The sequence below is a fragment of the Mesorhizobium sp. M0189 genome (genome assembly GCF_040322135.1).
Classification (GTDB): domain Bacteria; phylum Pseudomonadota; class Alphaproteobacteria; order Rhizobiales; family Rhizobiaceae; genus Mesorhizobium.
In genome coordinates this window covers 1-42,650 of record NZ_JAMYSW010000027.1, presented here as the reverse complement: position 1 = coordinate 42,650, position 42,650 = coordinate 1, and the positions used below count along the sequence as shown (strand labels likewise).

Genomic DNA, 42,650 nt, shown 5'->3' with positions numbered 1-42,650 from the left:
GCGCGCGGCAAAACCCAAAATACCCCACGGGATCGCATCCAGATCAGCAAAACCTATTCACTTCAACGACATAGACAGATGGGTGTTATGAAACAGGATTGTAGTCGGCGCGCCACAGGGCGATGGCTACGCGTGCCTGAGCCAGCGAAGTAACAGCGTCTCGTTGAGCAGTTCATCGCGCACTCGGCCGTTGAAGCTCTCGATAAAGCCATTCTGCAGCGCCTTGCAGGGCAATGTAATGCCATTCGACGCGATTCTGATCCGCCCAGGAGAGGATGGCGTTCGAGGTGAACTCGCTGCCATTGTCGCTGACGATCATTCTCGGCCGGCCGCGCTCGGTGATGAGCCGGTCCAATTCGCGGGCAACCCGCATGCCCGAGAGAGACAACGATGAGTGCCAGGCACTCTCTCGTGCAGTCGTCGACGACGGCCATGATGCGGAAGCGGCGCCCGTCGGTGAGCTGGTCGGATACGAAGTCGAGCGACCAGCGCTCGTCGGGCCTCAGCGGCACCAGCATCGGCGCCCTGGTCCCGATCGCCCGCTTGCGGCCGCCACGGCGGCGAACGGCGAGCTTCTCCTCCCGATAAAGCCGGAACAGCTTCTTGTGGTTCACGACCAGGCCCTCCCGCCTCAGCATCACGAGAAGACGCCGGTAGCCGAACCGACGACGCTCCTGCGCGATCGCCTTCATCCGCTCGCGAAGCTCGCGGTCGTCCGGCCTGCTGGTCTCGTAGCGAACCTCATGCGGCAGCAGCCGATGGCTTTACACGCCCGCCGTTCGCTCATCCCGAAGCCTTCCTTCAGGCGAGCGACAGCTTTCCGCTTGGCCGCGGGCGTCACCATTTCTTTCCCACAAGATCCTTCAACGCAGCATTGTCGAGCATGGCGTCGGCCAGAAGCCGCTTCAGCCGCGTGTTCTCGTCCTCCAGAGCCTTCAGTCGCCGAGCCTCGGAGACATCCATCCCGCCGAAGCGGGCCTTCCAGTTGTAAATCGAGGCGTCGCTGACCCCGTGCTTGCGGCACAGATCCGCAACCGATACCTCGGCCTCATGTTCCTTCAAAATTCCGATGATCTGCTCTTCAGAGAAGCGGCTACGTTTCATGTCCTGGTCCTCTCGATGGGCCAGAACGAACTTCAAACCGGATTAGATCAGAGGGGCAAGGTCACCAGCAACCATAGGGACTACGTCGTCCGAGCTGTCGATCGACGCGAGGAGGGCGCGTACCGCTGACAAACTATCCAGCGCATCATTTATTTCGCATCTGTCCGCCAACAAGACTGCCGATTCAATTTCAAGTACCTGTTGTCGATCATATCGAATGTGGCGCCGTACACGCACGTTCCAGCGCCCTGATGTAAGTCCGGTCAACGCAGGCCTCATGAGCCAACGGCTCCTATGATGGCCTCTTTGTCGTTGATACTGTCGCAGATTGTGGGCAAAGCCTTCTCGAATCTCCATATATGAGAGGCTAGCGGAAACAAGCGGCGGGCAACTCGCCGTAAGAACAAACGGCGCCCATAGGCGATCCTTCAAAAGCGCCGGGGGCAGATCGCCTCGGCACGCAGGTGAACAGGGTGCAGGATGTCCGCACTCGATACAGGGGCAAAGTTCGGCGCTGATTGACATCCGAGCGTTCCTAATTATGGAAAACCGAACTGCATTGTGGCGAGCACATACGTGCGGAAGGGTGACTCAATATCCCGCTGGATGTTGCCGCGGCGCATGGCCTTGGAATTCTCGACCTCGGTAATTCCAATTGAGTTCAGCCAATCCCCGAGCCCGGACTGATGACGAAGATCAACCCGAAAAAATGCGCCCATCCGGTGTGAAAACAGGAAGGACAACAAGCACCTTGCTTCTTCGGTGCTACCTCCGACGACTGGCCCAGCGACTTCGCCACGGCCGTACCGTAGCATTGCGGCATAACCCGCTACCTTCCCCGCGTGCCGTATGACAGCGAATACTCCCCTTTTCCAAAGGGAGGATATCAAGTTCCGGCGATCTATTCCCGTGGCGCTTCGATCGATCTCCGCAATTTGATCAAAATCATGTCGGGTTGCCCATTCAGCCCTACCCGGGTCCTCCTCGCCTTCAACTATTCCAACATGAGTGGGTACGACTTCCAACTGATCAAATCCGAGTTTGCGGTAGAGGATTTCCCCATCAGGCGTTGCTATGAGGCGGCATTCACGCCTGCCCGCTTTTTCTAAGGCGAGCTTCATGAGGTGACTGCCCAGCCCCTGGCCACGCATCTTTTCATCCACAACCAGAAGCCCGATAGTTGCGACCTCTCCAAAACAGGTCATGCACATCGTTCCAACCACATGGTTGTTCATAATTGCTACATAGCCGCAGCCTAAGCCCAGAAGCATCGACAAATCTTCCCTGCGGTGGCTCCACCCGAGCTGAGCCGTGATCGTCAGCGTTTGGCTGAGATGTACGCTTCGGAACTTGGCAAACTCGATCCCCGTGCTCCGCATAACCTTCTCCTCGCAAGTCTTGATCTCGAAAGCGTCAGCAATGCCACCGTGCCGCTCGGCGCCTCCGCAGCGGTTGGTGCCGCCCGCCTGAGATTCTTAGGCAGGCCAAGCGTTCGAAAACTCGATGGGCACTACATCGAACGGGTGCATCGCCCGTCGCTGTTCAAAGTGCAACAGGTATGCCAAATTGAAGAATTGTGTTCTTTCAATGCGTCAGGGTTCGCATCCGATTCTCCCTGGTTGTTTTGTGACAACTTTGTGGAGCTTTCGATGACATGATGCGCGAAGCCAGGTGGCGAAAAGGAACCTGACGTGCTCCCCTGGAAATGTCCACGCTTTGATTTTGGCCTGTTCTTCGGATGAGGAGAGAGGAAATGAAGCGTTCGAGATTTTTCCCACGGACAGATCACACGTTGATGCAGACCAGCCGTGCTCGGTCACGAGGTTCGGCTCATGCCGGCGTCGTATGTCAAGCCCTATGTGAAGAGGCAGAAGAATGACGCGACGGATGCCGAGGCGATCTGCGAAGCGGTGACGCGACCGACGATGCGCTTCGTTCCGGTGAAGAGCCAAGAGCAGCAGAGTGTGCTGATGCTGCATCGGGTCCGTGAGCTTCTGATCCGCCAGCGGACCATGCTGGTGAATGCCCTCCGTGGCCACCTGGCGGAGTTCGGAATCGTAACGCGCCAAGGCATTGCCGCTGTCGGCACGCTGATCGCACTCGTCGAGAGTGAAGGTTCTGATCTGCTTCCACCGCTTGCGCAGGCCGCACTTCGTCCCATAGTCGGCCAGTTGCGGATGGTGCACGAGAAGGTCAGCGAGATGGACCGCCAGATTCATGCTTGGCATCGCTCGAATGAACTGCCGTCGGCTCGAGACAATTCCTGGAATCGGTGCAACAACTTCATAATGCCCGCTATCAGTCGGATGAAGCGATTATCCGCTATCGATTTCATCCCCGTTACGGGGAAGCGGTTATTGTTGCCGGGCGCAATCGCCATGGCCTGTTGTTGCATTGGCAGGGCGGCGATCATACCCGCCTGACGGTGAGAAAGAACCGGCGGGGCCAAACGCGGTGGTCCGTCGAGCCGGAGACGGTAGTAGAGCTAATCCACGCCTGCGCGCGACTGATGCCCGACAAGGCCATTGCCGGACTACTCAACCGGGCAGGAAAGCGGACAGGTCGATCGAATGGATGGTCGCAGTCGCGTGTGCGGAGCTTCCGCAACACGCACGGCATCGCCGTCTACAGGATGGCGAATGGGCCGAGCGCGGCGAAGTCACGTTGACTGAAGCCGCCAGGATGCTCAATCGGAGCTCCGCGACGGTCCTTCGCCAGATTGCTGTCGGCATCATTCCTGCCGAGCAATCGAGCAATATTGTAAAGGCGCACCATGGGACAAACGACGGGATATCGAAGATTCGCGTCTGATCGTGTGCGTCAGGCACTCAAGGCGCCCGTCATCACAAAGTTCGGAGCAAAAGACCCTTGGCTTCAATAACGTAGCCAGATGGCATTATGACGAGGGACCACGTCTTGACGGCCGTCAGCTTCGTCACGGCGGTGGATGATCCAGCGCGCTTTGTCCACTCATTGGGTGTTGATGCCTACTTCGGCCTGACGCGGAGACGGTATCAATCGGGAGAAGTCGATCGTGACGGGTCGGTCTCAAAATGCGGTGACACGCTCACACGCACCTATCTCTTCGAGACTGCGGGCACTCTGTTGGCACGGGTCGCTGGATCGACGGCAGCGAATTCCGACCCGCGTCCTGAACTGCGGCGACCCAGCGTCAACCGCGAAGAGAACCACAGAGCCGGCAGGAACTTGGATAAGGCAAAAAGGAACTTGCAGTCAGCTCCGCGATCAGAGAACCCCATGTGGACGCCCCCACGGAGATGTGCAGAGTGGAGGTGTTCTCAGCCAACCTCTAGCCGTCATCTCTTCAGATTCACGCAGGCCGAGATTGCGCGGCTGTCGCCGCGCATCTTCTTTGGACCTCATTCAATGAAGTTTATATTAGACGGATAACCAGAGATATCGGTATACCGATGCGTTATTTCTTCTCCCACATTTATGTCCCTTATTGCCACGATGCTGGCCCACGCGCCGGTGTCTTCATCGGTCCAAAATATTTGCGCATTTGGGTTAAAAGAATGATTCACCATCGAGATGAGACCGAAGACAATGTACCCTGCCGGAGGATTCGATGTTAGTCCTTTATCCAGGCGCGCGAAGTAGTACTCTAATAAACCAGTGTTATCGATGAATCTTCCATCCTCATTATCAAACTCCCATGTTGGGGCACACTCAATTAAATCTCCCAATTTGAAAGAAATATTCGCAAACAGGCCACGACCTTTACCGGGTGCGTTTTTCACGTAAACGGCATTGCTACGATCAAAGATCTTATCGACCATCGTGCGTTCCTTTCCATTTTCAAGAATCCCGCATTCTTGCATTGTGTTCGCTACCGACGTGGCCGCCATTGAGCTTTGAAGTCGACGGCCATCCCGCTCGCCTAAGAGGCTCGCTGCTCTCGCCGCAAATCTCTTTAGTGGGAACTGTCACAGAGGCTTCGGCCGAATTAGCTATCATCATCACCACTCTCACGATGTCTAACCGACAACGGAGCACCTCCTCCGCTACCAACACACCCTGGCATCTGCTGGGCGTTTTTTAGCAAAATCACGTTTCGAAAGCCAAAATAGCCTGTCCTCAAGCTCGTCACAGCTACCAAGACGTGTAGTTGACTCAGCCCCGTAAGACACAACTACCAGCACTACATTGGCACATTTTTAGCGACGGGGGCTTTGTGGATCCCAAGAGGTAACTTCGGTGATTGATCGGGATAGGGGGACGTCTCGCGACGGCGCCCCTCCCACACCACCGGGCATACGGGTCCGTACTGTACCACGGCGGTTCGATCGGATTAAGCTTGGGCAGAGACATGAAGACGAGGGAGACCGAGAGACTCGAAGTAATGGTTGCGCAGGCCTGTTGGACCGCCGGGTGTGCTGACATGCGCCAGAATCCCGTCGGTGAACCGGCGGCAACCGCAGCTCCGAACTTTGGTACGCCGTGGCGACGCAGTTCCTTGAAGCGGTTGTGCCCGTTCCCCCATTGCCGCCAAAGATACAAACGTAGTCTTCGGCGGATCCACGCTTCCAAGTTCGTAAGCACTCGTGGGGTCTGGTAGAAGCCGAAGTAACCGCGCCATCCGATGAGGTATGGCTTCAGCTCTTTGATCAACTGCGGCAGACTGATCCCCGCGTCCGGCGCGTCATGTCCCGGATCAGCGTCTTGAACTTGTCGAGAGCTTTTGGCGCGATGCGCCGCTCGCTCCCGTCGTTCGAGATGCTGAACCCCAGGAACTTCCGCTCCTCCGGTCGCGCCACCGCGCTCTTCGCCTCGTTGACCTTCAGCCGCAGCTTCTTGGTCAGGAACCGGCTTACGGAAGCCATGACCCGTTCGCCGGCGCGGCGGCTGCGAACATAGATGTTGCAGTCTTCGGCGTAACGGCAGAAGCGGAGACCACGTCGGGCCAGTTCCTTGTCGAGGTCGTTGAGCAGGAGGTTGCTTAGGATGGGCGAGAGAGCGGACCGCCTTGGGGGTCCCTTCGTCCACCGGACTAGCCAGGCCGTCCTCCATCACCCCGGCATGAGGAATGCCCGGATGAGTTTGAGCACACGCGTATCGGACACCCTCGCGGCAACGCGCGCCATCAGGCTATCATGATTAACCCGCGGTCGAAGAATCTTTCGAGCTCGACGTCAACCGCGTAGCTGTAACCCTCGGCAATGTAGCAATGCGCTTGGGCTACCGCTTGATGGGCGGAGCGTCCCGGGCGGAAGCCGTAGCTGTGCTCTGAGAACGTCGGGTCCCACTGCTCATTGGAGGACCTGCAGCAGGGCTTGCTGGATCAGTCTGTCGACGACGCAAGCCGAGTTTTCTGACCCCGCCGTCCGGCTTGGGGATTTCGACCCGCTTGACCGGCTGCGGCTGATGGGTTCCCTCGAGCAATCGAGACCGAATGCTCGGCCAGTGCTCACGCAGGTAGCCCTTGGCGTCGTCGATGGTCATCCCATCCACCCCTGGACCGCCCTTGTTGCTTCGAACGCGCGTTTCCACGCTGTTTCCAGATTCTCTCGGCTACATACCGTCTCCATTAGCTGTTCTGTCCAAGCCGGGCTTTCGGGTGCCGACTTCGCCACGCGTGGTTCGGCCCCTTGGTGACCGCTGACAGGGGCTTCACCCCGGTCCTCGGTTCCAGGGCCAGTGAATACTGGGTCTTTTGCCGCTTTCCACTCATGAGTTGCCGGTCCTACTTGCCACTTCCAATCGTTCGGGCCTTCGGTCATCGTTTCCGGCTCGGCCTATCCATTTGCTCCGCCTTTCGGCCTTGGAGTGCCTCACTAGCCTTGCCGACAGTGCCAGAAGGCCGTGTCAAACGAATCCAGGAATTGACCCCTTTGGCGAACTGAAGAACTGACCCCTTCATTGGTTTGCTGTTTCGTTTGTTTCGGGCACCGAGCCGACCTTCTGCAGAAGGCCGGACCGTCGCTTTTCGCGCAGCCTGTAGCTGTCCCCCCTGATGGTGATCACAGTTGAATGGTGAAGCAGGCGATCAAGGATCGCGGTTGCCACCACGGGATCGCCAAACACGCTGCCCCATTCGCCCACCGAGCGGTTGGAGGTGATCAGGATCGATCCCCGCTCATAACGCCGCGACACCAGCTGGAAGAACAGATGCGCGGCATTGGCTTCAACGGGAGATAGCCGAGCTCGTCGATGATCAACAGTTTCGGCCGCGACAGGGTCGTCAGCTGCTTTTCGAGTGAACCGTCGTCATGGGCCTTGGCCAGCATCGCTACGAGCGTGGCCACCTTGACGAACTGGACGCTATGGTTCTGCCGGATCGCCTCGCGCCAGAGAGCCACCGCGAGATGTGTCTTGCCCGTACCCGGAGGTCCAAGCAACAGCACCGTGTCGCCATGAGCAATCCAGCGGCAGGTCGCCAGCTCCCGGATTTGGCGCTGATCCAGCGACGGCTGCGCGTCGAAGTCGAAGCCGTCGAGTTCGCGCACAAACGGGAACTGCGCGATCTTGCCTGCCATGGAGATGCGCCGCTCGTCGCGCCTCGCGATCTCGCGCGTAACGAGGAAGGCCCAAGCCTCGCGCAAGGTCATTTGCGAACGCGCCGCTTCGTCCAGCAGCGTATCGAGCTGATCCCGGATCGCGGTCAGCTCCAGCCGGGTCGAGCATTGCGACCAACATCTCGTGATCGACCGCCGTAAATCGTCTCCGAACGGCTCGATGTCACCCCGGCGAAGTTCCGGGTGATCGTCACGCGTCGCCCCAAATATGCCTACAAGGGTTGGGACGGCGTCATCCAGGCAGCCGCGCCCGCCCGCATCATCGAAAGCGGCATTCCGACCGAAGCGCTGCTGGCGCAGATCGCGGTGTCGAAATACGCCGATGGCCTGCCGCTCTACCGCCAGGAAGCGATCTATGCCCGCGATCAGGTCGAGATCGACCGGTCACAGATGGCGCAGTGGATGGGCAAGCTCGGCTTCGAGCTCGAGCCGCTCGCCGATTACGCACTGGCTCGCATTAAGCAGGGGGAGCGGGTCTTCGCCGATGAGACCACGCTGCCAACGCTGGCGCCGGGATCTGGCAAGGCCAAGACGGCCTACCTGTGGACCTATGTCCGCGATGATCGGCCGTTCGGCGGCAGTGGACCGCCCATTGTTGTCTATTGCTTCGAGGACAGCCGCGCCGGCGAATGTGTCGCCCGTCATCTGGACGGCTATCGCGGCATCCTGCAAGTCGACGGATACGCCGCCTATAACCGGCTGGCCCGATCCGATCGGGGCAATGACGGCGTGATGCTGGCGGCGTGCTGGTCGCACGTGCGGCGCAAGTTCTACGAACTGCATGCCGCAGGCTCCTCCGTTATCGCCTCGCAGACGGTGGCGCAGATGGCCATCGCGCACCAGTGCCAAAAGGCCGTCGGGACCTTTTCTAAAATCGACGGGATGACTGGCGACCAACACCTTCACGCCCGCCGGGATCATGCCTGGCGAACCGCCTGCGCATTTCGCAAAAACGGGACAGTCGTTCCGCCAAATCGCGGACAGCAGTTTCACTAAGTCGCGGACAGCAGGATGGGGTCGGCCCCCGGTTGCCTGGTTGAACTCATTTGCGATTGATTTCGCCGTTTTCGGCGCCGGTCAAGAGCGGCGGTGTTTTTTGCTTTCTCATGCTGTCGCCTTCGAGGGTGACGCGATGGGCGTTGTGAACGATCCGGTCGAGAATGGCGTCGGCGATTGTCGGCTCGCCGATCATGGCATGCCACTGGGCGATCGGCGGTTGCGCGGTGATCAGCGTCGATTTCCGGCGATAGCGTTCCTCGAAGATTTCCAGCAGATCGAGACGCTGCTGGTCGGTCAGGCTGTGGGTGCCCCAGTCGTCAAGGATGAGCAGTTGCAGTTGCACCCGAGCCAGCTTGTCGATGAGACGGGGCGTCGAGACGCGCCAGGGCGAGATCTTCGAACAGACGCGGCATGCGCAGGTAGAGCACGGAATGATCGAGCCGGGCGGCCTGACGTCCGAAGGCGCAGGCCAGCCAGGTCTTTCCGGTGCCGGTCTGCCCGGTGATGATGAGGTTTTCATGCGCCTTCAGCCAGGCGCCTTGGGCCAGCGACAGCGTATTGCGCCGGTCGAGCCCGCGATGCGCGGCGAAGTCGATGTTCTCGATGCAGGCGTCGACAAAGCGCAGCCGGGCAACGGCGAGACGGTTGGTCAGACGCTTGTCGGCACGCATGGCGGCTTCACGATCGAGCATCAGGCCAAGCCATTCGTCGCGACTGAGATCGTCGGCGTTGCTCTGGTCGGCCAGGTCCCGATAGGCGGCGGCCATTCCGCCAAGGCCGAGAGCCTGCATCTGGTCGAGGGTTGGATGTGTCAGCATGGTTGGTTTCCTTTCCTTCATTGGTAATAGGAGCCGCCGCGGATGTTGGTGTGCGATGGCGTGGGCTTGACCGGCTCGGCCGCGGGCGGCACGCGGTCGAGGCCGGATTTGAGGATGGCGTTGACGGAGGAGTAGGTGATCGCATTGATGGTCAGCGCCCGCGCGCAGGCCGCCTCGAGCCGATCCCGCTCGTAGCGACGGGCCAGCGAGAGGATGCCAAACGCGGAGCGGTATCCCTGCTCGGGATGGGGACGGTCGCGCATCATCCGCTCGACCAGCATGGCGGTGTTGGCGCCGATCCCGGCTGCCTGCCGGATCAGGTTCGCCGGCGTCGTGTTGGCATAGCGCTGGTGCGCCTTGGGCATGTGCTCGTTGACGGTGACATGGCCGCAGCGATGCGAGCGGCGGACATGGCTGGCGACGCGCTTGTGATCATGGAAGAGCTCGACCACCCGGTGGGTGAGCCGCACATCCACGCGCCGCCCGATCAGCGCATGCGGCACCGAGTAGAAGGTCCTGTCGATCTCGACATGGTAGTCGGGATGCACCATGGCCGATTTCCACTCCGCATATTCGAACGGCGCCGGCGGCAGCGGCGCCAGAGCCGACCGCTCGACCTCCTCGAACAGTTCGCGGCGGCTTTTGCCGACATGGCGCATGGGGCGGTTGTTGAGATCCTCCAGCAGAACCGCAATGGTAGCGTTGATATCGCCGAGACTGAAGAAGCGCCGGTTGCGCAGCCGGGCCAGGACCCAGCGCTCGACGATCAGCACCGCGCCCTCGACCTTGCCCTTGTCGCGCGGCTTGCGGCTGCGGGTCGGCAGGATCGTCGTGTCGTAATGTTCGGCCATGGCGGCGAAGGTCTGGTTGAGCGTCGGCTCGAACCACAGCGCCTTGGCGACGCCGGCCTTCAGATTGTCGCAGACGATCGCCTTAGTTACCCCGCCGAAGAAGGTGAGTGCCCGGCACTGGCCCTCGATCCAGTCCGGCAGTTTTTGGCTGAAGCTGGCAGGGGCAAAGGTGAAGGACGAGGCGCCCAGCACTGCAACGAAGATCTGAGCCTGGTAGATGACGCCAGTATCGGGATCGACAACGGGCACGGTGTGGCCCGCATAGTCGGTCTGCATCACCGCGCCCGCCTCGTGGCGGTTACGGAACGTTGCGCTCGACCGGCGCTGGAAAGCGCCGAACCGGTCACAAAACCAGGTGTAGCCATAACCATCGGGGTGCGCCGCGCGGTATTCCTGCCACAACAACGTCAGCGTCACGCCCTTGCGCTTCAGCTCGCGCGAGATCATCGCCCAATCGGGCTCGTCCAAATCCTGTGGCGGACGGCCAACCCGGCGAAACAGAAGCCGCTCAAGCAATACGTCATTGTCATAGCCCGGCGGCAGCGGCCAGTCCGAGATGCCAGCCTCACGCGCCCGCAACAGATAGGTCGAAACCGAAGTCTTGCTGATCTTCAGCCGTTCCGACACCGCTCGCACCGAGAGGCCCTGCTCATGCGTCAGGCGCAGGATGGATCGTAGGTCTTTCACTGTCGTTCGTCTCGCTTGCTTCCGTCTTGGCATGGCCCCTCTCAACCCGATGATGAGAGGGCAAAATGCCAGAACGACGCTCCCGAGAACCGACCGTTATCCGCCCCGAAGACTGTCCGGGATTTAGCGGAATCACTGTCCCGAATTACTGAAATCGCTGTCCGCGAATTAGCGGAATGGGTGTCCGCGAATTTCTGAAACACGCACCGCCCGGATAATCCGCACCAGCTGCTCCTCATTGATATCGGCACCGGCGCGAATGACCACGCCACCCAGCTCGATCTCCACCGACGCAGACGCTGTCGGCGTGACCTCGACAAAGCCGAGCCGCTCCGCATCCCTGTGTGGCGTGACCGCACCGCTCTTGATCGGCTTGCTCCGCCAGCCGAACAGCTGGGCCGGCGCCATCCCCGCTTGTCTGGCAATGGCCGATACATTCGCGCCTGGCTTCAGTGTCGCCTCGATCAGCCGCGAGTTCGCTTCCGCCGACCAGCGCCGGCGCGGACGCTGCGGGCTTGCCTCCAGTCGGTTGGCAACCGCTTCAAGAACATGGAAACTTCTATCATCAGGCATAGGCGCAGACATAGAAATTGACACTGCAAGCTCCTCGGCTCCTTGCTTCAGTGTCAGTATGTCTCGCTCATCACCTCAAGCCGCGCCAGATGGGGTCAGCTTGGCGCTTACTCTCCGACAGCGCCGGCGCGCAGATGATCTTCGAGGCCATTCGCAAGCGCTGGCCATGGATTCCGCCGACGGCGGCTATGATAGCAGGCAATTGCTGGACAAGGGCGCTCTCCTCGACTTCGTAACCGAAGTGGAGCGCTGCATCGACACCGGGGCCGGCTTCAAGGTGCTGCCCAGGCGTTGGCTGGTCGAGCGAACCTTCGGCTGGCTCATACGATGGTGCGTAAGCGCCAAGCTGACCCCATCTGGCGCGGCTTGAGGTGATGAGCGAGACATACTGACACTGAAGCAAGGAGCCGAGGAGCTTGCAGTGTCAATTTCTATGTCTGCGCCTATGCCTGATGATAGAAGTTTCCATGTTCTTGAAGCGGTTGCCAACCGACTGGAGGCAAGCCCGCAGCGTCCGCGCCGGCGCTGGTCGGCGGAAGCGAAGTCGCGGCTGATCGAGGCGACACTGAAGCCGGGCGCGAATGTATCGGCCATTGCCAGACAGGCGGGGATGGCGCCGGCCCAGCTGTTCGGCTGGCGGAGCAAGGCGATCAAGAGCGGTGCGGTCACGCCACACAGGGATGCGGAGCGGCTCGGCTTTGTCGAGGTCACGCCGACAGCGTCTGCGTCGGTGGAGATCGAGCTGGGTGGCGTGGTCATTCGCGCCGGTGCCGATATCAATGAGGAGCAGCTGGTGCGGATTATCCGGGCGGTTCGCCAGGCATGATCCCGGCTGGCGTGAAGGTGTTGCTCGCCAGTCATCCCGTCGATTTTAGAAAAGGTCCCGACGGCCTTTTGGCACTGGTGCGCGATGCCGGCTCGGATCCATTCAACGGCGCACTTTATGTATTCCGCGCCAAAAGAGCGGACAGGATCAAGATCGTCTGGTGGGACGGCAGCGGCGTGTGTCTTTATGCCAAGCGGCTGGATGAGGCGAAGTTCTGCTGGCCGCGGATCGGCCACCACCGGGTCCAGCTCAATCATGCTCAGCTCATGGCTCTGGTTGACGGAATGGACTGGAAACGGGTTCGAACGGAGACCGTCAGGCGGCCGCAATCGGTTGGGTAAAACCCTGCGGCATGATGAATCAGGGATCTGAAAAAGCGGGAAAATTGCCCGCGAATATGCTCTGATTTTGGCCATGTCGGCACCCGATCTCGCGCTCCCGGACGACGTTGACGCGCTCAAGGCGATGGTTGTTGCCATGGCCGAAAAAGCCGCCGGTCTGGAAGAGCGTAATGCCGATCTCGAAGCCCACAATACGCATCTCGAGTTGGTCAACAAGAGCGCCGAGGAGCGGATCGCACGACTGACGGCGGTGGTGAAGATGCTGGAGCGGGCGCGCTTCGGCAGCCGCTCCGAAAGGTTGCGGGCCGGTGCGCTGAGCGAGGAGCAGTATGCGCTGGTCTTCGACGAGATCGAAACCGGCGTGGCGGCCATCCAAGCGCAGATGGAGAAGTCTGCGGGCGGCTCGAAAGCGAAGCGCGCTCCGCGTCCTCGCAAAGGCTTTGCGGCCCATCTCGAACGGGTCGAGGTGGTCATCGAGCCCGAAACGCCTGCTGGCTGCGAAGCGCTGGAAAAGATCCTGATCGGCGAGGACGTCTCCGAACGGCTCGATGTCACCCCGGCGAAGTTCCGGGTGATCGTTACGCGTCGCCCCAAATATGCCTACAAGGGTTGGGACGGCGTCATCCAGGCAGCCGCGCCCGCCCGCATCATCGAAAGCGGCATTCCGACCGAAGCGCTGCTGGCGCAGATCGCGGTGTCGAAATACGCCGATGGCCTGCCGCTCTACCGCCAGGAAGCGATTTATGCCCGCGATCAGGTCGAGATCGACCGGTCACAGATGGCGCAGTGGATGGGCAAGCTCGGCTTCGAGCTCGAGCCGCTCGCCGATTACGCACTGGCTCGCATCAAGCAGGGGGAGCGGGTCTTCGCCGATGAGACCACGCTGCCAACGCTGGCGCCGGGATCTGGCAAGGCCAAGACGGCCTACCTCTGGACCTATGTCCGCGATGATCGGCCCTTTGGCGGCAGTGGACCGCCCATCGTCGCCTACCGCTTCGAGGACAGCCGCGCCGGCGAATGTGTCGCCCGTCATCTGGACGGCTATCGCGGCATCCTGCAAGTCGACGGATACGCCGCCTATAACCGGCTGGCCCGATCCGATCGGGGCAATGACGGCGTGATGCTGGCGGCGTGCTGGTCGCACGTGCGGCGCAAGTTCTACGAACTGCATGCCGCAGGCTCCTCCGTTATCGCCTCGCAGACGGTGGCGCAGATGGCCCCACTGTGGGCCGCCGAGGAGGCCGTACGCGGCCAGGACCCGGCAGTACGGATAACTGCGCGTCAGGAGAAATCCGCCGTCATCGTTGCCGCTCTCTTTGCGCTGTGGGAAAAGGAGCTGCCCAAGCTGTCGGGAAAATCGAAGCCGGCCGAGGCGATCCGCTATGCACTCGGCCGGCGTGCCGCGCTGGAGCGCTTCCTCACTGACGGCCGGATCGAAATCGACTCCAACACCGTCGAGCGCGCCATCCGGCCGCAGACAATTACCCGAAAGAACAGCCTCTTCGCGGGCAGCGACGGCGGCGGACGGACATGGGCCACCATCGCCACCCTGCTGACCACCGCCAAGATGAATCAGGTCGATCCGCACGCCTGGCTCACCCTGACCCTCGAGCGCATTGCCAATGGCTGGCCAAACAGCGATATCGACGCCCTCATGCCATGGAATTACCAGCGCTGAACGGCCTCAGCTGCCCGCTTACGATGGTGCCGCCTCGTGCGCGACTACGAACGACGCATCGACGTCTCCTAAACCATGATCCACGCCGCCATGGGCAGCCACTTTGGTGCGCAGAATCAGCCATTGAACCAATTCCCACACACGGACTCTATTGAGCGATCCGGTCGCCCCCATGTTTTTGCGGCACGCTCAAGAGCGTGACCAAATGTATGGCCAAGAAGTGCCACTTCAGCTGTTGCGGTAACATAGCTGCATTCAACTCGTCCATTTATCCCTGCCAATATGCACCATTCAAGCTGCGGTTCCAGGAACCGCCAATCCCCGAGCCGAGGGCTTGGATCGCCACCAGACGACATAGATTGCGATCAACCAAAGTACTGGAAGAAGAACCAGTAGTGACGACACCGCAGCGATCGTCGGATCGATCTGGTGCCGCATGTTCTCCCACATCTTTAGGGGCAAGGTGCGGATCGAAAGTCCGCTAACAAGGGACGAAATGACGACTTCATCAAATGAGTGGATGAACGCAAACACCGCGCCACCGATGATCCCTGGCATGATCAGCGGCAACGTGACTCTGGCTAACGTCTGCATGGGATTGGCCCTCATGCTCAGGGCGGCCCGTTCAAGTCGCCGGTCGAAGTTTGCCAGAGTCGCCGATACAATTACGACTACGTATCCTATGCCACCGATGCTATGAGCTAGAACCATCCCTGCCTTTGTGCCGATCAGACCCATATTGACCAATCCGAGATAGGTCGCGATGCCGACCACGATGACTGGAAAAGTGATCGGAGTCAGCATGACCAAAGTTAGGACGCTTCGAATACGGGATGATGTGCGGCTGAGACCATAGGCAGCGAGTGTTCCGGCAACTGTCGAAATCAAGGCAACTGCCACGCCGATTTCCATACTTGTGAGAAGGGCGCCATTCCAAGAAGGATCTCCGAAGAAGGCTCGATACCACTGAAGCGAGAATCCGGAAGGGGGAAATTCTAGAAATGCACCATCGCTGAACGACATGACGATGACAACGACGCCAGGAAAGAGGAGGAAAATCAGGACCAGCGCGACAAACACTTTCCCGACGATTAAGCGAGCATGTGACTTGCCCCCCGCCTTGTACAACTGCGTCCTCCAGCGCTTTGCGCGGTTTGACACGCTAAGTTCGTTCAGATAGCGCGCAAGCGACGCCGACAGTGTTCGCAGGTTCCAGCGGGAGCTACGGGCACTCACCAAGTCTCCTGGATTTCCGGTAAGATCGAATCCAATGATCGATAGCATAAGTATGGCGATTGCCAGCAGCACGAACGCTGAAGCAGCCACGCGTGCCATGTTGAACGCGCTGGCTACCTGCGCGGCAATAAAGGTGGACAGCATGGCATCCCGCAGCCCACCGAGGGCGGCGGGCGTAATATAAAATCCCAGGCACAAAACGAAAACCAGAAGTGATCCGCTGCGCAGGCCAGGAAGGCTGAGCGGGAGGAACACCCGCCAGAATGCGGTAAAGGGACGTGCCCCCATACTCCGGGCGGCCGCCATGAGGGATCCATCAATGCCAAGCATCACGCTTATTAAAGGCAAGATCATCACCGGTAACATGATGTGCACCATCCCGATGTAGACAGCTGTCCTGTTATAAATGAGCGGCAGCGGGCTGGTGATGAAGCCGTGGTTCAACAGGAGGTTGTTAATAAGGCCTCGGTCACCAAGGATCACAATCCAGGCATAGGTACGAGCAAGGAGACTGGTGAGATAAGGGATAACAACAAGCACAATGAGCGCCGAGCGGACCTGCCTGGGGGCGGCCGATATAAAGTAGGCGGTTGGGTACCCAATGATGACACAAATCGCCGTGGCTACGAGGCTCATTTCAAGGGTCTGAAAAAGCACTCTCAGATTCGCGGGCTGCTTGATGAACCCCTCATAATTGACCAACGAAAACGCCGGCGCGTTCAGGCTCGTCAAGAACATCATGACGATCGGCACGCCAAAGACGACCATAAGGAGGCCGAAAGCCGGCAAGCCTAGGCCGATCGGCAGCCGGCCAAGTCTGCGAAGTGTCGGCATTGCGCTGCGTTCCTCGCGTCTAAGCCGTGACGAACCGGATATCTGTGCGCAACCAATCGAGTCGCACTTCGTCTCCCTTACGGAAAACCTGCTGTCCCGCGGCAACGTGCTCTCGGACAATCAGTTGCGCATGTCCAACGCGGACCTGGTACTTCCGCAAAGGACCAGCGTAGATCATTTCTTCAACCGTCCCAGAGACTTCCTGTCGGTCGTCGGCAAATCCTCGACCAGCAGCATCTGGCGCCCAGATACGAATGCGCTCCGGCCGGACCATGGCAATGGTTTCCGACGATTGGGGGACGTCGGCCCCAACCGCGAGGCCGATATCGTCGAGGAAATTGGCTTCGCCGAGAAAATTCGCGACGAAGCGCGTCGCCGGCCGATCATACAGAGATTCTGGGGTATCGGTCTGCTCTATTTGACCTGCTCGCATTACAACGATGCGGTCAGAAAGCGTCAGGGCTTCTTCTTGGTCATGCGTGACACAAACAGTGGTAATGCCGAACTCCCGATGCAAGGTCTTGATCTCGCCTTGCATCTGTTCGCGGAGATTCCGGTCGAGCGCGCCCAGCGGCTCGTCAAGAAGAAGGATGGGAGGATCGGCAATAAGTGCCCTGGCGAGTGCCACGCGTTGCTGCTGCCCACCACTCAGCTGAGAAGGCATTCGGTCGCCGAAATCTCCGAGATGGACCCGGTTCAATATACGCTCGACGCGCGCCGACCTGTCCTTTTGCTTCACACCGCGCATTTCAAGGGGGAACTCGAGGTTTCCCCGTACCGATAGGTGTGGGAACAGCGCATAGCTCTGAAAAACGATGCCCTGATCACGGCGATAGGACGGGACGGCAGCTACCGACTTGCCTCCGATCACAATGTCGCCGGTGTTTGGAGCCTCGAAGCCGGCCAGTAACATCAATGTGGTGGTTTTACCCGAGCCGCTAGGTCCGAGGATGGTTAGGAACTCTCCGCGCTCGACGGTCAGCGAAAGGTTCCTGACTGCAGCTACCTGACCGTACATCTTCGTTACGTCACGGAATTCGATTTGAGCGGAAGTTTGGCTGGTTTCCAATCCTTCGTCCTTTGTAAGCGAGCAGGTTTTCACGCAATATTCACAATGGATTCTTCCGGACGAAGTTTCTACCCCGGCTTCCGGAGGCGCTGATCCACAGCCCGGTCCTTTTCATGAAACGCGTGTTATGCCGACGGCCCGCTTGTGAAGCCCAAGGTGCAGCCGCCGGTATTGCGCACGGTCAGCGCGCTTTGAGCTGCTTTAGAGAAGGATCCACTCGTTCCAACGCTGGATCAGACGCTCGGTGTTAGTTACACCATCAGATCCCACTTCGCCGTACCACTTCATATTCATCGGGATGCTGTTCGCAATATAGTCCGGGTGGCTGGCGAGTTTACGGCCTGTCTCTTCCGGAAGAGACTTAAAGGCATTGAGGTTGGTCGGCCCATATGGAATGAGCTTCGCGAATTCGGCCTGCCGGTCGGCACGGCTTGCGAACTCGACGAACTTTTGGGCGTTCGCCTTGTTCGGCGTGCCCCTGGGAATGATCCAGAAATCGCATGTCAGCTTCGCCTGGTTCCGGTTAATCTCGAGCGGAGCCCCCTGATCGATAAGCAGGCTCGCGCGTCCGTCGTACGAGTTCATGAGATCGGCAACCTTATCGTGCATGATCTGCTGGATTTCAGAGCCGGTTCCCCACCACTTCCGGATGTGGGGCTTGATTTTGTCCAAACTGGCAAATATGCGATCGATGTCCATGGGATAGATAGCGTTGGGAGCAACGCCATCTGCCAGGAGCGCTTCCTCCCATGGCCCTTCCGATCCAAACTGCCCGGACACGAGCGAGCGAACACCCGGAAACTTTTCGGCATCCCAGAACTCGGTCCACGTTTTCGGACGTGGTTTGTTCGCTGGGAACTTCTCGGTGTTGTAGACCATTGTGTAAGCATAAATCAGCGCGGCCACGCCATACTTTTCCTTGCCGAAACTGACGAGACCGTCGAGTTCATCCTTCTTGAAGATCGAGTAATCGATCTCCTCAAGATACCCCTTCGCTGCAGCGGCCATCGTCGATCCCTGCGGCAGGCCTGCCACATCGGCCGACACGCTGTTATTGGTGACCATAAGCTCAATCTGCGCGAAGTCGATCTGGTCGGTGACCGCAGTCACCTGGATCCCCGTTTCCGCTTCAAAAGGCTTCACATACGCGCCCATGACAGCCTTGCCGGCGTCACCACCGTATACCAAAACGCGCAATTCGCCCGGGTTCTGCGCCTTAGCTTTTGAAGAAACTGAGCCCAGAGCCCCCAATACAAGGGCCGACGACCCAGCCTGCATCAGATGTCTGCGATTGATTCTCATGTTCTTGTTCCCTTTTGTTTATCTCGTTATTGGCCAAACCTCTTCCAGCGCATACGGCTAGTCGATCAGGAAGCGAGGGCAGTCTCCACCAAGTTCACCCAATAGCCGATGCCATACGGCAGAGCTTCGTCATCGAAGTCATAGGACGGATTATGGAGGGAGGCACTGGGCCCGTTGCCCATGAAAATGAAGGCGCCTGGCCGCGCTTCAAGCATGTAGGCGAAATCCTCGGATCCCATGAGCGGCTTGATCTTTGCATCGACGGAAGCCGCACCCACAATGCCAGACGCGGCTTTCACGGCCAGCTCAGTACCTTCAGTTCGGTTCATCGTAACCGGATCAAGGCGACGGTAGTTGAGTTCCACATCCCCCCCAAACGCACGGGCGATACTCTGAGCGCATGCGAGGATTCGGCCCTCGGCGAAGTCCCTCAGGGCTGGCGACAGCGTCCTCACGGTTCCCGCCATCTCCACACGCTCGGGAACGATATTGTAGGCATCGCCGGCATGGAGCTTGGTGATCGAAATGACCAGCGATTGTAGCGCGTCGGTGCCTCGGGATACGAGAGACTGAAGACCAACGATCACGTGTCCGGCTATCATAATCGGATCAATGGTCTGATGAGGCATTGCTGCATGGCCTCCCTTGCCAACAACAGCTAAGTCGAACTCGTCTAGCGCCGCCAGAATTGGGCCATCGCAAATACCGAACTTGCCGATATCCATACCGGGCATGTTGTGCATGCCAAACACCTGCGAAATGCCGAAACGGTCCATGATGCCTTCCTCGACCATTCTCTGGCCGCCTAGGGCTCCCTCCTCCGCCGGCTGGAAGATCAAGGCTACGGAACCTTTGAAATTTCGGGTGCCCGCCAAATGTTTCGCAGCACCGAGCAGCATCGCCGTGTGGCCGTCATGGCCACAGGCATGCATCTTGCCTGGAATTTCGGAAGACCATGGCTTGCCGGATGCCTCGCGGATGGGCAATGCGTCCATATCCGCACGCAAGCCAATCGTCGGGCCTTCTCCACCTTCACCCTGGATGAGGGCCACAATCCCAGTTTCGGCAATTCCGGTCTCAATATGATTGATGCCGAAGGAGGCCAGCTTTTCCGTGACAAACCGAGCGGTGTTATGCACTCGGTAGTCGAGTTCAGGGTTCCGGTGAAGGTAGCGCCGCCACTCGGCGACCTCGCCGTGTAAGGGCTTGAACTCATCAACGCTGCGCATGCCTGCACTCCACATCGCTATCGGAATAATCCCAGGCGTCGCTGCTTTTCACAGCAGTCACCAGACTCGGACCGTCTCCCCGATCTCCCCATGAAACGCCAGCGTTATGACACTGGCGGGAGACGTGTTGTGACATTGGTTGCCGCGTCCGTCATTCGTTGCAACGAAGATCGGTCGTCGGGGCGGTCCAAGTCAAATGCAGTGTTTATATCGTCGCCATCTGGGTTCGAGATAAAGTTGTAAAGCCGAGGACGATCGTAGGCGCGGCGCTCGGGCGTGGCTTAAGGCCGGAAAAAGGGTCGCCTGATGCGCTTCGCTATAGACTCCTGAAGAAATGCCTCGCGTGTGCTGGAGACTTCGATTCGCCGAATGGCAGCGTAGGCAAATGGATCTTGAGATCACCACGCTTGTTGCGAGTCATGGTGGCTGTGGGCTGCCGACGGTATACATCCGGTGACTCACGTTTGGAGGGCGTTATCCGCACCGCCTCATAGTGAGATAAGTATCCGGGGCGCCACTTGACCTAAATGCCAATGCTGCGTGCAATGCTGTCGGCCGCCATTCTTTTGCGCCACTCGGTGGGTCCCGATTGGTGAACCGACTCGCCTTTCACGTCGACTGCCATGATCACCGGCATGTCCTGCACCTCGAACTCATAGATCGCCTCCATGCCCAACTCTTCGAACGCTACCACGCGCGCGGACTTAATGGATTTGGAGATCAGATAGGCAGCGCCCCCAACCGCGATGAGGTAAGGCGCCTTATGACGGACAATGGACTCGATGGCAGCTGGCCCCCTCTCCGCCTTACCCACCATTGCGTGGAGCCCAGTTTCGGCAAGAATTGTTTCTACGAACCCATCCATGCGACTTGACGTGGTCGGTCCAGCAGGCCCTACGACTTCACTACCAACTGCGCGGACGGGCCCGACATAGTAAATCACACGTCCCCGCAAATCGACCGGGAGCGGTTTTCCGAGCGCGATCAGATCGACCATCCGTTTGTGCGCTGCATCCCGACCCGTCAGTAACTTCCCTGACAAAAGCAGCGTCTCGCCGCATCGCCACGTTGCCGTTTCTTCCCTTGTCAGTGTATCAAGATTAACTCGCCGCACTCTTGCACTGCGCAGGTCCACTTCTTCAATTATGGGCCACATGGAAATGTCTGGCGGCTGAAGTTGAACCGGTCCCGAGCCGTCCAGTGTGAACTTCAAATGCCTGTTTGCGGCACATTGCGGGATCAGTGCGACTGGCTGCGAGGCGGCGTGCGTCGGATATGTAGCAACCTTGACATCAACAACAGTTGTGAGCCCGCCAAGGCCTTGTGCACCGATTCCTAATGCGTTGATCCTGTGGTATAGTTCCACGCGAAGCGCCTCTTCCGCATTCCTGGCACCCCTTGCAATCAAGTCCGCCATGTCGATGGGTTCGTTCATCGCTTCTTTAGCCAGCAGCATGGCCTTTTCGGCGCTACCTCCAATCCCGACCGAAATCAGGCCAGGTGGGCACCAGCCGCTGCCAAGCGACGCTACTGTTTCCACAACCCAGTCGGCGACCGATGCAGCAGGATTTAGCTGGGTGAACCGGGCCTTGTTTTCAGATCCTCCGCCTTTCGCAGCAATCGTAATCTCAACGGTATTGCCGCGTACCAGATCAACGTAGACAACCGCAGGGGTGTTGTCCCGTGTGTTGGCGCGTTTCGCGAGCGGGTCCGCAACCACTGACGGTCTGAGCGGATTGTTAGGATCAAGATAGGCCCGTCTCACACCATCATTGATCAACTCCGAGAAGCTAGCGCTTGAGCGGATTCGGGCGCCAATGCCGACCTTCGCGAATACCACCACCAGGCCTGTGTCCTGGCAGATCGGCCGTCGGCCGAACGCCGCCATCCGCGAATTGAGCAATATCTGACCAATAGCGTTCTTCGCCGACGGATTTTGCTCCCGTTTATAGGCATCTGACAGGTACTGGATATAGTCTGGAGGGTGATAATATGAGATATACTGAAGGGCGTCGGCAACGCTCTGCGTAATATCCTCGCCAGTGATGGTGCGTGTCTTTGTGGCCACAATTTTATCCGAACGAACCCATCCCGTTGATCAGCTTGAGGTTTTGAAAGCTGCGCAAACCCAATTCGCCCCCTTCGTACCCGTACCCACTTTGATTTATGCCCCCGTTTGGGGCGTCAGCGGACACGCCTTTGAGGTAATTTACGCTAACCGCGCCGGCCGCTAGAGCGCTAACCAGCCTAAGTGTTATATCTGGCGAGCTGGTGAAGAAATATGAGGCCAAGCCATATTCCGTCGTGTTGGCCCGCAAGATGGCTTCCTCAAGCGTATCGAAGCTCTCAACAGTCAGGATCGGTCCGAAAGGTTCCTCCTTCAAGACCTTTGAATCGGCGGGAACATCGGTCAAGATAGTCGGTGGCCAGAAAAATCCCGGTCGATCTAATCGGGATCCGCCAATCTCGACGTGAGCCCCGCGGTCCACGGCATCCTTCGTTAAACGCTCCATGGCCTCGACGCGCCGTGCATTCGCCATCGGTCCCATTTCCGTCGAGGGATCCTCCGGAGCGCCGATTCTAATTTTCGAGACTGTCTCAGTCATTCTGGCAACAAATTCATTATAGAGCGGCCGCGCCACCAAAACCCGACTGGGCGCGTTGCAGCTTTGGCCAGCGCACTCGAATTTGTATTCTGCGATAAGCGGAATCGTCTTCGCGAGATCCGCGTCTTCGCACACGATCACAGGGGAATGGCCGCCAAGTTCCAACACACAACGCTGCAGGTTGTTCGCCGCCAGCTTCGCTAGCTGTTTGCCTACGCCCGTAGAGCCGGTGAATGTAAGGACCTTTACCACCGTCGATGCCAGAAGGTGCTCGGAAATCTGGGCCGGGACGCCGAACACGAGATTCACCACGCCGACCGGTATTCCGGCCTCCTGCAAGGACTGCACGAGAAAAACAGCCGCGCTCGGCGTCTCCTCTGCGCCTTTCAAAATGACCGGACAGCCTGCGGCCAGCGGCGCGGCCAACTTGCGAGCGTTCAAGACGGCAGGATAGTTCCACGGGGTGAATGCGGCGACGACACCTATCCCCTCGGGAACGATCATACGGCCTGGGCCCATTGGAATGGGTTTTGATAGGTTTTCCGCGAGCTGGCCGTTCCACTCGAGGGTTTCCACGGCGCGTTCATATTCGCCCTTTGCTTCCGCGATCGTCTTGCCCTGCTCGCGGGAGAGCGACTTGGCAGCGGCATCGATCTTGTCCTTAAGAATCCCAGCCGCCTTCACGAGAATTGCGCCCCGGTCCCCCGCGGGCAAAGCGGCCCAAGCTTCTCGGGCGCATTCGGCCGAAGCAAGAGCCTCGTCAAGATCTGATACCGATGCCGAAGCGACTTGCCCAAAAACCTGCTCGGTTGCTGGATTGATTAGCGGCAGCTTCTTTCCATCACTGGCGGCGCGCCACATGCCATTGATGAACAGCTCATAGCTCGTCTCGCCAAACATTCCGTTGCTCCGCCTGAGGTAATTTCGGCGTAGGAACTCTAACACCATGGATCCTGCGCATCAGCACTTTCAGCGTGGTCGAGGCGGCCGGTCAAATACCGAATAATGTCGAAATCCATCTTGAATCGAGATCAATGCCCGTTCGTGACTTGGTATGGGGTCACGACTCAAGAGGTAGTGTGGCAGGCCATTTCCCGCTTTCAATAAGGTTTTTGACGACCTTCGGTATCAGCTTGCGCACAGCAGCGACAGCTGGCGAGCGTTCATCCTTGGGATTCGCTGCCAGCACAACAGAACGGGTGATCACAGGATCAACGATCCTGACCGTCCTCACCAATCCCTGTATCGCCTCTTTCTGGATCGCTGATGGAGTCAGTATCGAGTACGCGCGTCCTTCCGTAACCATATTAATGATGGTGGATAGCGAATCCACTTCGAAGCGGACGTCCAGCTTGCAACCGTGCTGCGCCACCACATCCGCGACGGACCGCCTGACGTTGTTGTTTCGCATTGGCACGGCGAGGGGAAAGGCGTGAAGGTCCGCAAGACCGATCGAATCTTCGAACGGAGGTAGTTCCGGAGGCACCACCAGGCAAAATTCCTCTCGCGCGAGAACGGTCATTTGCCCTGGACTTTCCGCTGTTCGATAAAGCACGGCGAGACTGAAGCGACCAGCGCTCATCCACTCCTCGAGTGGGCCCGTCATGCCTTCCACCATTTTAAGGGAAACCCCCGGCAGTTCGCTCCGTGCTGCTGCCAGAAGTTCGCCACTCAGGACGCGGGCGGCCCCCGATGGTACGCCAAGTGTCACCTCTCCCGAAGGCGAAGCAGTCGTGTTGGTCAGTTCAGCTTTCGTAAGCTGTATCTCCCGGAGGATTGTTCGCGCGTGCTCGAGCAGCTTTGCGCCGGAATCGGTTACGTTAACGCCGGTCCTATCACGGACTAGAAGGCGAGTGCCGAAGCTTTCCTCTAACTGACGAACGTGCAGGCTAAGCGCGCTTTGCGCTACGTTCAACTGGGCTGCGGCTTTCGTGAAGCTTCCCGCTTCGACAACGCCGACGAAATACCTGAGCTGCCTGATTTCCACGATTTTAGCGTTCCACATTCGGTCCTGACCGTATCAGGAGCCTGATCAGTTGAAGCTATCTTGAAACGCGATGGTGGAGAAGCTTTATAACGAGCAAAGTTGCCGCGCTCTGGCGGCAGAGACGTCCAGTGGCCGAGTGAACCGCCTCAGCTGCCTCCCGCTAGTGCGAGCATCTCCTGCGCGCGCCGTACTATCGGCGGATCAATCATTTTGCCGGCCACGGCAAAGGCGCTGTTGCCCTGTTCAGCAGCTTGGTGGTTCGCTGCCACCACACGACCCGCCCACTCGAGTTCTTCAACGGTCGGCGAAAAAGCCTCATTGAGAATGGCCACCTGCGACGGGTGTATGGCCAAAGCCCCGGCAAACCCGAGGCGCCGCGCGTGCGTTGCAACCTGCCGGAATTTTTGAATATCAGAGAAATCCCCAATACCTCCTATAAAGCCCAGGGGAAGAATGCCTGCCGCACGCGCAGCGAAAAGTACCGAAAGGTTGGGGCCAAGCAGAAGGTCAAAATCGGGGGCCGCGCCCACAGCTGCGCTGAAATCCTCCGGACCAAGCGCCATAGCGGCCATCCTCGGGTGTCCGCTAGCGATCTGGGGTAGGCGCAACAGAGCCGCTGGCGTCTCGATCTGCGCCAAGAGTTTGATCGCGCCGAGCACAAGTCCTCGTTCGCGCTCGAGTTCCTCGATTGCCCCGGCGACTTCCACTATCCATTCGGCGGAATCTACCTTGGGAAGTACCAGCCCATGCACCCCTGGGATGACCGAAACCTCCAAGTCTACGGCCAAACTTCTCAAACCCCGGTTGACGCGAACCAAAACGGACGCGCCGCGGCTGCCAACCTGCGCCACGGACGCGGAGAGTTGCCGCCGAGCTTCGGATTTTCGGTCTTGGGGAACCGCGTCCTCCAGATCCAAAATGATTCCGTCCGCTCCGCGTTCGTTCGCCTTTTTGACGAACCGATCGACATGGGCAGGTACAAAAAGTAAGGACTTCCAACGAGGAACGGGATTCCCTTGGTGCAGACCCGGACCCGGCATTTGATGCATGGAGTAGCCTTGTTCTGGGAAAGGTAAAATGCCGGCGGATTCCAATCCACTATGCGCGCGGCACCCGCTGGGCAGCGTGCTCGCGCTCGCGCGCACCTGGAGCGAATTCCTCTCGGATCGCCGCAGTGTGGGCGCCCAGCCCAGGGACTTGTCGTAGCGACGCCGGCTCCGAGTTGACGATTGCGGCGGGGGCGATCAAATTTATGTTCCCTCCAGGTGTGTTGACGGTAACCCTGCGGACATGAGGATGCTGTGAAACGTCCATCATTTCGTTCAGCCGACCATAGGCGAGGCCTGCTGCCTCAAGCTCTTGCATCGCCTTGTCGTTGGACAATTCCAAGAAGCGGCTCTTAATGATTTCGTCGAGGGGAGCCCGGTTACCCAGCCGCTCCATGTTGTCAGCAAAACCCGGCGCGCGCACTAGCTCCGGCTGTTTAAGAAATTTGGTGCAGAAGTTCACCCATTCTCGGTCATTCTGGACCGAGAAGATAACATCCTTGCCGTCGGAGCAGCGATATGCGCCGTAGGGCGCCAGCGACGGATGGTTCACACCGGCGCGCACCGATCGATAATCGCTGTAATCATGTTGCAACACGGGCACGTTCATCCAGTCGGCGATAGCATCGAACAGCGAGACTTGAACGCTGGCGCCCTCGCCAGTCCGTTCGCGATGATAGAGCGCCTGGAGTATGGCTGCGTGGGCGGTCATGCCTGCAGAAATGTCGCAGACTGATACGCCAACTCGAGCCGGTCCTTGCGCATTGCCCGTAATAGCGCATAACCCCGTTTCAGCTTGAACGATAAGATCGTAGGCTTTCAGGTGGGAGAATACGCCCCCGTCTCCGAATCCCGAAATATCGCATGTGATCAGCCGGGGGAAGCGTTGACGAAGCTTCGCTGATCCGAACCCGAGTTTACCAATGCTGCCGGGCTTGAGGTTCTGGATAAAGACATCGGCAGAAGCGATCATCGATTCCAGGACGGCGCGATCGTCCTCCAGGGTGAGATCCAGACAAACAGACTCCTTGCCACGGTTAAGCCAGACAAAGTAAGCGCTCTGCCCCTTGACCAGCTTGTCATAGTAGCGAGCGAAGTCTCCTTCGGGTCTTTCGACCTTGATGACGCGCGCACCAGCATCCGCGAGGCGCGACGAAGCGTAGGGCGCAGCAACGGCCTGTTCGACAGCGACAACCGTGACCCCTCCCAGCGTCTGCTTCATGCTGACACCACGCCCTTTACGTGCTGCCTGGGTTGAGCACGTCGTTTTTCCAGCAGGGCAAGCAGCCTGCTCTGCTCATTGCCAACGATCGAGAACCCCTCGTCCACACCCATACCGGGTTTTGCCAGCATCATGTCGGCCTGCGTCGCGACTGCGATGTGGACCGATGTTCGCGCTGAAAGGTCGGTCTCGGCGCAGCTTCCGCCAACATAGGCGCCAACCTTGTTCTCCTTGCAAACGAGCACTGCCCGCCCAGTGTCCGCAATCGAGCCGACGTCAGGCATCTTGATCTGGACTAGGTGCGCTGCCTTTCCGTCAGCGAACAGACGTATGTCGTCGAGCGTGTTACAGCGCTCGTCCACCACGACACGGGCATTGGAGCCTCGCTCGTCCAGAATCGACACCAGACTCGCATAGTTTTCCAATTGGGCCTGCGTCGAACCATAGTCGGCCGGGCATTCAATGTTCAGCCTGAAATCAGGAACTTTCTCTGCCAGCCTCGAAATGAAATCGGCGATCTCCTGGGGCGCCATACCAACAGCGAGGCCGATCCAACCGTATACGTCGAAGTGCAACACAGGCTGGTATCCCGGTAGGCCTATCTTGCGGATACGATCCGCGACCCACGTGACGAATTCGACGAAGGTCCGACCTCCAGGTCCAAACTTGTCACGAGAATTGATCAGTCCATGGGGCAGCACATCCGCCCCCTTCAAGATCATTTTGTCCACATTGATCTCGCGAGAATCGCCACTTTGGCAGAAAATCGGCACCCTGCGATCTGGCAGGGGCAAACCGAATTCTGAGCAAACAATCTCGGCCATTGAGCAGCGTCTAAGGTGTGCTGCGGCTCGGAGGAGCGCTTGGCTCACGCCATATTCGAGCGATAGCGGCAGCCTCTTCTGATCAGCATAGGAAAACACACTCGCGCAGGCTTGCAGAAAGTGAGAGGCATCAACTTCCAGAAGCCTGGGAACCACTATTCGGGCCGAGAGGTCGGATATCTCCGTGATGTCGAACAACGTATCACGACCAGAGGCTCCGGAGTACTGGACGCTCATCATGTCGCCCCAGACCACTGTCTCATCCATGAGGACGAGGCCGATGCTGAGGATGGCAGCCGGGACGCGGATTGAATTGAACCCTGGAGTGAGGGGCTTGCCCGTATAGATGAAGCCGTCCTGGACCGCCCCGGCTCTAATAGCGGCTTGGTCGTCGTAAAAGAATGCACCGTTTCCGGGAGCCAGTATGACGTCCTTAATCTGCACTTAGTTCCATCCAATTCGTGTTGGATCAGAGTAGTGGCGCACTAGACCTCAGGTCGCCTACACATAGATATGAGCCATCAAGAGCTCGGATTGCCAATATAAAGTCCGGGACGGTCCCATCGCGTTCCTAGATACTAAAGCTGTCCGTGAGGCGGGTGACTGGAGAGGCGAAGGCTACCCTTGACCCGCTCCCCGACCAACATTGTGCATAGAGGCCTGCGATTTGGCGCAGCAGAGTCGCTCCCCGGCCGCGCGACATTCGATTTAGGTCAGCTGATCGCTTCAGCGACCACGAAATCCGCCACCTCGTCGAGCGTCTTCTTGGTTCTGGTCACTACTTCGAGGGCCTGTTCCTCAGTAATAATGAGCGGCGGACAGAAGATAAGCTGATCTCCGACAACGCGAACGATCAGATTGTTGGCCAATGCCGATGCGAATGCCTTTCCGCCGGCTTTTCCGAACTGCTGGAATCCTTTGCGAGACGATTTGTCAGGGACCATTTCGACCGCTGCCATAAGGCCCACGCCGCGGACGTCACCCACAAGAGGGTGGTCCAGGAGCAGCTGCAGGCTCTCCATGAAGACCTTTCCCACGCGCGCCGAGTTGCCGATCAGGTCTCGCTCCTCAATAATCTTGAGGTTCTCGAGGGCGACCGCAGTTGCGACCGGATGCCCAGTAGTCGTGTAGCCATGACCCCACGTTCCGATCTTTGCGGTGTTGTCAGCGATAGTGTTGTAGATTTCCTCCGTAAAGAGGATCGCCGCAAGCGGCATGTAAGAAGACGTCAGCTGCTTCGATGTCACCATGATGTCAGGCTTGAACGCATAATAGGTGGATCCAAACATTGTACCCAGACGACCGAAACCATTCACGACCTCATCCGCTACAAGGAAGATGTCGTACTTTCGGCAAAGCGCCTCTACGCCTTGCCAATACCCCGCGGGCGGCGAGAGCACGCCTGCCGCCGCCATCAGCGGCTCGCCGATGAAGGCAGCGATAGTTTCTGGACCTTCGCGCAGGATTGTGTCCTCGATCTCCTTGAGCAACCGCGCAGAGAACTCACCCTCGGTCTCGCCCTCAAAGCCCGACGTGCGCAGATGCGGTGTCGTGAGGTGGATCACCGGTATGATCGGCATGTCGAAATCGCGATGGTTGTTCGGAAGGCCAGTTAGGCTGCCAGAAACCATGGTAATGCCGTGGTAGCCTTTCGCGCGTGCAAGAAATTTCTTTTTTTCGGGGCGGCCACGGGCGTTGTTCACATACCAAACCATCTTCACGACGGTATCGTTAGCTTCGGATCCGGAATTCGTGAACGACACACGCGTAATGTGTTCGGGGGACAGTTCAATTAGTTTCTCGGCCAGGCGGATGTTCGGCTCATGGCTCATATGGTTGAAAGTATGGTAAAATGGCAGCTTCTGCATCTGCCTTGTCGCTGCCTCAACCAGTCGCGGCTCGTTAAACCCGACAGCTACAGACCACAGACCGGCAAAACTTTCAATGTACTGCTTTCCGCTAACGTCATAGACGTAAATACCCTCGCCACGGTCCATGATTAGCGGACCTTTCTGCTCATGCAAGCGGGCATTAGTAAAAGGGTGGAGGCCTGTCGCGATATCCATCGCGGCCAAGGAATTGGATAGACGGTTACTCGTGCTCATGTTACCTGCTCCGGTAGTGTAGATTTCAAGTTCAGGCGGAGCAGCGCTTTCACGTCGGAAGCCTTCGCGCCATAAGGCCAACAACCGTCACAACGGGTTGCCGACCGCAGGGGCAGATTCTATCAGTGACGTCTATTGGTCAACACGGGAATCGAGATCACGACCATCTCAAAAACAGATTTACGCACTTGGCAGCGCGCCAGGCAATCAAGCTCGTCGTCATTGGATCATCTTGTTTCGAGATGGGCCGAATCTTGAAATTGCGTTTGACGAGAGGCTCTCGTTTTCCCAAACGGTACCATCCGCCAACCATACATGGTTTGACGTCAGTCGGGGTCCAATACGGGAGTCACCTCAGTGCCCGCCACAAAGCTCAATTTTAGTCTAGACGAATATCGGACGCGGCTTGGTAAGACCCGATCCGAAATGCAGAAGCGTGGCATCGATACGCTCATCGTCAGTGAACCCGCGAACATGGCCTGGTTGACAGGCTACGACGGCTGGTCCTTCTACGTCCATCAGGCAGTCATCGTACCTCCGGAAGGAGATCCCATCTGGTGGGGTCGGATCGTCGATGAAAACGGCGCTAACCGGACTGTTTACTTCTCAGCCGATAACGTCGTTTGCTATCCTGACCGCTTCGTGCATGCGACCGACTGTCATCCAATGGAAGAGCTTTGCAAGCTGTTGAGCAGCCGCAGGCTCGACAAGGGCGTAATAGGGGTGGAGCTGGACAATTATTGGTTCTCTGCCGCCGCATATGAGGTTTTGACGGCGGGCTTGCCCAATGCAAAGTTTGTAGATGCGGGAGTGCTCGTGAACTGGCAGCGAGCGGTCAAAAGCCCCCGGGAAATCGAATATATGCGCCGCGCGGGCAAAATCGTCACGCTCATGCACGAGCGGATCCTGGAAAAGATGGAACCCGGGATGCGCAAATGCGACCTTGTCGCTGAAATCTATGATGCTGCGATCCGGGGAACGCCCGAGTTCGGAGGCGATTACCCGTCTGCTGTGCCAATGCTCCCGTCGGGGGCGGACGCCTCGGCGTGTCACCTGACCTGGGACGACCAGCCGTTACGCAACAATGAGGGCACCTTTTTCGAGATCGCAGGTGTTTATAAGCGTTACCACGCGCCGACAGCACGCACGGTGTTTCTCGGCAAGCCTCCCCAGAAGTGGTTTGATGCTGAGAAGGCGACCCTTGAGGGAATGGAGGCAGGTCTGCAGTTTGCGAAGCCGGGCGCAACATGCGAGGATTGGGCGAAGGCATTCTTCGATGTTCTCAGGAGATACGGCCTGACCAAGAGCAACCGGACGGGCTACCCGATCGGACTGTCGTATCCGCCGGACTGGGGCGAACATACCATGAGCCTGCGGCCAGGTGACAAAACTGTGCTTGAGCTCGGTATGACGTTTCACTTTATGACAGCCCTCTGGTTTGAGGATTGGGGCATCGAAATTACCGAAACCGTCCTGATCACTCCGAACGGGAACGAATGCCTTTCGAACGTTCCTCGGAAGCTGTTTGTCAAAAATTGAATTTTCACGGCTGTCGACAACCCTCCTACAGGGAGCGTTGTCGATAGGATTCGAATATGGCGTGCCTCCCTCGGCATTCGCCGAGGACAGAGCGGCGCAATCTGCGGTCGCGCATGCGTCGCAGATGAACTGCCACACCGAATTCGCCCCAAATTTCTATGGGTTCGGGCAGTCGCCGGCCGTGTGAAACGTGTTGAACCGGCAAAACTGCCAGGCTGAGCCGCCCCGCCCACACGCTGCGCTAGTGAGCGTACTGCTGACTTCCGCTAAGACGCCGTTGGGAAAATCCCTTGACTGGGGAGTGAACAAAGCCGATGGCGCGGCATCTGGTGTGTGGGTTTGTGGATGAGCCTTCTGTTTCAAAGGACTGCGGCACAGAGTATGAATGGCGGTCTCGAAGGCAGGAGATGCCTGTTCGGTGAAATCGGTGACGGACGGCGCCATGCTGCATCTTCAGGCCTCTGAGCATGATGACGATGGGCGCCGCTGGCGGGATCATAACGCAAGGCGCATGTCCCGAACGCGGAGCAGCGCATCGTAGCACTCGACGTTGATCAGTGGCACCTTCGCCAAACTCCACGCCTGAGGTGCATCCACGACGGGCGCCGCCCAATCCCGGGTCACTTCTCGGCGGAAATCAACATCCGCGCTCAGCGCTTGTTTCAGGCGTCAGCCTGTTTGTATCTATACCCAGTCCAGAATTAGACGAACTGCTGCTCCATCTCCTCGCCGCTTCGGTGTTGACGTCTTTCAGCACGCAGCAACCTTCACCTTCTCAAGGGTGACGCGCTTGGCCCCGCCCTCGCCGGCGACCGCCTGTCAAGCCGGATAGCGGAGCGATGCCTGAGTGCGGCCAACGGGGCCTTGAGCTTCGACAAAATGGCCATGACTCAGCCGGCGTGCAGTCGCCAATTGACCTCGACATCTGACTGCTTCGCGGATCCCTGTAGAAGTATGCGGCGTCACATTGTGGATCGTTCAATCTGAGGTCAACGGTACGCTTAAAGAATGCGTGTGAAACGTCGCGGCCAGACCGCGCCGTCAAAATCTCCTCGAGCATGAGGGGAGTCTGGCCCTCTGCATAGTCGAACCGCGGACCGAAGCTCGGGCCGATCCCGGCGAGGCATGCCACCCGCGAGATACGCTCCGGCAACAGGGCTGCGGTTGCGAGTGCGTGTGGCCCACCACCAGAGTTGCCGTACACCGACGCGGCGTCCACCGACAGATGGTCAAGGACAGCATCCACAATCGTTGCGATGTCGCTCACTTTGCGTCCAGGCTGAGGGGTCGAGCCCCCATAGCCTTGCCGATCAAACGTAACGAGGCGGCAGAAGACCGCACCGGTGGCCACGTAGTTCACGATATCGCGTAACCCCGTGCTGGGGGTGCCATGGATGCCAACGACAAGCGGAACGTCGGGCGGCCGAACCTCGTAGGCGCGGACGGTCCTGCCGTGCGGCATTGGAATCTCGAAGACGCGAGGAGTCAGGTACTTGTCAATGGAGGATTGCTCCTCTGTCGCTCCGGAAGATGAGGTCGCAAGCGGATTCGCCCGGGAGGATGCATCAGCGTGAAGTTATTGGTTCAAGATTATGTCTCCTCATAACATGGAATAGAGTTGCCCAGCTTGTCCGCTGCCGCACCAGAGATGATTTGCCGCCACCGGCGATGGCGTTCTTCTAAGTTTTCTAGCCGATCATAATTCTCTCGAGAGCCGGCACCGCTGGGTTGCCTCGATAAAGCTGGACCAAATCTGAGAAGCACCGGCCTATCCTTCACTCCGCCAGCCAGCACGCGGACATGTGTTGCGGCCCCACTTCGATGGCCGGCGGCTCCTCCTCCTTGCAGCGGTCGAAGGCCAGTGGGCAACGCGGATGGAAACGACACCCCTTTGGCACGCGCGCCGCGCTTGGGACCTCGCCTTGCAGGGCCGGCAACTCGGCGCGGCCTGCATTGCCGCCAATCTGCGGGGTGGCATTACGCAAGGCGAGGGTATACGGATGGCGGGGGTTGAATGTGATCTCGTCGGCGCTACCGATCTCGACCAATTTTCCAAGATATAAGACGGCAATCCTGTCGGCGATCAACCAGGCGAGCGGCAGGTCGTGGGTGATGAACAGCAGCGCCATGTTGTGCTTGTCGCGCAGTTCAACCAGGACCTGAAGAATCTGTGCACGTATCGAGACATCGAGCATCGACACAGGTTCGTCGGCAACGATGAGATCCGGCCTGACAGCAAGCGCTCCGGCGATCACGACGCGCTGGCGCTGCCCTCCAGATAACTCGTGTGGGAAGCGGGCGAAGAAGTCACCGGGAGGATTGAGGCCGGCCGCCGCAAGTGCTTCGCTGACCCGCTCCGTGAGTTGCGTGGCGTTGTCGACCAGCCGTAGTGACCGGAGCGGCTCTGCCACAATATCGAACACAGTATGTCGCGGATTGAGCGCCTGATAAGCGTCCTGGAAGATCATCTGCACGCGATGGCGGTAAGCACGCAGGGCCGAGGCGCCTCGCTCCGAGGTCATGTCGTGGGCCTCGAACAGCAACCTGCCGCCTGTTGGCTGGGCAAGTTTGGTGATGACGCGGCCCACCGTCGTCTTGCCGCTGCCAGATTCCCCGACCAGGGCGACGATCTCACCCCGTCGGATGTTGAGGTCGATTCCGTCCACTGCGCGCACGGCGCCGGCAGGTCGACCCAGGACACGGTCGAACAGCCCGCCCTGGATAGGAAAATGGACCTGCAGGCTCTCGAGACGCAGGATATCGGCGGTGTCAGGCATGAGCTGCGACCTTCTCTTCTCGCGTCAAGGACCGGTGAAGGTGACAGGCGACGCGTCCCCGCCCGAACTTATCGAGGCTTGGGATTTCGGTCGTGCAAATCCCCATGGCTGACGGGCAACGTGGATGGAAGGCGCAGCCTGACGGCCGGTTCATCAAGTTGGGGGGATCGCCGGGGATGGGCCGAATGATCCGTTTGCCGCTCGCCGGGTTCGGGATCGATTCGATCAGCAGGCGGGTGTAGGGATGTTTGGGCTGGGCGAAGATCTCGGCGACAGTGCCATCCTCGACGATCCGACCCGAGTACATGATCATGACGCGATCACAACACTCAGCCACCACAGAAAGGTCGTGGGTGATCAAAATGAGGGCAAGGTTAAGCCTCGATCGCAACTCCCCCAGCAGCTTCAGGATCTGAGCTTGAGTGATGACGTCCAGCGCCGTGGTGGGCTCATCGCCGATGACAATCGAGGGGCGACATGCGAGCGCCATGGCAATCATCACCCGTTGGCGCATACCGCCCGACAACTCGTGCGGATAGGCAGTGCCGCGATCCGCCGGAATACCGACGAGCTCCAGCAGCTCTCTTGCCCGGGCGGTCGCCTCGCCGCGCGGCATCCCAAGCTTCAGCATACACGGCTCGGCGATCTGTTTGATGATGCGGTGTACCGGGTTGAGCGCATTCATCGCACCCTGGAAGACAACGGACGTTTCGCTCCAGCGATGTGGCCGCATCGCCGCATCGTCATCGATCGGCAGTCGGTTACCACGATAACGTACCTCTCCCTCGCTTACGCGCGCGTTGGGTGATAGCAGACCCGCAATCGCCATGGCGGTCGTGGTCTTACCGCTGCCGGATTCTCCGACGAGGCCAACGGCCTCTCCGGCCCGGAGCGCGAAGCTCACGCCGTCGATGGCACGCGATGAAACGCCCTTGAGCCCATAATCGACAGAGAGCCCGTCAACCTCCAGAAGCGGAGCTTTCTCCTGGGAGGAGTTTGTCATGGGATAACCCTCCGCCGTGGATTGAACGTGTCGTCGAGGGCATTGCCAATCAGGACGAAGCTAAGGGAAACCGTGACTACGCACAGTCCGGGGGCGCCAAGGTACCACCAGGCTCCAGCACTCGCGGCACCGGCGCGCTGGGCGAGCGAAAGCAAAGTACCCCATGAAGGCTGCAACGGATCGCCAAGCCCGAGAAACGAGAGCGACGTCTCGACATAGATTGCGCCGGCGACGACCAGGGCACCATTGGCCGCGATTTGCGGCACGAGATTAGGCAGGATGTGCCGCACCATGATGCTGAAATTACTGGTACCCACAACGCGCGCACGATCAATGAATGTTCGCTCCTTAAGCGACAGTGTCTGACTGCGAACGATACGTGCAACGAATGCCCAGCTTGTCATGCCGATAACGACAAGGATCACGAAAAGAGAAGGACGGAAGCCGAGAATGTCTCCGCCGCGCCCCATCACCTCGAGAACCACGGGTGTGATGACCAGCGCCAGCACGAAGGACGGCATGACAAAAAAGAAGTCCGTCAAGCGCATCAGCCAGACGTCAACCCTGCCACCATAGTAGCCAGCCGTCATACCGATCGTAGTCCCAACGACGAGGCTGATCACAGTCGCCAGCAGCGCGATGGTGAGCGAGATCCGGGCACCATGGACGACCAGATTGAGCACGTCCCGCCCGACTTCGTCCGTGCCGAGCAGATGCTCGCCTGATGGGGGCACGAGGAAATCGCCGGATGCATTGATCGCGGTCTGGAGCGGTCCCACCAGAATATTGGGGACCGCTGCCACAATTAGAAAGCATGCCAGACATCCGAGGCCCACTTGAGTGCCGCCATAGCCAAGAAATTGGCGCAGAAAGGCCTTGATAGCACGCGCCCGGATACGTGAGGGAGATTGAACAATACCGTCGCTCATTACCGGACTCTTGGATCGAGGAGGCCGTAAGCAAGATCGGCTAAGAGGTTCGCGAGAACAATCGAGGCACCGAGCAACAGGAATACTCCTTGAAGGACTGGATAGTCCCGTGCATTGAGCGCCTCCACCGTGAGGCCGCCGATACCCGGCCAGGCGAAGACAGCTTCAACGGTGATAGCACCGGCAACCACGTAACCGAGGTTGAGAGTAATCAAAGTTACGACCGGCAGCATTGCATTACGGAATGCATGACGCATCAGCATCTGACCGTTGGAGAGTCCCTTGGCCCGTGCGGTTACCATGTAGTCCTCGGTGACAACGTCGCTCATCGCAGCACGAGCGACCACGACGTATTGGCCGATGAGTCCAACGGCCACCGCGGTGACCGGAAGCGCGAGATGCCTCAGGTAATCGAGCAATGAATCAAGGGACCCCGTGCTCGCGCCGGGAGAGTATGCACCGTAGCCCGGAAACCAGCCTAGTGACGTACTGAAAATCACCACCAGGAGCATCCCAAGCCAGAAAGACGGCGTAGAATAAAGCGCAAGAGAGGCGCTAGTGGCGATATAGTCGACGGCTCCCCCCCTGCGCCAACCCGCATATAGGCCAAGCATAACCCCGCATAGGATGGCGATCAATTGGGCTAAACCGACCAGGGCGATGGTGGCCGGCAAGCGCTTCAAGATTAGGTCAGCGACATGCCTGCCCCTGAACTTGAAGCTGTAGCCAAGATCGCCACGGAGAGTTGCCGATAAATAGTCGACCACCTGGTCCGGGAACAGCGGTCGGTCGAGGCCCCAGTTCTGACGCTGCGCCTCGATCTGCTCAGCTGTCACGCTGATGCGCGCCCCGCCGAGCAGAAGCGATGCAGGGTCTCCTGGAATGACCCTGAACAGGATGAAGTTCAGGGTCGCCACCATCAGAAGCGTCATGGCCGCCCTGATTAGGATGCTCCCGAAGCGTCGACTCGTCCGGCCTTTGTCTACCGCGCTAGCCATCAAACCGACTTTAGACGATCAAACGGGAAATAGCCCCACATCGACACCGCATCCTCCGTTCCCCAACCCTCGAAACAATCCTTGCGATGGGCGTCGAGCAACAAGGGATAGCACAGCATGATATAGGGTGCTTCGACGTAGATCAGCCGGACCGCCTGATCAACGAGTTCCTTGCTTCTCTGAAGATCCACCGTTCCATCGGCCTCCGACAGGAGCTCGTCGAATTTGTTATTTTTCCAGTAAGATCTGTTGCTAATGCCGATGTTTTTGCTGCTACCCAAGCTGAGGATGGCGTGAGGTGTGGGTGAATCCCAACCCTGGGCGACAAGTAAATCCCATGCTCCGCCGCCCTGTGCCGGGGTTTTAGTGCGGGCACTGAGCGCTCCGGCGTCCAGCTGCGTCACGGATACAGGAATGCCGATTTGCGCCAGCCAAGCAGCAATAAGCTGCACGGCCGCGATCGGCATCTCAAGGGTGCCTGAAAGTGTTCCGGTGATCAGCTCGAGTTGGAAACTCTTTCCCTCCTTGTCCTCCCGAATCCCGTCGCCATTCGTGTCCCGATAGCCTGCGGCATCGAGCCGGCGGCCGGCCTCGGCGAGATCGAAGTTACGCCTGATGTCCTTCAGCTCGGAGTAATAATCGGCCGCCGCCGGCATGGCCAGTCCAACGCCTGGGTCGGCATGGCCGCGGAAGGCTCGATCAACGATCGCCTTCTGGTCGATAGCATAGCCAATTGCATCGCGAAACGCCGAATCCTGCAGGGCCTTAGTACTGCCTGCCCCGTCTGTGGCCAAGGTATTGAATGCCAAATAGTTCCGTTGCTCGATTCGCTGTTGACCGACTACTATATTGCTGTCCTTCGAAAGCTCGCCCCACTGAGCAACGGTTAGATTGAGGCCGTAATCAAGATTCCCGCTCTTTAGACCTTGGGCGATCGGGTCGGCCGTGCTGAAGGTGTTAAGGATCATACCTTCTGTTGCCGGCTTTCCCGTGCGATAATACTCGTTGGGCGTGAAGCGGACAAATTGGCCCTGCTGAAATTCCGCGACGATCATCGGGCCGGTCCCCACGAGAGGCGGGTCATTGCGGAAAGCGCTTCGTGCATCCGCGAAGCCGATGTCCTTCCAGATGTGCTCGGGGACAATTAAGATCCAATTGTCGACGGGCCAGCGCGAAGGTTTCTTGGTGACAATCTGCAAGGTCTCGTCGTCAAGGGCCGTTATGGACGAAACATTGTCTAGGCCGTCGGTGCTATTTTGGCCGGTGTTCAGCTCGTCCGGTTTGCCTATTGAGTCGCGCAAATAGTTATATGTAAACGCGGCGTCTCTGGCAGTTGCGGGTTGACCATCCGACCACTTCATGTTTGGCCAAATTTTGAAAGTCCAGGTGAGCTTGTCATCGGCAACCGACCACTGCTTGGCAAACCCTTTCCGGTCAGAGTGTCGCTGAGCGTCGACACCGACCAGAGTGTCATAGGTGAAGAATGTTGGCCATGCCGAAGACCACGTGGCGAAGGGGTTCAGCGAGTCGGGCGCGAAGAGCGCAGCGATGCGCACGATGTGATCGCCGCACGACGAGGCGATCGCCTTTGAGTGTACGACCCACGGTGCAGCCGATCCCAAAAGCATAGCTTTCACGACCGCACGGCGGTTAAGTGGCCATTTGTACATTGTGTTCTCCCATCAATCTAATTTCCGGTCTGGCGCATTCGGAATTGGCCCGTGGCGCAATGCGTGCGTTGGCTAGTCCAAGAAGCGACCGTCCCCCAACCTTTATTAGGCTTACATTGGTATTTGCGGTCTTGATCCACGCAAGTATAGAATTTATATCGCACCTATCTTGATTCCAGATAGCTGTCTGATCACCTGTATCCCTTCACCCAGGAGGAGCGGACGTGAAGCTAACCTGCCTCGACGTGCGTCTGGTTTGAGTCTGTAAACAGCCGCTTCCTGGACGTGCTCAGCAATGGACTTGCCAGCCCGGGCCGAGTGCTTGCGGGGTGCTCGCACTTGATCCCTTTCGCCGCCACGCGGACATCCTGGAAGCCTCCTAACCGCCGGCTGCCTTGGTTATCAACTTCCAAAGCATCACGGCAATTGACGGGGAAAATGCGCGCAAGTCTCGAGGACCTGGGATACGGGTGGATACCGAAATTGCCTTGCTGCGTGCAGCGATGGCACAGGGGTTCGGCGCGCTCCGGGAACATCACTGGGGCCAGAGGCGCTAAATCCTGGGCCTTTGCGGCGTCGAGGTTACGCACTGTAAAGGCAGTGGTGCTTCTGCCGTGCGGATACTCGCCGTACTGTCGGCGATCAACTCAATCTCCTGCCCACCGAGAGTGAGGAAAATCAATTCCATATCGCGGAGCATCCGGTGCTCTCGCAAATCCATTCCGATGATCTCTATGTAGAACTTGATCGAGCGGTCCGCGTTCTTTGACGCGCAAACTGAATGTTCGAACTTGTGCGGACTATCTCAGCCTTTCACATCATAGCTACGCCTGCGCCGGGGGCGAAAAAAGCCACCTGAGTAGGGATTTTTGGGTGATATCTAGCAGGCTCTCGGAACAACTACCTCCTGCTAAAAGAAAAATGGGCCTCGAAGCGAGCATATCGGCTGTGATCGAGGAGGACCGTTGGGAAGATTCAAACGGTCGTCGCAACAATGGATTGCGCCCCCTGCAGGAGCGCACGCGCCTCAGGGGGAGTTTTCCAAGTCCAATTTTTTCGCTACTGCGTTGAGGGCGATGACAACGGTGGCGATCTCCTTGGCGCTGTGGCCAGTTCCGGCTGTTCCTGCACGCCGGCGCCTACTGCCTGATGTGCGGGCCCGCGGGCCGCGATGCCGAAACGCTCGAACCTTGCAGTCGCCCCATTCGACACGCTGCGATAACGCCGTAAATTCCAGCCTTTCATCACGACGGATGACGGACGCAACGGCAACTAGATTTAGACTAGATCGTCGCTTTTGGCCGCCGAAGTTCACCGTTGTGCATCAAGAGCGGGCGAGTTCCCCGGGTTCGTGTCGCTTTGGGCCAGCCACGCGAATATGTGGGGCATGAGTTGCTCAAAGTTGTGCCCTACGTTGGGAAACAATTCCAAACTCGCGTTGGGGATCTGCGTCTGCAACCACTGGGAATGGCACGGAGGGACCATGATGTCAGAAAGCCCATGAAATATCCGAACAGGTACCGCAATCGATCCAAGTTCGAAGCCCCATGGTGAAGCGAATGAGTGAAAATCATCAACATACGCATCTTCCACCGAAAACCTGTGTTCAGGCAAGCCAAGCTGCCTTTCAATCTTGTTCCTGACTGGAGCCAGTATTTCGTTCACAAAGCGCTTTATACGACGGTCATTGTCGGAATATATACCTGCCTCGATGTCAGGCTCCTCCTCGTTGGCTAGAACACGCCTGTAAAAGTCGCGGGAGGCGTCTAGACTTGCCCGAGCCATCACAATTTCTTCCCGCATCAGGGGAACTTGACCATGACCGTAGTCAAATCCGGGACCGAAGCTTGGGCCGATTCCAGCAAGCGAGGCGGCTCGCGAGATGCGATCCGGCAACAGCGCCGCGGTGGCGAGCGAGTGAGGCCCCCCGCCAGAAGCCCCGTAAACTGCTGCAACGTCAACGGAACGATGGTCAAGCACGGCCTCGACGATATCTGCAATATCCCTTACTTTGCGCCCGGGCGCTGGTGTCGACCCGCCGTAGCCTTGGCGGTCCACGGCGATCAGGCGACAGAAAATAGGGCCGGTGGCGACGTAATTCACGACTCCATCCAACCCGCTTCCGGGCGTACCGTGGAGCCTCACGACAACGGGAACGTTCGGCGGGCCAACTTCGTATGCGCGGACGGACCTACCTCCGGCGACTTGAACGTCAAAGACGCGTGGCGTCAAGTATTCGCGATCTACTGATAATACATCAGTCTTAGCGCTTGGAATCATTGCGACAACCTAATCCTGGTGGCTTCATTTTATCTAAGCAAACTATCTACAGAGTGATCACCACACCTGTGACCGAGCCGCGGCAGGCAAGGACCGCTTCTTCGCCGGGCGGTTTTTCAAGGGCGATCAATCTTTCCAACTTTGTTCGAAATCGGTCAAATACAGTTTCGAGATTTGAGCGATCTTTATTTTAGATGACTGAGGACAATAAGGCTTGCATTTACAATTTAACTACCTGCGTACCGTGACGTGACGGCTACCATCGAGCGATGTGTATCGCTACTGTCCATGGCAACTTGCTCTGTGGACGCTACGGGTCAAAATGTTCTAGAGCACGTCCTGTGATCGGTGAATCGATTGTGATGTGACGGCTGCGTTTTGTACTGATTCAACATCCGCCTCGGGGGAGGTGACGGTGGGAAGAGCATTGAGCGAGGAGCTTCGGTCGCGGGTCTTGAAGGCTTCGGACGAGGGCATGTCCGCGCGGCAAGCGGCGGCGCGGTTCGGCGTGGGAGTGTCCAGCGCGATCCGCTGGATTGCGCGGGCTAAGATCGGTGAACTGGCGCCATGCCCGCAGGGCCGCCGCCGCGCCTCCATGCGCATGAAGCCTTCATCGTCGGGCTGATCGATTGAGCCCAAGGACATCACGCTGAACGAGATGGTGGAGCGGCTCGTCGCCGAGCAGTTGGTGCGGATCAGCCGCAGCGCCTTGAGCGTCTGGCTTCGCGGCCACGGCTGGACATTCAAAAGTCCGCGCACGCACTGGAGCAGGATCGCCCCGACGTCCTGAAGCGGCGCCGGGACTGGTTCGACGGCCAGCTCGATCTCGATCCGGCGAAGCTCGTGTTCATCGATGAGACCGGCCTCTCCACAAAGATGGCCCGCCTGCGTGGAAGAGCGCCGCGCGGCGAGCGCTGCCGGGCCGGCGTGCCGCATGGCCATGTGTGGACCACGACCTTCACCGGAGCGCTGCGGCTGACGGGCATGACTGCGCCCTTCGTCTACGACGGCGCCATGAACGGCAACGTGTTCCTGGCCTATGTCGAGCAGGTGCTGGTCCCTACATTGTCGGAGGGCGACGTAGTCGTCATGGACAACCTGCCCGCCCACAAGGCCGCCGGCGTGCGCGACGCGATTGAGGCGGCAGGCGCGAGCCCGCTCTACTGCCGCCCTACAGGTCCTGACTTCAATCCGATTGAGAACGCCTTCGCCAAACTCAAGGCGCTGCTGCGAGCAAAGGCCGAGAACCCATTAAGGCTCTGCGGGACGCGGTCGGCGCGGTCGTCGACCTCTTCACCCCAGCAGAATGTGCCAACTACTTCAAAGCCGCAGGATATGAACCGGATTAAACAGGACGTGCTCTAATACTACAGTTGCGGATCATTTGATTTTCTGATTCACTTCGGCAGGTTATGGAGGGTACCATGTCTGTCGCTTCGTGGTCAGGGTCGTTGTTGGCTTGGGAGCAGGAGCTCACAGCGCTGAAGGCACGGGTTGGGCGGGTGCTTCCTCGTCGTGAGTTGCGGGAGACGGGCGCAGATTTCCTTGACGGCCTTCTTTCCGGCATTGAGCGCAAGACAG

The 42,650-nt window shown here is 58.6% G+C and carries 30 protein-coding genes and 9 pseudogenes; 11 read left to right on the top strand and 28 right to left on the bottom strand.

The features are described 5' to 3' along the window. Positions 1-97: 97 nt before the first annotated feature. Together NKJ09_RS29835 and NKJ09_RS29830 are read right to left on the bottom strand one after the other, a co-directional pair. Positions 98-1,104 (bottom strand): annotated as a pseudogene (locus NKJ09_RS29835) (IS3 family transposase); the annotation flags it as partial. A 539-nt stretch (positions 1,105-1,643) separates the two neighbouring features. Then, a complete protein-coding gene (locus NKJ09_RS29830) occupies positions 1,644-2,375 on the bottom strand; it encodes a GNAT family N-acetyltransferase (protein WP_352764372.1) in 732 nt (243 codons plus the stop codon). Positions 2,376-2,429: 54 nt separating this feature from the next. Here NKJ09_RS29830 and NKJ09_RS29825 point away from each other — a divergent pair, with 54 nt between their 5' ends. The 3 genes and pseudogenes from NKJ09_RS29825 to NKJ09_RS32585 all read left to right on the top strand — a co-directional run bounded on the left by NKJ09_RS29825 (position 2,430) and on the right by NKJ09_RS32585 (position 4,515). Beyond that, positions 2,430-2,762, top strand: coding sequence for a hypothetical protein (locus NKJ09_RS29825; RefSeq protein WP_352764370.1), 333 nt, complete (start codon positions 2,430-2,432; stop codon positions 2,760-2,762). Between the two features lie 153 nt (positions 2,763-2,915). Then, positions 2,916-3,168, top strand: a pseudogene (locus NKJ09_RS32590) (IS110 family transposase); the annotation flags it as partial. Positions 3,169-4,002: 834 nt separating this feature from the next. Next, complete coding sequence (locus NKJ09_RS32585) at positions 4,003-4,515, top strand: transposase (protein WP_502901826.1); 513 nt, start codon at positions 4,003-4,005, stop codon at positions 4,513-4,515. Here the strand turns inward: NKJ09_RS32585 and NKJ09_RS29810 are convergent. The 4 genes and pseudogenes from NKJ09_RS29810 to istB (NKJ09_RS29795) form a co-directional block, all read right to left on the bottom strand. Then, a complete protein-coding gene (locus tag NKJ09_RS29810; RefSeq protein WP_352764369.1) occupies positions 4,485-4,904 on the bottom strand; it encodes an SET domain-containing protein-lysine N-methyltransferase in 420 nt (139 codons plus the stop codon). The two genes, NKJ09_RS32585 and NKJ09_RS29810, sit on opposite strands and share 31 nt — an antisense overlap. A 334-nt stretch (positions 4,905-5,238) precedes the next feature. Further along, a complete protein-coding gene (locus NKJ09_RS29805; RefSeq protein ID WP_352764366.1) occupies positions 5,239-5,736 on the bottom strand; it encodes a group II intron maturase-specific domain-containing protein in 498 nt (165 codons plus the stop codon). Next, on the bottom strand, positions 5,733-6,032 hold the full coding sequence (locus NKJ09_RS29800; RefSeq protein WP_352764377.1) for a reverse transcriptase domain-containing protein: 300 nt from the start codon (positions 6,030-6,032) through the stop codon (positions 5,733-5,735). Before NKJ09_RS29800 ends, NKJ09_RS29805 begins: the two co-directional genes overlap by 4 nt. A 949-nt stretch (positions 6,033-6,981) precedes the next feature. Next, positions 6,982-7,761, bottom strand: a pseudogene (istB, locus tag NKJ09_RS29795) (IS21-like element helper ATPase IstB). A 23-nt stretch (positions 7,762-7,784) separates the two neighbouring features. Here istB (NKJ09_RS29795) and tnpC (NKJ09_RS29790) point away from each other — a divergent pair. Beyond that, positions 7,785-8,636 (top strand): annotated as a pseudogene (gene tnpC, locus NKJ09_RS29790) (IS66 family transposase); the annotation flags it as partial. Between the two features lie 46 nt (positions 8,637-8,682). Here tnpC (NKJ09_RS29790) and istB (NKJ09_RS29785) read toward each other — a convergent pair. From istB (NKJ09_RS29785) to NKJ09_RS29775, 3 genes and pseudogenes are all read right to left on the bottom strand, one after another. Continuing rightward, positions 8,683-9,457, bottom strand: a pseudogene (gene istB / locus NKJ09_RS29785) (IS21-like element helper ATPase IstB). Between the two features lie 17 nt (positions 9,458-9,474). Further along, positions 9,475-11,028: an IS21 family transposase gene (istA, locus tag NKJ09_RS29780; RefSeq protein ID WP_352764363.1), complete on the bottom strand. Its 1,554-nt coding sequence runs from the start codon at positions 11,026-11,028 to the stop codon at positions 9,475-9,477. A 135-nt stretch (positions 11,029-11,163) separates the two neighbouring features. Next, positions 11,164-11,568 carry a transposase gene (locus tag NKJ09_RS29775; protein WP_352764360.1) on the bottom strand — a complete coding sequence of 135 codons (405 nt, stop codon included), beginning with the start codon at positions 11,566-11,568 and terminating at the stop codon, positions 11,164-11,166. 110 nt (positions 11,569-11,678) lie between these two features. On the opposite strand from NKJ09_RS29775, the pseudogene NKJ09_RS29770 reads away from it, so the two are divergent. The 4 genes and pseudogenes from NKJ09_RS29770 to tnpC (NKJ09_RS29755) all read left to right on the top strand — a co-directional run. Continuing rightward, a pseudogene (locus tag NKJ09_RS29770) lies at positions 11,679-11,899 on the top strand (transposase); the annotation flags it as partial. 114 nt (positions 11,900-12,013) lie between these two features. After that, positions 12,014-12,394, top strand: a complete 381-nt coding sequence (locus NKJ09_RS29765) for a transposase (RefSeq protein WP_245274633.1) — start codon at positions 12,014-12,016, stop codon at positions 12,392-12,394. Next, positions 12,391-12,735 (top strand): IS66 family insertion sequence element accessory protein TnpB, encoded by a 345-nt coding sequence (gene tnpB / locus NKJ09_RS29760; RefSeq protein ID WP_352642448.1) that lies wholly within the window; start codon positions 12,391-12,393, stop codon positions 12,733-12,735. The genes NKJ09_RS29765 and tnpB overlap by 4 nt, the downstream gene beginning before the upstream one ends. A 73-nt stretch (positions 12,736-12,808) precedes the next feature. Next, entirely contained in the window at positions 12,809-14,413 is a 1,605-nt protein-coding gene (gene tnpC / locus NKJ09_RS29755) for an IS66 family transposase (protein ID WP_352764358.1), read from the top strand. Between the two features lie 291 nt (positions 14,414-14,704). Here the strand turns inward: tnpC (NKJ09_RS29755) and NKJ09_RS29750 are convergent, their stop codons facing one another. From NKJ09_RS29750 to NKJ09_RS29700, 11 genes are all read right to left on the bottom strand, one after another. Continuing rightward, positions 14,705-16,483 (bottom strand): ABC transporter permease subunit, encoded by a 1,779-nt coding sequence (locus NKJ09_RS29750; protein WP_352764355.1) that lies wholly within the window; start codon positions 16,481-16,483, stop codon positions 14,705-14,707. 19 nt (positions 16,484-16,502) lie between these two features. Continuing rightward, complete coding sequence (locus tag NKJ09_RS29745) at positions 16,503-17,501, bottom strand: ABC transporter ATP-binding protein (RefSeq protein WP_352764375.1); 999 nt, start codon at positions 17,499-17,501, stop codon at positions 16,503-16,505. Positions 17,502-17,753: 252 nt separating this feature from the next. Continuing rightward, complete coding sequence (locus NKJ09_RS29740; protein ID WP_352764352.1) at positions 17,754-18,854, bottom strand: ABC transporter substrate-binding protein; 1,101 nt, start codon at positions 18,852-18,854, stop codon at positions 17,754-17,756. A 65-nt stretch (positions 18,855-18,919) separates the two neighbouring features. Then, positions 18,920-20,083, bottom strand: a complete 1,164-nt coding sequence (locus NKJ09_RS29735; protein ID WP_352764349.1) for a M20 aminoacylase family protein — start codon at positions 20,081-20,083, stop codon at positions 18,920-18,922. Between the two features lie 523 nt (positions 20,084-20,606). Continuing rightward, the gene (locus tag NKJ09_RS29730; RefSeq protein WP_352764347.1) at positions 20,607-22,151 is read right to left on the bottom strand and encodes a fumarate hydratase; all 1,545 of its coding nucleotides are present in this window, start codon (positions 22,149-22,151) and stop codon (positions 20,607-20,609) included. Positions 22,152-22,155: 4 nt separating this feature from the next. Continuing rightward, entirely contained in the window at positions 22,156-23,589 is a 1,434-nt protein-coding gene (locus tag NKJ09_RS29725) for an aldehyde dehydrogenase family protein (RefSeq protein ID WP_352764345.1), read from the bottom strand. Between the two features lie 160 nt (positions 23,590-23,749). Further along, positions 23,750-24,676 carry a LysR family transcriptional regulator gene (locus NKJ09_RS29720; RefSeq protein WP_352764341.1) on the bottom strand — a complete coding sequence of 309 codons (927 nt, stop codon included), beginning with the start codon at positions 24,674-24,676 and terminating at the stop codon, positions 23,750-23,752. A 146-nt stretch (positions 24,677-24,822) separates the two neighbouring features. Next, a complete protein-coding gene (locus NKJ09_RS29715; protein WP_352764338.1) occupies positions 24,823-25,770 on the bottom strand; it encodes an HpcH/HpaI aldolase/citrate lyase family protein in 948 nt (315 codons plus the stop codon). Positions 25,771-25,774: 4 nt separating this feature from the next. Further along, a complete protein-coding gene (locus tag NKJ09_RS29710) occupies positions 25,775-26,944 on the bottom strand; it encodes a CaiB/BaiF CoA transferase family protein (protein WP_352764335.1) in 1,170 nt (389 codons plus the stop codon). Continuing rightward, the gene (locus NKJ09_RS29705) at positions 26,941-28,212 is read right to left on the bottom strand and encodes a methylaspartate ammonia-lyase (protein WP_352764332.1); all 1,272 of its coding nucleotides are present in this window, start codon (positions 28,210-28,212) and stop codon (positions 26,941-26,943) included. The genes NKJ09_RS29710 and NKJ09_RS29705 overlap by 4 nt, the downstream gene beginning before the upstream one ends. A 269-nt stretch (positions 28,213-28,481) precedes the next feature. Further along, entirely contained in the window at positions 28,482-29,873 is a 1,392-nt protein-coding gene (locus NKJ09_RS29700) for an aspartate aminotransferase family protein (RefSeq protein WP_352764329.1), read from the bottom strand. A gap of 357 nt (positions 29,874-30,230) precedes the next feature. Here NKJ09_RS29700 and doeA point away from each other — a divergent pair, with 357 nt between their 5' ends. Continuing rightward, a complete protein-coding gene (doeA, locus tag NKJ09_RS29695; protein ID WP_352764327.1) occupies positions 30,231-31,412 on the top strand; it encodes an ectoine hydrolase DoeA in 1,182 nt (393 codons plus the stop codon). A gap of 775 nt (positions 31,413-32,187) precedes the next feature. Here the strand turns inward: doeA and NKJ09_RS29690 are convergent. The 8 genes and pseudogenes from NKJ09_RS29690 to NKJ09_RS29655 all read right to left on the bottom strand — a co-directional run bounded on the left by NKJ09_RS29690 (position 32,188) and on the right by NKJ09_RS29655 (position 41,069). Then, positions 32,188-32,874 (bottom strand): alpha/beta fold hydrolase, encoded by a 687-nt coding sequence (locus NKJ09_RS29690; RefSeq protein WP_352764324.1) that lies wholly within the window; start codon positions 32,872-32,874, stop codon positions 32,188-32,190. A 313-nt stretch (positions 32,875-33,187) separates the two neighbouring features. Further along, positions 33,188-34,189, bottom strand: coding sequence for an ABC transporter ATP-binding protein (locus NKJ09_RS29685; RefSeq protein ID WP_352764321.1), 1,002 nt, complete (start codon positions 34,187-34,189; stop codon positions 33,188-33,190). Continuing rightward, positions 34,182-35,192, bottom strand: a complete 1,011-nt coding sequence (locus NKJ09_RS29680) for an ABC transporter ATP-binding protein (RefSeq protein WP_352764318.1) — start codon at positions 35,190-35,192, stop codon at positions 34,182-34,184. Before NKJ09_RS29680 ends, NKJ09_RS29685 begins: the two co-directional genes overlap by 8 nt. Beyond that, positions 35,189-36,121 carry an ABC transporter permease gene (locus NKJ09_RS29675; protein ID WP_352764315.1) on the bottom strand — a complete coding sequence of 311 codons (933 nt, stop codon included), beginning with the start codon at positions 36,119-36,121 and terminating at the stop codon, positions 35,189-35,191. Before NKJ09_RS29675 ends, NKJ09_RS29680 begins: the two co-directional genes overlap by 4 nt. Next, complete coding sequence (locus NKJ09_RS29670) at positions 36,121-37,053, bottom strand: ABC transporter permease (protein WP_352764312.1); 933 nt, start codon at positions 37,051-37,053, stop codon at positions 36,121-36,123. The genes NKJ09_RS29675 and NKJ09_RS29670 overlap by 1 nt, the downstream gene beginning before the upstream one ends. Before the next feature lie 65 nt (positions 37,054-37,118). Then, entirely contained in the window at positions 37,119-38,789 is a 1,671-nt protein-coding gene (locus NKJ09_RS29665; RefSeq protein WP_352764310.1) for an ABC transporter substrate-binding protein, read from the bottom strand. A 553-nt stretch (positions 38,790-39,342) separates the two neighbouring features. After that, positions 39,343-39,567: pseudogene (locus tag NKJ09_RS29660) on the bottom strand (VOC family protein); the annotation flags it as partial. 533 nt (positions 39,568-40,100) lie between these two features. After that, positions 40,101-41,069 carry an alpha/beta fold hydrolase gene (locus tag NKJ09_RS29655; RefSeq protein ID WP_352764308.1) on the bottom strand — a complete coding sequence of 323 codons (969 nt, stop codon included), beginning with the start codon at positions 41,067-41,069 and terminating at the stop codon, positions 40,101-40,103. 415 nt (positions 41,070-41,484) lie between these two features. Here NKJ09_RS29655 and NKJ09_RS29650 point away from each other — a divergent pair. Together NKJ09_RS29650 and NKJ09_RS32580 are read left to right on the top strand one after the other, a co-directional pair. Continuing rightward, positions 41,485-42,418 (top strand): annotated as a pseudogene (locus tag NKJ09_RS29650) (IS630 family transposase). Between the two features lie 75 nt (positions 42,419-42,493). Next, a pseudogene (locus NKJ09_RS32580) lies at positions 42,494-42,650 on the top strand (IS701 family transposase); the annotation flags it as partial.

What these genes read in the sequence shown, in the direction of transcription:
- NKJ09_RS29665 (WP_352764310.1), bottom strand. Translation starts at nt 38,789, where the DNA reads ATGTACAAATGGCCACTTAACCGCCGTGCGGTCGTGAAAGCTATGCTT.
- NKJ09_RS29655 (WP_352764308.1), bottom strand. Translation starts at nt 41,069, where the DNA reads ATGATTCCAAGCGCTAAGACTGATGTATTATCAGTAGATCGCGAATAC.
- NKJ09_RS29675 (WP_352764315.1), bottom strand. Translation starts at nt 36,121, where the DNA reads ATGAGCGACGGTATTGTTCAATCTCCCTCACGTATCCGGGCGCGTGCT.
- NKJ09_RS29700 (WP_352764329.1), bottom strand. Translation starts at nt 29,873, where the DNA reads ATGAGCACGAGTAACCGTCTATCCAATTCCTTGGCCGCGATGGATATC.
- NKJ09_RS29710 (WP_352764335.1), bottom strand. Translation starts at nt 26,944, where the DNA reads ATGAAGCAGACGCTGGGAGGGGTCACGGTTGTCGCTGTCGAACAGGCC.
- istA (WP_352764363.1), bottom strand. Translation starts at nt 11,028, where the DNA reads ATGCCAAGACGGAAGCAAGCGAGACGAACGACAGTGAAAGACCTACGA.
- NKJ09_RS29765 (WP_245274633.1), top strand. Translation starts at nt 12,014, where the DNA reads ATGCCTGATGATAGAAGTTTCCATGTTCTTGAAGCGGTTGCCAACCGA.
- NKJ09_RS29690 (WP_352764324.1), bottom strand. Translation starts at nt 32,874, where the DNA reads ATGCCGCACGGCAGGACCGTCCGCGCCTACGAGGTTCGGCCGCCCGAC.
- tnpC (WP_352764358.1), top strand. Translation starts at nt 12,809, where the DNA reads ATGTCGGCACCCGATCTCGCGCTCCCGGACGACGTTGACGCGCTCAAG.
- NKJ09_RS29830 (WP_352764372.1), bottom strand. Translation starts at nt 2,375, where the DNA reads ATGCTTCTGGGCTTAGGCTGCGGCTATGTAGCAATTATGAACAACCAT.
- NKJ09_RS29725 (WP_352764345.1), bottom strand. Translation starts at nt 23,589, where the DNA reads ATGTTTGGCGAGACGAGCTATGAGCTGTTCATCAATGGCATGTGGCGC.
- NKJ09_RS29810 (WP_352764369.1), bottom strand. Translation starts at nt 4,904, where the DNA reads ATGGTCGATAAGATCTTTGATCGTAGCAATGCCGTTTACGTGAAAAAC.
- NKJ09_RS29745 (WP_352764375.1), bottom strand. Translation starts at nt 17,501, where the DNA reads ATGTACGGTCAGGTAGCTGCAGTCAGGAACCTTTCGCTGACCGTCGAG.
- NKJ09_RS29685 (WP_352764321.1), bottom strand. Translation starts at nt 34,189, where the DNA reads ATGCCTGACACCGCCGATATCCTGCGTCTCGAGAGCCTGCAGGTCCAT.
- NKJ09_RS32585 (WP_502901826.1), top strand. Translation starts at nt 4,003, where the DNA reads ATGACGAGGGACCACGTCTTGACGGCCGTCAGCTTCGTCACGGCGGTG.
- NKJ09_RS29680 (WP_352764318.1), bottom strand. Translation starts at nt 35,192, where the DNA reads ATGACAAACTCCTCCCAGGAGAAAGCTCCGCTTCTGGAGGTTGACGGG.
- NKJ09_RS29670 (WP_352764312.1), bottom strand. Translation starts at nt 37,053, where the DNA reads ATGACGCTTCTGATGGTGGCGACCCTGAACTTCATCCTGTTCAGGGTC.
- NKJ09_RS29740 (WP_352764352.1), bottom strand. Translation starts at nt 18,854, where the DNA reads ATGAGAATCAATCGCAGACATCTGATGCAGGCTGGGTCGTCGGCCCTT.
- NKJ09_RS29775 (WP_352764360.1), bottom strand. Translation starts at nt 11,568, where the DNA reads ATGCCTGATGATAGAAGTTTCCATGTTCTTGAAGCGGTTGCCAACCGA.
- NKJ09_RS29735 (WP_352764349.1), bottom strand. Translation starts at nt 20,083, where the DNA reads ATGCGCAGCGTTGATGAGTTCAAGCCCTTACACGGCGAGGTCGCCGAG.
- NKJ09_RS29750 (WP_352764355.1), bottom strand. Translation starts at nt 16,483, where the DNA reads ATGCCGACACTTCGCAGACTTGGCCGGCTGCCGATCGGCCTAGGCTTG.
- tnpB (WP_352642448.1), top strand. Translation starts at nt 12,391, where the DNA reads ATGATCCCGGCTGGCGTGAAGGTGTTGCTCGCCAGTCATCCCGTCGAT.